62 protein-coding genes (1 of these 62 running past the window's edge) are annotated in these 52,999 nt (G+C 70.1%); 31 read left to right on the top strand and 31 right to left on the bottom strand.

The annotated features are described in order from the left end of the window. Positions 1–160: 160 nt before the first annotated feature. On the top strand, positions 161–1,213 hold the full coding sequence (locus OG984_RS13555; RefSeq protein ID WP_328532076.1) for a WD40/YVTN/BNR-like repeat-containing protein: 1,053 nt from the start codon (positions 161–163) through the stop codon (positions 1,211–1,213). A gap of 3 nt (positions 1,214–1,216) precedes the next feature. Here OG984_RS13555 and OG984_RS13550 read toward each other — a convergent pair whose 3' ends face one another. The 4 genes from OG984_RS13550 to OG984_RS13535 are packed head-to-tail and all read right to left on the bottom strand — an operon-like array spanning position 1,217 to position 5,122. Next, positions 1,217–1,624, bottom strand: coding sequence for a VOC family protein (locus OG984_RS13550; RefSeq protein ID WP_008358957.1), 408 nt, complete (start codon positions 1,622–1,624; stop codon positions 1,217–1,219). A gap of 39 nt (positions 1,625–1,663) precedes the next feature. Beyond that, the gene (locus OG984_RS13545) at positions 1,664–3,247 is read right to left on the bottom strand and encodes a PH domain-containing protein (protein WP_328532355.1); all 1,584 of its coding nucleotides are present in this window, start codon (positions 3,245–3,247) and stop codon (positions 1,664–1,666) included. Positions 3,248–3,249: 2 nt separating this feature from the next. Continuing rightward, positions 3,250–3,765: a PH domain-containing protein gene (locus tag OG984_RS13540; RefSeq protein WP_328532075.1), complete on the bottom strand. Its 516-nt coding sequence runs from the start codon at positions 3,763–3,765 to the stop codon at positions 3,250–3,252. A gap of 28 nt (positions 3,766–3,793) precedes the next feature. Further along, entirely contained in the window at positions 3,794–5,122 is a 1,329-nt protein-coding gene (locus OG984_RS13535; protein WP_328532074.1) for a GH1 family beta-glucosidase, read from the bottom strand. Between the two features lie 81 nt (positions 5,123–5,203). On the opposite strand from OG984_RS13535, the gene ychF reads away from it, so the two are divergent. Both ychF and OG984_RS13525 read left to right on the top strand, forming a co-directional pair. Then, positions 5,204–6,277, top strand: coding sequence for a redox-regulated ATPase YchF (gene ychF, locus OG984_RS13530; RefSeq protein ID WP_328532073.1), 1,074 nt, complete (start codon positions 5,204–5,206; stop codon positions 6,275–6,277). 51 nt (positions 6,278–6,328) lie between these two features. Beyond that, positions 6,329–6,622 carry a DUF1330 domain-containing protein gene (locus tag OG984_RS13525; protein WP_328532072.1) on the top strand — a complete coding sequence of 98 codons (294 nt, stop codon included), beginning with the start codon at positions 6,329–6,331 and terminating at the stop codon, positions 6,620–6,622. Between the two features lie 154 nt (positions 6,623–6,776). Here the strand turns inward: OG984_RS13525 and OG984_RS13520 are convergent, their stop codons facing one another. The 3 genes from OG984_RS13520 to OG984_RS13510 all read right to left on the bottom strand — a co-directional run bounded on the left by OG984_RS13520 (position 6,777) and on the right by OG984_RS13510 (position 8,894). Beyond that, entirely contained in the window at positions 6,777–7,727 is a 951-nt protein-coding gene (locus OG984_RS13520; RefSeq protein ID WP_328532071.1) for an NADP-dependent oxidoreductase, read from the bottom strand. 80 nt (positions 7,728–7,807) lie between these two features. Further along, a complete protein-coding gene (locus OG984_RS13515) occupies positions 7,808–8,440 on the bottom strand; it encodes a TetR/AcrR family transcriptional regulator (RefSeq protein ID WP_328532070.1) in 633 nt (210 codons plus the stop codon). Continuing rightward, positions 8,433–8,894 carry a nuclear transport factor 2 family protein gene (locus OG984_RS13510; RefSeq protein WP_328532069.1) on the bottom strand — a complete coding sequence of 154 codons (462 nt, stop codon included), beginning with the start codon at positions 8,892–8,894 and terminating at the stop codon, positions 8,433–8,435. The genes OG984_RS13515 and OG984_RS13510 overlap by 8 nt, the downstream gene beginning before the upstream one ends. Positions 8,895–9,165: 271 nt before the next feature. On the opposite strand from OG984_RS13510, the gene OG984_RS13505 reads away from it, so the two are divergent. The 4 genes from OG984_RS13505 to OG984_RS13490 all read left to right on the top strand — a co-directional run bounded on the left by OG984_RS13505 (position 9,166) and on the right by OG984_RS13490 (position 11,697). After that, positions 9,166–9,825: a DsbA family oxidoreductase gene (locus OG984_RS13505; protein WP_328532068.1), complete on the top strand. Its 660-nt coding sequence runs from the start codon at positions 9,166–9,168 to the stop codon at positions 9,823–9,825. Positions 9,826–9,926: 101 nt separating this feature from the next. Further along, positions 9,927–10,385 carry an SRPBCC family protein gene (locus OG984_RS13500; protein ID WP_328532067.1) on the top strand — a complete coding sequence of 153 codons (459 nt, stop codon included), beginning with the start codon at positions 9,927–9,929 and terminating at the stop codon, positions 10,383–10,385. Positions 10,386–10,485: 100 nt separating this feature from the next. Then, positions 10,486–10,992, top strand: a complete 507-nt coding sequence (locus OG984_RS13495) for a hypothetical protein (RefSeq protein WP_328532066.1) — start codon at positions 10,486–10,488, stop codon at positions 10,990–10,992. A gap of 48 nt (positions 10,993–11,040) precedes the next feature. Beyond that, a complete protein-coding gene (locus tag OG984_RS13490; protein WP_328532065.1) occupies positions 11,041–11,697 on the top strand; it encodes a hypothetical protein in 657 nt (218 codons plus the stop codon). 24 nt (positions 11,698–11,721) lie between these two features. Here the strand turns inward: OG984_RS13490 and OG984_RS13485 are convergent, their stop codons facing one another. Further along, positions 11,722–12,627, bottom strand: a complete 906-nt coding sequence (locus OG984_RS13485) for an SDR family NAD(P)-dependent oxidoreductase (protein WP_328532064.1) — start codon at positions 12,625–12,627, stop codon at positions 11,722–11,724. A 100-nt stretch (positions 12,628–12,727) separates the two neighbouring features. On the opposite strand from OG984_RS13485, the gene OG984_RS13480 reads away from it, so the two are divergent. Continuing rightward, positions 12,728–13,393: a TetR/AcrR family transcriptional regulator gene (locus tag OG984_RS13480; RefSeq protein ID WP_328532063.1), complete on the top strand. Its 666-nt coding sequence runs from the start codon at positions 12,728–12,730 to the stop codon at positions 13,391–13,393. Here OG984_RS13480 and OG984_RS13475 read toward each other — a convergent pair whose 3' ends face one another. Next, the gene (locus tag OG984_RS13475; RefSeq protein WP_328532062.1) at positions 13,394–14,062 is read right to left on the bottom strand and encodes an ArsR/SmtB family transcription factor; all 669 of its coding nucleotides are present in this window, start codon (positions 14,060–14,062) and stop codon (positions 13,394–13,396) included. 124 nt (positions 14,063–14,186) lie between these two features. Between OG984_RS13475 and OG984_RS13470 the strand changes: the two genes are divergently transcribed. From OG984_RS13470 to OG984_RS13460, 3 genes are read left to right on the top strand one after another with little or no spacing between them, the layout of a single operon-like run. After that, a complete protein-coding gene (locus tag OG984_RS13470; protein WP_328532061.1) occupies positions 14,187–14,714 on the top strand; it encodes an SRPBCC family protein in 528 nt (175 codons plus the stop codon). Continuing rightward, positions 14,714–16,057 carry an MBL fold metallo-hydrolase gene (locus OG984_RS13465; RefSeq protein ID WP_328532060.1) on the top strand — a complete coding sequence of 448 codons (1,344 nt, stop codon included), beginning with the start codon at positions 14,714–14,716 and terminating at the stop codon, positions 16,055–16,057. Before OG984_RS13470 ends, OG984_RS13465 begins: the two co-directional genes overlap by 1 nt. Continuing rightward, positions 16,054–17,304 carry an MFS transporter gene (locus OG984_RS13460; RefSeq protein WP_328532059.1) on the top strand — a complete coding sequence of 417 codons (1,251 nt, stop codon included), beginning with the start codon at positions 16,054–16,056 and terminating at the stop codon, positions 17,302–17,304. The genes OG984_RS13465 and OG984_RS13460 overlap by 4 nt, the downstream gene beginning before the upstream one ends. Positions 17,305–17,314: 10 nt before the next feature. Here OG984_RS13460 and OG984_RS13455 read toward each other — a convergent pair whose 3' ends face one another. Then, a complete protein-coding gene (locus tag OG984_RS13455) occupies positions 17,315–18,259 on the bottom strand; it encodes an SMP-30/gluconolactonase/LRE family protein (protein WP_328532058.1) in 945 nt (314 codons plus the stop codon). Positions 18,260–18,362: 103 nt separating this feature from the next. Here OG984_RS13455 and OG984_RS13450 point away from each other — a divergent pair, with 103 nt between their 5' ends. Further along, positions 18,363–18,815, top strand: coding sequence for an Lrp/AsnC family transcriptional regulator (locus tag OG984_RS13450; RefSeq protein WP_328532057.1), 453 nt, complete (start codon positions 18,363–18,365; stop codon positions 18,813–18,815). Between the two features lie 2 nt (positions 18,816–18,817). Here OG984_RS13450 and OG984_RS13445 read toward each other — a convergent pair whose 3' ends face one another. After that, a complete protein-coding gene (locus tag OG984_RS13445; RefSeq protein ID WP_328532056.1) occupies positions 18,818–19,168 on the bottom strand; it encodes a nuclear transport factor 2 family protein in 351 nt (116 codons plus the stop codon). 118 nt (positions 19,169–19,286) lie between these two features. On the opposite strand from OG984_RS13445, the gene OG984_RS13440 reads away from it, so the two are divergent. Next, positions 19,287–20,075 (top strand): helix-turn-helix domain-containing protein, encoded by a 789-nt coding sequence (locus OG984_RS13440; protein WP_328532055.1) that lies wholly within the window; start codon positions 19,287–19,289, stop codon positions 20,073–20,075. Here the strand turns inward: OG984_RS13440 and OG984_RS13435 are convergent. Continuing rightward, a complete protein-coding gene (locus tag OG984_RS13435) occupies positions 20,065–20,517 on the bottom strand; it encodes an Lrp/AsnC family transcriptional regulator (RefSeq protein ID WP_328532054.1) in 453 nt (150 codons plus the stop codon). The genes OG984_RS13440 and OG984_RS13435 overlap by 11 nt on opposite strands. Before the next feature lie 63 nt (positions 20,518–20,580). Here OG984_RS13435 and OG984_RS13430 point away from each other — a divergent pair, with 63 nt between their 5' ends. Genes OG984_RS13430 through OG984_RS13420 form a run of 3 tightly spaced genes read left to right on the top strand, consistent with a single transcriptional unit; the run spans position 20,581 to position 22,081 of the window. Continuing rightward, the gene (locus tag OG984_RS13430; protein ID WP_328532053.1) at positions 20,581–21,309 is read left to right on the top strand and encodes an AzlC family ABC transporter permease; all 729 of its coding nucleotides are present in this window, start codon (positions 20,581–20,583) and stop codon (positions 21,307–21,309) included. After that, a complete protein-coding gene (locus OG984_RS13425; protein ID WP_328532052.1) occupies positions 21,302–21,631 on the top strand; it encodes a branched-chain amino acid transporter permease in 330 nt (109 codons plus the stop codon). Before OG984_RS13430 ends, OG984_RS13425 begins: the two co-directional genes overlap by 8 nt. A gap of 51 nt (positions 21,632–21,682) precedes the next feature. Next, positions 21,683–22,081, top strand: a complete 399-nt coding sequence (locus tag OG984_RS13420; protein WP_328532051.1) for a low affinity iron permease family protein — start codon at positions 21,683–21,685, stop codon at positions 22,079–22,081. Between the two features lie 3 nt (positions 22,082–22,084). Here OG984_RS13420 and arr read toward each other — a convergent pair whose 3' ends face one another. Together arr and OG984_RS13410 are read right to left on the bottom strand one after the other, a co-directional pair. After that, positions 22,085–22,489, bottom strand: a complete 405-nt coding sequence (arr, locus tag OG984_RS13415) for an NAD(+)--rifampin ADP-ribosyltransferase (protein ID WP_328532050.1) — start codon at positions 22,487–22,489, stop codon at positions 22,085–22,087. 44 nt (positions 22,490–22,533) lie between these two features. Next, on the bottom strand, positions 22,534–23,292 hold the full coding sequence (locus tag OG984_RS13410) for a DeoR/GlpR family DNA-binding transcription regulator (protein WP_328532049.1): 759 nt from the start codon (positions 23,290–23,292) through the stop codon (positions 22,534–22,536). Positions 23,293–23,339: 47 nt separating this feature from the next. Here OG984_RS13410 and OG984_RS13405 point away from each other — a divergent pair, with 47 nt between their 5' ends. Further along, positions 23,340–24,044 (top strand): NUDIX domain-containing protein, encoded by a 705-nt coding sequence (locus OG984_RS13405; RefSeq protein WP_328532048.1) that lies wholly within the window; start codon positions 23,340–23,342, stop codon positions 24,042–24,044. 57 nt (positions 24,045–24,101) lie between these two features. Then, the gene (locus OG984_RS13400) at positions 24,102–24,542 is read left to right on the top strand and encodes a YkvA family protein (RefSeq protein WP_328532047.1); all 441 of its coding nucleotides are present in this window, start codon (positions 24,102–24,104) and stop codon (positions 24,540–24,542) included. Here OG984_RS13400 and OG984_RS13395 read toward each other — a convergent pair. Further along, positions 24,517–24,969 carry a DUF2000 domain-containing protein gene (locus tag OG984_RS13395; protein ID WP_328532046.1) on the bottom strand — a complete coding sequence of 151 codons (453 nt, stop codon included), beginning with the start codon at positions 24,967–24,969 and terminating at the stop codon, positions 24,517–24,519. The genes OG984_RS13400 and OG984_RS13395 overlap by 26 nt on opposite strands. 49 nt (positions 24,970–25,018) lie before the next feature. Between OG984_RS13395 and OG984_RS13390 the strand changes: the two genes are divergently transcribed. Genes OG984_RS13390 through OG984_RS13380 form a run of 3 tightly spaced genes read left to right on the top strand, consistent with a single transcriptional unit; the run spans position 25,019 to position 27,888 of the window. After that, complete coding sequence (locus OG984_RS13390; protein ID WP_328532045.1) at positions 25,019–25,792, top strand: helix-turn-helix transcriptional regulator; 774 nt, start codon at positions 25,019–25,021, stop codon at positions 25,790–25,792. Between the two features lie 22 nt (positions 25,793–25,814). Further along, complete coding sequence (locus OG984_RS13385) at positions 25,815–27,002, top strand: winged helix DNA-binding domain-containing protein (RefSeq protein ID WP_328532044.1); 1,188 nt, start codon at positions 25,815–25,817, stop codon at positions 27,000–27,002. A 37-nt stretch (positions 27,003–27,039) separates the two neighbouring features. Then, positions 27,040–27,888 (top strand): carbohydrate kinase family protein, encoded by an 849-nt coding sequence (locus OG984_RS13380; RefSeq protein ID WP_328532043.1) that lies wholly within the window; start codon positions 27,040–27,042, stop codon positions 27,886–27,888. A gap of 43 nt (positions 27,889–27,931) precedes the next feature. On the opposite strand, the gene OG984_RS13375 is transcribed toward OG984_RS13380, so the two are convergent. From OG984_RS13375 to OG984_RS13335, 9 genes are all read right to left on the bottom strand, one after another. Beyond that, positions 27,932–29,395: a benzaldehyde dehydrogenase gene (locus OG984_RS13375; protein WP_328532042.1), complete on the bottom strand. Its 1,464-nt coding sequence runs from the start codon at positions 29,393–29,395 to the stop codon at positions 27,932–27,934. Positions 29,396–29,419: 24 nt separating this feature from the next. Next, the gene (locus OG984_RS13370) at positions 29,420–30,637 is read right to left on the bottom strand and encodes an MFS transporter (protein WP_328532041.1); all 1,218 of its coding nucleotides are present in this window, start codon (positions 30,635–30,637) and stop codon (positions 29,420–29,422) included. 77 nt (positions 30,638–30,714) lie between these two features. Then, positions 30,715–31,458, bottom strand: coding sequence for an IclR family transcriptional regulator (locus OG984_RS13365; protein WP_328532040.1), 744 nt, complete (start codon positions 31,456–31,458; stop codon positions 30,715–30,717). Between the two features lie 95 nt (positions 31,459–31,553). Beyond that, positions 31,554–32,537, bottom strand: a complete 984-nt coding sequence (locus tag OG984_RS13360) for a DUF5829 family protein (protein WP_328532039.1) — start codon at positions 32,535–32,537, stop codon at positions 31,554–31,556. A 65-nt stretch (positions 32,538–32,602) separates the two neighbouring features. Then, positions 32,603–33,250, bottom strand: coding sequence for a LysE family translocator (locus tag OG984_RS13355; RefSeq protein WP_328532038.1), 648 nt, complete (start codon positions 33,248–33,250; stop codon positions 32,603–32,605). A gap of 63 nt (positions 33,251–33,313) precedes the next feature. Then, positions 33,314–33,790 (bottom strand): DinB family protein, encoded by a 477-nt coding sequence (locus OG984_RS13350; RefSeq protein ID WP_328532037.1) that lies wholly within the window; start codon positions 33,788–33,790, stop codon positions 33,314–33,316. A 9-nt stretch (positions 33,791–33,799) separates the two neighbouring features. Beyond that, positions 33,800–34,399 carry a histone deacetylase gene (locus OG984_RS13345; protein WP_328532036.1) on the bottom strand — a complete coding sequence of 200 codons (600 nt, stop codon included), beginning with the start codon at positions 34,397–34,399 and terminating at the stop codon, positions 33,800–33,802. 74 nt (positions 34,400–34,473) lie between these two features. Beyond that, positions 34,474–36,288: a DNA helicase RecQ gene (recQ, locus tag OG984_RS13340; RefSeq protein ID WP_328532354.1), complete on the bottom strand. Its 1,815-nt coding sequence runs from the start codon at positions 36,286–36,288 to the stop codon at positions 34,474–34,476. Positions 36,289–36,327: 39 nt separating this feature from the next. Continuing rightward, positions 36,328–38,808: an MMPL family transporter gene (locus OG984_RS13335; protein WP_328532035.1), complete on the bottom strand. Its 2,481-nt coding sequence runs from the start codon at positions 38,806–38,808 to the stop codon at positions 36,328–36,330. Between the two features lie 137 nt (positions 38,809–38,945). Here OG984_RS13335 and OG984_RS13330 point away from each other — a divergent pair, with 137 nt between their 5' ends. The 3 genes from OG984_RS13330 to OG984_RS13320 all read left to right on the top strand — a co-directional run bounded on the left by OG984_RS13330 (position 38,946) and on the right by OG984_RS13320 (position 40,379). Further along, positions 38,946–39,524, top strand: a complete 579-nt coding sequence (locus OG984_RS13330; protein WP_328532034.1) for a TetR/AcrR family transcriptional regulator — start codon at positions 38,946–38,948, stop codon at positions 39,522–39,524. 62 nt (positions 39,525–39,586) lie between these two features. Further along, positions 39,587–40,036 (top strand): methyltransferase family protein, encoded by a 450-nt coding sequence (locus OG984_RS13325; RefSeq protein WP_328532033.1) that lies wholly within the window; start codon positions 39,587–39,589, stop codon positions 40,034–40,036. A gap of 46 nt (positions 40,037–40,082) precedes the next feature. Beyond that, positions 40,083–40,379, top strand: a complete 297-nt coding sequence (locus OG984_RS13320) for a GNAT family N-acetyltransferase (protein ID WP_328532032.1) — start codon at positions 40,083–40,085, stop codon at positions 40,377–40,379. Here the strand turns inward: OG984_RS13320 and OG984_RS13315 are convergent, their stop codons facing one another. Continuing rightward, on the bottom strand, positions 40,380–41,291 hold the full coding sequence (locus tag OG984_RS13315; RefSeq protein WP_328532031.1) for a hypothetical protein: 912 nt from the start codon (positions 41,289–41,291) through the stop codon (positions 40,380–40,382). Between the two features lie 137 nt (positions 41,292–41,428). Here OG984_RS13315 and OG984_RS13310 point away from each other — a divergent pair, with 137 nt between their 5' ends. Continuing rightward, the gene (locus tag OG984_RS13310; RefSeq protein WP_328532030.1) at positions 41,429–43,102 is read left to right on the top strand and encodes an FAD-binding dehydrogenase; all 1,674 of its coding nucleotides are present in this window, start codon (positions 41,429–41,431) and stop codon (positions 43,100–43,102) included. A gap of 46 nt (positions 43,103–43,148) precedes the next feature. On the opposite strand, the gene OG984_RS13305 is transcribed toward OG984_RS13310, so the two are convergent. After that, positions 43,149–43,472 (bottom strand): DMT family transporter, encoded by a 324-nt coding sequence (locus OG984_RS13305; protein WP_328532029.1) that lies wholly within the window; start codon positions 43,470–43,472, stop codon positions 43,149–43,151. An 84-nt stretch (positions 43,473–43,556) separates the two neighbouring features. On the opposite strand from OG984_RS13305, the gene OG984_RS13300 reads away from it, so the two are divergent. Further along, the gene (locus OG984_RS13300) at positions 43,557–44,108 is read left to right on the top strand and encodes a TetR/AcrR family transcriptional regulator (RefSeq protein ID WP_328532028.1); all 552 of its coding nucleotides are present in this window, start codon (positions 43,557–43,559) and stop codon (positions 44,106–44,108) included. On the opposite strand, the gene OG984_RS13295 is transcribed toward OG984_RS13300, so the two are convergent. Together OG984_RS13295 and OG984_RS13290 are read right to left on the bottom strand one after the other, a co-directional pair. Further along, positions 44,100–44,993 (bottom strand): hypothetical protein, encoded by an 894-nt coding sequence (locus OG984_RS13295; RefSeq protein ID WP_328532027.1) that lies wholly within the window; start codon positions 44,991–44,993, stop codon positions 44,100–44,102. The genes OG984_RS13300 and OG984_RS13295 overlap by 9 nt on opposite strands. Next, positions 44,990–46,000 (bottom strand): SPFH domain-containing protein, encoded by a 1,011-nt coding sequence (locus tag OG984_RS13290; RefSeq protein ID WP_328532026.1) that lies wholly within the window; start codon positions 45,998–46,000, stop codon positions 44,990–44,992. The genes OG984_RS13295 and OG984_RS13290 overlap by 4 nt, the downstream gene beginning before the upstream one ends. Before the next feature lie 101 nt (positions 46,001–46,101). Between OG984_RS13290 and OG984_RS13285 the strand changes: the two genes are divergently transcribed. The 5 genes from OG984_RS13285 (at position 46,102) to OG984_RS13265 (ending at position 50,633) form a co-directional block, all read left to right on the top strand. Then, positions 46,102–46,803, top strand: a complete 702-nt coding sequence (locus tag OG984_RS13285; protein WP_328532025.1) for an NUDIX hydrolase — start codon at positions 46,102–46,104, stop codon at positions 46,801–46,803. A 356-nt stretch (positions 46,804–47,159) separates the two neighbouring features. After that, positions 47,160–48,200 carry an ABC transporter substrate-binding protein gene (locus OG984_RS13280; protein ID WP_328532024.1) on the top strand — a complete coding sequence of 347 codons (1,041 nt, stop codon included), beginning with the start codon at positions 47,160–47,162 and terminating at the stop codon, positions 48,198–48,200. Positions 48,201–48,202: 2 nt separating this feature from the next. Next, entirely contained in the window at positions 48,203–49,036 is an 834-nt protein-coding gene (locus OG984_RS13275) for an ABC transporter ATP-binding protein (RefSeq protein WP_328532023.1), read from the top strand. Beyond that, entirely contained in the window at positions 49,036–49,833 is a 798-nt protein-coding gene (locus tag OG984_RS13270) for an ABC transporter permease (protein ID WP_328532022.1), read from the top strand. The genes OG984_RS13275 and OG984_RS13270 overlap by 1 nt, the downstream gene beginning before the upstream one ends. After that, a complete protein-coding gene (locus OG984_RS13265; protein WP_328532021.1) occupies positions 49,830–50,633 on the top strand; it encodes an ABC transporter permease in 804 nt (267 codons plus the stop codon). The genes OG984_RS13270 and OG984_RS13265 overlap by 4 nt, the downstream gene beginning before the upstream one ends. 111 nt (positions 50,634–50,744) lie before the next feature. Here the strand turns inward: OG984_RS13265 and OG984_RS13260 are convergent, their stop codons facing one another. The 3 genes from OG984_RS13260 to pucL all read right to left on the bottom strand — a co-directional run. After that, positions 50,745–51,224, bottom strand: coding sequence for a nucleoside deaminase (locus tag OG984_RS13260; protein WP_045551128.1), 480 nt, complete (start codon positions 51,222–51,224; stop codon positions 50,745–50,747). Positions 51,225–51,285: 61 nt separating this feature from the next. Continuing rightward, positions 51,286–52,113, bottom strand: a complete 828-nt coding sequence (locus OG984_RS13255; RefSeq protein ID WP_328532020.1) for a MurR/RpiR family transcriptional regulator — start codon at positions 52,111–52,113, stop codon at positions 51,286–51,288. 13 nt (positions 52,114–52,126) lie between these two features. After that, positions 52,127–52,999, bottom strand: partial view of a factor-independent urate hydroxylase gene (gene pucL, locus OG984_RS13250; RefSeq protein WP_328532019.1) — the 3' portion only. Its footprint extends 3 nt past the window's final position; only the last 873 of its 876 coding nucleotides appear in the window; its start codon lies off the right edge, out of view — the gene reads right to left on this strand; it ends in the stop codon at positions 52,127–52,129.

Raw genomic sequence — 52,999 nt, 5'->3', positions numbered from 1 at the left:
CGAATCGGTCGTTGTGGCGACCGAAACTGTCGCAATGGCGGACGAAACTCGACTTTCGTCGCCCACATCTACAGATTCGCCTGCCACAACCACCGATTCGGCGGACGAATTTTGCTGGATCGGTGGACAGGACGGCCCGGCAGGGCCAGGGTGAACCTTCGTGCGCATCGTTGTCGGAGCCGCAGCGGCGGCCACTCTCGCCCTCACCACCCTCACCCTGGCGCCGGTGGCGCAGGCGGCGCAGTCAGGGGGTGCGTACGAATGGACGGCTGTGAACGTCGATACGACGCAGGGCTTCCGGGCGCTCGACGCCGTCGACGCGGACACCGCGTGGGTCGGCGGGGACCGCGGGGGAGTGTTCCGTACGACGGACGGCGGTGACACCTGGGACGAGGTCTCGCCGCCGGGATCCGACGGGCTGCTCTTCCGTGACGTCGAGGCGCGCTCGGCGAGCGAGGCTGTGGTGCTCTCGATCGGCGAGGGCGAGGCGAGCCGGATCTACAAGACCGTCGACGGCGGTGCGACCTGGACCGAGACGTTCCGCTCCGCGGAGCCGACGGCGTTCTACAACTGCGTCGACTTCTGGCCCGGCGGCGAGCGCGGGATCGCGATGAGCGACCCGGTCGGCGGCGAGTGGCGGATCATCACCACCTCCGACGGCGGCGACACCTGGGAGATCGCGGACACCGACGGCCTCGAGGCGCCGGGCGAGTTCGGCTACTCGGCCAGCGGGACCTGCCTGGTCACCGCGGGCGCGCACGACGCCTGGATCGGCGGTGGCGGTGCCGCAGCGAAGATCTACGCCACCCACGACGGCGGCCGCTCCTGGTCGGCGGCCGACTCCACGATCGCGACCGGCGAGGCCGCCGGCGTCTTCGGTCTCGGCTTCCGCAACCCTCGTCAGGGGATCGCGGTCGGTGGCGACTTCGGCCTCGAGGACGACGGCGTCGACCGCGCCGCCTACTCCACCGACGGCGGCCGCACCTGGAAGAACTCCTCCTCCGACCTGGGCGGCTACCGCGAGGCGGTGGACTGGATCGGCGGTCGCACCGCGATCGCGGTCGGCCCCAACGGCAGCGACGTCAGCCACGACAACGGCCGCTCGTGGAAGCCGTTCGGCGCGACCCAGACCCGCTTCCACACCGTCGACTGCGTCGGCGACACCTGCTGGGCCGCCGGCGCGGGTGGACGGGTCGGGGTGCTCAGCCGCTGACGGTCAGATCGTGAGCCCGATCGTCATCGGGCCGCTCGGAGCCATCTCGTGCTCGCCGCGCTCGATGCAGAACTCGTTGCCCTCGGGGTCCCGGAGCGCGACGAAGCCGGACCCGTCCTCCTTGCGGTGGTCGCCGAAGACGGTGGCGCCGAGCGAGAGCGCCCGCTCGACCAGCTCGTCGCGGGTGGTGTCCTCCGGCTTGATGTCGATGTGGACCCGGTTCTTCGCCGTCTTCGCCTCGGGGACGGGGACGAAGAGGAACATCAGCTCCTTCGACGGGAAGCTCCTGGCGACGATCACCTCGGGGTCCTCGTCGTAGAAGAGGTGCCAACCGGCGACCGCCGACCAGAACTCGGCGAGCTTGCGAGGGTCGGCACAGTCGAAGGTGAGGTGGCGGATCTGGATCGTCATGGCCGGATCATCCTCCGAAGCCAGCCCGAGGGAAACGGGTTATTCGACGAACCCCGAGACCGTACGCGGCGTGGCCGCCGCCGCGAGGGCGACGGCCGTCTCGAGCGGCACGTCCGGGACCGAGACGTGCTCCTGGCCGGCCGCGGTCATCGCGGTGACCTGGGCGAGACCGATGCGGCGGTCGAAGAAGGTCTGCCTGACCCGCCAGCCGATGATGCCGTCGGTCTGCAGGGCGGTGCGTACGGCGGTGTAGGAGCCGGAGCGGACTACCAGGTAGCGGTCGGTGAGGGCGTGGCCGAGGTGGCGGTGACGCAGTTCGGCGCCGAACACGCAGAGGACGAGGGCGATCACCATGACGACGACCGGGATCCACCAGATCCAGGTGTCCCCGAAGACGCCGATCAGCACGGTCGGGACGAGGGCGACCAGCGTCCAGATCACGGTGGCGACGGCCGCCCGGAACCAGTAGCGGCGGCGCGGCCTGGGACCGTGACCGGTGAGCTCCGCCGAGAACGCGTCCTCGCCGAGGATGTCCGTGCCGACGGTCGACACGACCGCTTCCGGGGCCGTCGGCAGGACCGCGGGGGAGTTGTCGTCGAGCCCGGTCGTCAGCAGGTTGAGGTCGGCGCCCCCCGCCAGGCCGATCAGCGGGCCGACGGTGGAGGTGGCGCCGCGCACCTTCGCCTCCTCCACCGTCGTCGCTCGGGTGCTGGTCAGGCCGAAGCTGCGCCGCAGCGTGGTGCCCTCGCGACCCTGCTCACGCACGACCTGGAGGTCCCACCAGCGCACCGCGTAGCCCACGCACGAGCCGACCGCCCACACCACGACCGCGGCGACCAGGGCGATCGGGATGGCGATGATCAGCATCTGCAGGAAGGAGTCGATCGGCCGGCCGTTGATCTGGCCGTCGTCGACCCGGATCCCGATCGTCCGCTCCCACGGGATGACGTCGGAGAACGCGCCGAAGAACGCGGCCAGACCACCGAGCGCGATCGCGAGGTTCTTGAGGTTGAGCGGGGCGTACTTGATCCAGGACCAGTCGAGCTTGGCGATGACCTCACCGCCGGGGTCTGGACGAAGTGGCCCCGGGCTGGTCGCGACCTCCCTCGAGGCGTCGCTGCCGGAAGCATCCGCGGGTGCGGCGTCCGTCGGTGACGAGGGCGCCGCGTGGAGCAGCTCACGCCGGAGGCGGGCCGCCGCGTCCTTGGTCAGCGAGTCGAGCGTGATCTGGCCCTCGTCGACCCCGGTGCCGACGTTGACCTTGGTGACCCCGAGGGCCCGGTGGATGAGGGTCGAGCTGAGGTCGACGCTGCGCACCCGGTCGAGCCGGGCGGTCAGGGTGGTGCGGTTGAGCAGCCCCTTGCGTACCTCCAGATGGGTCGGCGTCACCCGGTAGGTCGTGGTCAGCCACGGGACCAGGCCCGCCAGCGCCGCGACGACTGCGATGCCGACCGCGACGAGGAGACCGATGAAGACGTTCGCCTGACCGGCGCCGAAGGCACCGACCGCGGCCGGGATGATCGCCTGGCGCAGCGTCGAGAGCGGGCTGACGATCGCGGTCCAGCCGGCCAGTCGCTGCCACTCCGCGTCCGGGACGGTAGGCGGGTCCGGGACCTCGGGCATGCTCACGTCGCGTCCTCGGGGGTCGCGGCGGTGATCGCCACCAGCTTCGCGACCACCTCGAGCGCGAGCGCGTCGTCGAGGCAGGCGATCGAGACGTTGCCGGCCGAGGAGGCGGTGGAGACCTTGACCGTACGCAGCCCGAACTGCCGCATCAGCGGCCCCTGGGTCGAGTCGACCGTCTGCACCCGGGAGAGCGGCACGATCTCGTCGACGACGGTGAGCCACCCGTGGCGTACGTGGACGGCGATGTCGGTCACCTCCCACCGGTGGATCCGGAACCGGATCGACGGCACGAAGGTCAGCCCCGGCACGGGTGCGAGCACGAAGACCACCGCGGCGAGCCAGAGGATCCAGGTCCAGAAGCCGTCCGGCACCAGGACCGCCGCCACCACCGCACCGACGGCGAGGGCCAGCCAGATCACGGCACCGATCGCCTCTGCCGTACGCCAGTAGGCCGGTGCTCGCTCGGAGACCTGATGGGCGGGTTCGCGCAGTCGCTGTGGTGCGTCGGCATTCACGGGCGCGAGCCTATTGCGTCGTGTCGCTTCACCGTCTGGATTTGTGGTCGGCGATTACGGACGCGTACCACTCGAACGAGTCCCGCGGTGTGCGCACCAGGGTGTCGTAGTCGATATGCACCAGCCCGAACCGCTGGGTGTAGCCCTCGGCCCACTCGAAGTTGTCCATCAGCGACCAGCAGTAGTAGCCGGCGACGTCGATGCCGTCGGCGACGGCGCGCTCGACCTGACGCAGGTGGAGGTCGAGGTAGGCGATGCGATCGGCGTCGCCGTCGCCGGGAGCGGTGTTGTAGGACGCCCCGTTCTCGGTGATCACGAACGGCGGGTGCTCCGGATAGCGCTGGTGCAGCGCGCTCAGCAGCTCGTGGAGCCCGTCGGGGATGACCGGCCAGCCGAAGTCGGTGGTCGGGTAGCCGGTGATCGGCGGCTGCTCGATCGGGTTCGCGGCGCCCTCGGGAGCGGCCGCCGCCGCGGTCGGGTTGTAGTAGTTGAGGCCGTAGAAGTCCAGCGGCGTGCTGATCACCTCCAGGTCGCCGTCCTGCACCGGGAACAGCGCGGCGAGATCCTCCGGATAACGACCGAGCAGCACCGGGTCGGCGAAGGAGTGGTTCCACAGCGTGTCCAGCAGCCCGGCGGTGGCCACGTCCGCCTCGGACTCGGTCGCCGGCCACACCGGCATGTGGTTGGTCGCGGTGCCGATGCTGGCCACGCCTGCGGCGCGCAGCGCCTGGACCGCCAGCCCGTGCCCGAGCAGCAGGTGGTGACCGGCCGGCAGCGCGTCGAAGACCAGCGCCTGACCCGGGGCGTGGATGCCGAGGGCGTGACCGAGGACGGTCACCACGTTCGGCTCGTTCACCGGGCACCAGTGGGCGACGCGGTCGGCCAGGCGATCGCCCACCACGGCTGCGTACTCTCCGAACCGCTGCGCCGTCTTCCGGCTCAGCCAGCCCCCGTGGGCGTCCTGCAGCACCTGCGGGGTGTCCCAGTGGAACAGGGTCGCCATCGGCGCGATGCCACGCTCGAGCAGCCCGTCGACGAGGCGGTCGTAGAAGTCGAGGCCCTTCTGGTTGATGTGCCCCGAGCCGGTCGGCAGCACGCGGGACCAGGAGATCGAGAAGCGGTACGCATCCAGCCCGAGCCGCGCCATCAGGTCCAGGTCCTCATCGAGCCGGTGATAGTGGTCGCAGGCCACCTCGCCGCTGCTGTTGTCGAGGATCCGTCCTGGCTCGGCGCAGAAGGTGTCCCATACCGAGGGACCTCGGCCGTCCGCGTCGGCCGCCCCCTCGATCTGGTAGGCGGCGGTGCTGGCGCCGAAGCGGAAGCCGGTCGGGAGGCTGGTGCCGGGAAGCTCGCTCACGCAACCACAGTGTGCCCGCTGTGCCCGGGTGCCGTCCGTGGTTTCGGGGGAAGGCGGCGTACGACTCTAGGATTGTCGATCGTGGCACTCACCATCGGCATCGTGGGACTTCCCAACGCGGGCAAGTCGACCCTCTTCAACGCTCTGACCAAGAACGACGTACTCGCGGCGAACTACCCCTTCGCCACCATCGAGCCCAACGTCGGCGTCGTCGGGGTGCCCGACGAGAGGCTGGCCGAGCTGGCGAAGATCTACGGGTCGCAGAAGCTGCTGCCGGCCACGGTGCAGTTCGTCGACATCGCCGGCATCGTGCGCGGCGCCTCGCAGGGTGAGGGTCTGGGCAACAAGTTCCTCTCCCACATCCGTGAGTCCGACGCGATCTGCCAGGTCACCCGGGTATTCCGCGACGACGACGTCACCCACGTCGACGGCAAGGTCGAGCCCGCCAACGACATCTCCACCATCCAGACCGAGCTGATCCTCGCCGACCTGGAGACGGTCGAGAAGGCGATCCCGCGGCTGGAGAAGGAGTCGCGCAAGCAGCCTGAGCTGAAGGCCAACCTCACCGCCGTGGTCGAGGCCAAGGAGGCCCTCGAGGCCGGCACCCCGATCATCGCCACCAAGATCGACCGCGCCCTGATCCGCGACCTGATGCTGCTCACCGCGAAGCCCTACATCTTCGTCTTCAACTGCGACTCCGACGAGCTTGCCGACGAGGCTCTCAAGGACTCGATGCGCGAGCTGGTCGCCCCCGCCGAGGCGATCTTCCTGGATGCCAAGTTCGAGTCCGAGCTCGTCGAGCTCGACGAGGACGAGGCCCGCGAGTTCCTGGCCGACGCCGGGGTCGAGGAGCCCGGCCTGGACATCCTCGCCCGCGTCGGCTTCGACACCCTCGGCCTGCAGACCTACCTCACCGCCGGGCCCAAGGAGGTCCGCGCGTGGGAGATCCCCAAGGGCGCCACCGCTCCCGAGGCTGCCGGTGTCATCCACACCGACTTCCAGAAGGGCTTCATCAAGGCTGAGATCGTCTCCTACGACGACCTCATCGCCGCCGGCTCCGTCGCCAAGGCCCGCGACCTCGGCAAGGTCCGCATGGAGGGCAAGGACTACGTCATGGCGGACGGCGACGTCGTGGAGTTCCGCTTCAACGTCTGAGCGACCGCCGTGATCGGCCGTCCGAGCACTCACGCCAACACTGGAGGTTCCATGCCCAAGGGCTACTGGGTCAGCGTCTACCGCAACATCTCGGACCCCGAGAAGCTGGCTGCCTACGGCAAGCTCGCCCCGGCGGCCGTCGAGGCCGGCGGCGGCCGGGTCCTCACCCGTGGCAGCCGGGTCGTGGCGCATGAAGCCGGGATCGCCGAGCGCACCGTCCTCATCGAGTTCGACAGCTTCGAGCAGGCCGTCGCTACGCACGAGAGTGCCGCCTACCAGGAGGCCCTGGCCGCCCTCGCCGGCGGCGTCGAGCGCGACTTCCGCATCGTCGAAGGCCTCGACTGACCGAGGTCCAGCCGGATCTTCGTTGGACTACGTCATGATCGACGGAGACGTGGCGGTGTGAGACCACTGTCCGCAAGTCTTGATCGGCTCCACCTCGACGTGCTGCCCGAGCGACTCTGGCGGAGTGCTGACTGTCCTGGATCGCGGCCTCGTCTCAGAACCTGAGGACAATCCTTCCGCGGACACCGCCCGACTCCAGGCGACGGTGAGCCTCCGGCGCATCCTCGGCCGGAAGCTCGTCCGCGACCCGCAGCGTGAGCTCGCCGCGCTCGGCGAGCTCGCCGAGGTGCCGCAGCATCGGTGCGGGCTCGGCAATGGCGTCGACCCACACGGGAGCGAGCCGGACATGGCGGCTGCGCGCAGCCATGACCTGTACCGAGTCGCCGAACCCGAAGACGGACGCCACCGCACCAGCGGGCCGAACGACCTCCGCCGCATCGAGCGTTGGCATAGCCGCCAGGGCGATGGCGTCCACCTCGCCGACCGCTGCACGGATAGCGTCAACCACTCCATGCCCGCGTGGGACAACTACGTGCGCGCCGAGGCTCTCGACCAGTGGGCGGTCAGCCTCCGCGGCATCCGCGACCACTCGGTGTCCGGCGGCGACGGCGAGCTGCACGATGTAGCCGCCTACCGCACCGGCAGCGCCGATCACGGCGACGGTGCCGGGCCGTTCCAATCCCATCGCCTCCAGGGTCTGATAAGCGGTCAGCCCGTTCATCGGCAAGGTCGCCGCCTGAGCGATCGAGGTGCCACGGGGTACATGCACTACGCGGTTCATGTCGGCGACTGTGAGTTCCCCGTAGGCGCCGCCCCGAGGGTCGATGGGCCACACGTGTGCCGTGACGGCCTCGCCGACGCGGAACCGGTCTGCGGCCCGTGCTCCGACGGCATCGACGACCCCGGCGGCCTCCATCCCCGGCACCCACGGGGCGTCGTGGCGCAGCTGGTGCACCTCGCCGCGCCGCATCATGAGGTCCCCGTTGTTGACCGTCGCGGCCGCCACGTGGATCCGTACCTCGTCGTCACCCACGGCGGGCTCAGGGTGGTCGAGCTCGCGCAGGACATCGGGTCCGCCGAACGTTTTCATGCCGATGGCTCTCATGCCAGATCTTCCTCACTCAGTTCTAGGCGCACGGGAACCAGCCACGGTCCCTGCGAGCTCGTGGCGTGGTAGATCCGGTGCTAGGAGTTGTTGTCGTGCAGATGGGGTGATGCGCCGCTCAGCGGCGTGTACCCGGGGGAACGCATCCCGTCGATCAGGAGCGTGATGACGCGGCGCCATCCGTCGGGGCCTGCGTCGACGCCGAGGCAGTGGTCGGTGTCCAGGCCGGCGCGCGAGCCGATCATGACGTCCTGCCAGGTCACGTCCGCGCGCAACGCGCCAGCCGTGTGGGCGCGGTCGGTGAGCTGGATGACGGCGTCTTGCAGGGCCTTGGTCCGCTCCGAGATCTCGGGGATTGGCGGCAGGTCGCACGCCGCGGTCACCTCGGCCACGCCGCGGCTGTCGCGGTGTGCGCCGGCCAGTTCCATGACGAACCGGGTCAGCCCCTCCCATGGATCCTCGATGCGGAGGCACTCCTGGGCGCTGTCGAGCATCTCGTCATAGAGGCCGACGACGACCGCGTCGAGAAGCGAGTCCTTGGTGCCGAAGCGGCGGTAGAGAGTGCCCACCCCAACCCCCGCTGCCGTGGCGATGTCCAGTGCTGAGACGTCGAGGCCGCGGGAGGCGATGGCCTCCCGGGCCGCGACGATCAGCTGGCGTCGGTTACGCCGCGCATCAGCGCGGACATCTGCGGTCGTATCCAGGTCAGGCATCCGGGTCCCAGTTCTCCAAAGCGTCCATCCGAAGCCGCGTCAGCAGCACCGAGTCGATCAGCCACTGCCCATCGATCTTTCGATACGTCTCACGGTACTGGCCGTACCCGTTGTGACCTTCCGGGGCCTCAGGGCCGGCAGGGAAAGTCAGCAGGTCTTCCATCGCCCAGATTCCGGACGCCGAGTCCTCGCCGAGGATCTCGATCTCCGGCATGTGGCCGTGGTGGACCGAGGGTGCAGCACCCGTCAGGTCGCGGATCGTGTCGGCGAACTCGCGGGGGGATCCCCACGTGATCCCGTCCGTCACCAGTGTGGCGTCCGGCGTGAACAGCGCTGCGAGCTCGTCGTGCTTCTTCTCGTCCACGAAGCGGAAGTACCGAGCCTTCAGCTTCTTGATCTCCTCGATCGCCTCCAACGCGTCCAGGCGCCGGGTGAGCTCAGCCAGGTCACTCATGTCTTGTCTCCTAGGTGTGTCTTGGCGCCGCCGATGGGCACCGATCATCCGGACGACTCTCGTCCGCTTGTGCACCTAGACTAACCGGACGGTCATCGTCCGAATTCCTGACCCGGATGTGATCTGGGTAACAGTCCCGACTCTGAGATTAGGCGGACGATGACCGTCCGTTTACTCTTCCGGAGAAGTGGACGATATCCGTCCGCTAGGGCGTGCTCTCGTCTGATTCGACAGAGGTGGGCGTCCCGCGGAAATCCAAGGAGTAAGCGCAATGCGCGTTGAGATCTGGTCCGACGTGTCCTGCCCCTGGTGCTTCATCGGCAAGACACGTTTCAAGAAAGCCCTGGCCACCTTCCCGCACCGCGATGAGGTCGAGGTGGTCCACCGATCCTTCGAGCTCGACCGCCAGCTGGCCGAAACGCGCTCGACGACCGGGCCGGAGCACGCGAAGAAGTACGGCATGACGCCTCGGCAGGCACGCGCCGCCGAAGAGAACCTCGCCAGAATCGCACGAGCCGAGGGGCTCGACTACCTCGTAGACTTCCGTGATCACGGAAACACCTTCAACCTGCACCGGCTCCTACACCTGGCAGCATCACGGGACGCTGGCGACACGCTTCTCGCGCTCTTCTACGAGGGCAACTTTTCCGCTGAACGAAGCATCTACGATCCGGAGCACCAGGTGGAGCTCGCCGTCCGCGCCGGGCTCGACGATGCGGAGGTCCGAGCCGTCTTGGCGGACGCGAACGCCTACGCCGACGACGTCCGCGCGGATGAGGAGGAGGCGACCAGGCTGGGCATCACGGGGGTGCCTTTCTTCGTGATCGACAGGAAGTACGGGCTCTCTGGCGCGCAAGCCACCGCCACGTTCTCCGAAGTTCTCGAACGAGCCTGGGCCGACCAGATCGCCGACCGTCAGCCCCTGTCCTGAGCAGTTGGCGAGGCTCGTTGCGCCGCTGGTCCAGCTTACGCCTGAGTGCGGGGTGTCACTGTCTGTCCTGGATCTCTCTGCGCCGGGCCTAGTCTCTTCGGGTGCCGTGCATCGAGCTCACGACGGAGATCCCGGCGAGGCCGGAACAGTGCTTCGAGCTGAGCCTGTCCGTGGACGCGCGCCGGTCGTCGATGTCCGACTCGGGCGAGCGCGCCGTCGCCGGCGTCACCTCCGGGGTGATGCGTCTGGGAGACACGGTGACCTGGAAGGCCCGCCACTTCGGGCTGCCGATCACGATGACCTCGGTGATCAGCGAGTACGCCGCTCCGCGCCGGTTCGTGGACGATCAGCAGTCCGGCCCGTTCCGGCGGTGGTGGCACGAGCACCGATTCGAGCCGACCGTCGGCGGCACCCTGATGACGGATGTCGTGGAGTTCGAAGCGCCCGCTGGGGTGGTCGGGCGGTTGGCGAATGGTCTCGTGCTCACTCGCTACATGACGAAGCTGTTGGAGCGACGGAACGCGTGGCTGAGGGATGCCCTCTCCAGTCCTGAGGCGTGACGGCTCCGGCGTGCCGCGACGTGTTTCCGCTTTCGACATCGACGGCTGACGAACCGCGGCTACTCTCGGCCGAGGTCTCGGCTGGTGGAGTGGAGCTGTCATGGGTGGTCAGGTTGAGGCGACGTGGACAGTCACGCTGATCGCCTTCGCGGCACTGTGGTGGGTGCCGACGATCGTGGCGCTGGTCCTGATCGGCCGAAGTATCGGTGCCCGGGGACGCATGAGTGGGCTGGACGTCCTCGACATCGTGATGGTGCTGGTCTTCAGCTGGGCCGGTGCCCTGGTCTACTTCCTCATCGCGTTCCTGCGTCATCGCCGGGAGTCTGGACCCGTGGTCGCCGGGTCGCCGGCGATCGTGGAGAGCGAGACGACCTTGCAGCGGGTCGACGAGGCGTACGCGCGGGCCTGGGCCGAAGCGCGTACCGCGGCCGACGATGACCTCATCGACGCGCTCCACCAGGCGAAGCTCGGGCCGAGCTGGACCGAGCCGGGCCGGCCGCGGGCGGACCTGCTGTTCGCCATCTGGCGGGCGGGCGCGACACCGCGGTCCGCCTCGAGGCAGCTTCGCGAAGCGCTCGGCTCTCGGTCCGGGCGTGCCGGCGCGTAGAGCGCTGAGGTGCTTGACCCGGGCGGGAACCAGGAGAACCCTGGAGGGATGACCAGCCGTGCCGTCGATGACTCGCGTTCGCTGCTCACGCTCGGCCGGGTGGACTCGGTGCGGGTCCAGGTCGGTTATCGGGCGAGCCCGGACGATCGGGTGGATCGGCACTACCTGCTCGATCTGTCGGTCCCGGAGCCGGAGGGCGATGAGGTGCTCGAGGAGAGGGCGATCCTCGCCGCACTGGAGCCGGTCCTGTACGCGGGGGCCGACGCACGTCGCCATTACTCCCTGCACCAGCACCGATGGCACACCAGCTGGGGCGCGAGTCCGGGCGCCCTGGAGCTCGGACTGCTGGTGGACACCGGGCCCCGGACCACGGCCCTCTCGGAGGCTTCGTACGACGGTGTTGCCCGCGCCTTCCGTGACGTGATGGAGGTGGTCGGCCAGCCGGAGCGGACGCCGACCTCGCGGGAGTCGGCGGTCCAGCGCTCCCGAAGTGCGGCTGCCACGGCGTACGCCGTGGATGCGGACTCCCTGTCGCTCCGCGCGGAGGAGCACCATCCGGCAGACGACTCCTGGACGATCACTCTGCGCTCCACCGCGGGGGATGAGTACGACGTGGTCGTCGGCTTCGTCGACGGGTACGCCGGCTCGGTGTCGGTGCGGCACGCACACCGGATCGAGGCGGCCGACTCCATCGGCCCCGAGTGACCTGGAGCCATGGGGCCTGCCCACTCAGTCGTCGAGCGGGAAGCGTACGTCAGTGAGCTGCTCGGAAACGGCCCACAGCCGTTGCTGGGTCTGCAGGTCGTAGGAAGCCGGGCTGGAGGTGACCAGCTTCGGGTAGCCGCGGGTCTCGCCGAGGCCGCTGGGTCCGTAGTACTGACCGCCGATGGCAGCGGGGTCGGTGGCGGCGCGCAGCGTGGGCAGGGCGCCCATCGCGGCCGACTGGGCGAGCAGCGGCCCGATGAGGGCGAAGGGCACGCGCAGCGCGGCGGGGGAGTTGCGGGCGAGCTCGGTGTTGGAGCCGCCGGGGTGAGCGGCGAGCGCGACCGTGGTGCCGTGCGAGGCGAGCCGGCGCTGGAGCTCGTAGGTGAACATCAGGTTGGCGAGCTTGGCCTGACCGTACGCGGCGACGCGGCTGTAGGACCGCTCCCACTGCAGGTCGTCGAAATGGATGTCGGCCCGGATGCGGTGGCCGATGCTGCTGACGGTGACGATCCGCGAGCCGGGGACGGGGAGGAGCTGGTCGAGCAGCAGGCCGGTCAGGGCGAAGTGGCCGAGATGATTGGTGCCGAACTGCATCTCGAAGCCATCGGCGGTGGCCTGCTTCGGCGTGTACATCACACCGGCGTTGTTGATCAGCAGGTCGATCCGCGGGTGGCTGGCGCGCAGGTCGGCCGCCGCGGATCGGATCGACTCCAGGGAGGCCAGGTCGAGGACCTGGACGGTGACGTCGCCGCCGATGCGAGCAGCTGCCTGCTTGCCCTTCTCGACGTCGCGTACGGCTATGACCACCTGCGCCCCGCGCTCGGCGAGCATCCGGGCGGTCTCGAAGCCGAGGCCGGTGTTGGCCCCGGTCACGACGGCCACGCGGCCGTGCTGGTCGGGGATGTTCTGCTCGGTCCAGGTCTCGCTCATCGTCCACTCCTAAGGAACCATCGGTCTGTTATACCGACGAACTTAAGAGACCGCCGGTCTAATGTCAAGGGACCGGCGGTCTTTAAGTTAGTCTGGGGCGATGACGTTCCAACGGGCGCGAAGCGATGAGCAGCGGGAGATCCGCCGCCGGGCGATCCTCGACACCGCGGCGGCGATGCTCGACGAGATGCCGGTGGCCGACCTGAGCCTCAACGAGCTCAGCCGCCGGGTCGGGCTGGCCAAGTCGAACGTCCTGCGCTACTTCGAGTCGCGCGAGGCCGTGCTGCTCGAGCTGCTGGACGACTTCCTGGGCACGTGGCTCGACGAGCTGGCGAAGGAGCTGGAGACCGGCGTCGAGGCCGACGCCTCACCGGAGGTACGCGCCGGCCAGCTGGCCGAGGTCCTCAGTGGATCGCTGGCGGAGCGGCCGGTTCTGTGCGACCTCTTCGGTGCCCAGGGTGGGGTGCTCGAGCACAACGTGTCGGTCGAGGTCGTCAAACGCCACAAACGCTCGTCGCATGCAAAGCTCGAGGCCATGGTCGAGCTCGTACGCCGCCACCTGCCCGAGGTGGGCGACGGTGCTCAGGCGTTCTGCATGATGAGCATGATCTCGGCCGGTGCGCTCGCGGCGTACGACCCGCCGCCGCCCAGCCTGCTTGCTGCCTATGCGGACGAGCCCGACCTCGGCGCGCTGAAACTGGACCTACGGGATGCCCTGCGGACCTCCTGCAATGTCGCCCTCGTGGGCGTGCTGCCGCGCTCCTGATCAGTTCCGGAGCGCTGCGACCGGGAGGCGGGCTGCGGCCCACTCGGGATAGCCGTCCTCGAGTCTGACGGCGTCGCGCCCGGCCGCCTGAAGAGTGCGGACGGCGTCGTCGGCATAGACGCAGTAGGGCCCGCGGCAGTAGGCGACGACGGTGGTGCCGTCGGGCAGCTCGGCCAGGCGGCTGCGCAGCTCGGTGTTCGGGATCGAGAGGGCGCCGCGGATGTGGCCGGCGTCGTACTCGGGGCGGGGACGGACGTCGAGGACGACCACGTCGCCAGCGCGAAGGCGCTTGCGCAGCTCGTCCCGGGTGATCGTGCTGAGCTCGTCGCGGTTGCCGAGATAGGCGCCGGCCACGCGGTCGAGCTCGGCGACGTGCTGGGCGGCGGTCTCGCGCAGGGTCTGCCACAGTGCGAGCACGGTGGGGCTGGCGAGGGAGTAGAAGATCCGGTTGCCGTCGCGTCGCGAGCTCACGAGTCCGGCGCGCAACAGTCGCTGCAGGTGCTGGGAGGTGTTGGCGATGGACTGCCCGATCTCGCCGGCCAGGTCCTCGACGGGGCGCTCTCCCTGGGCCAGGACGTCGACGAGCTCGGCGCGGCGCCCGTTGGCGAGGGCTTTGGCCGCCTCGGCGAGCGTGTCGTAGAGCGCGTCCTTGGCCTTGCGGTCACCCATGATCGCCTCCTCGTACGACGTGCGCCGGCGGCGTGCGTATCAAGTATTCAAGATTTTTCTTGACAAGACAAGGGCACAGGCGTTCCATCTATTCAAGAGATAGATTGAATAGGAGGTGGTCGACATGGCCGTCGACACCCAAGAGCTGGGAGCGAAGGTCCAGCACGGCGTATCGCTGACCACGCTGACGAGGCGGATCACGGCCGACCCCGACGCGGTGTTCCGGACCGTGACCGACGTGAGTGGCCTCTCGAACTGGAACCACGCGATCACGCGGGTGCTCGAGGTGTCGGACGAGCTGGCTGCAGGAAGCGAGTGGGTGGTCGAGGTGCGAGCGCTCGGTCAGCGCTGGCCGAGCCGGTCGCGGCTGGAGGAGCTCGATCCGCAGGCGCGACGGTTCGCCTACCGATCGGGAACCGACGACGGCAACCCGTCCTACGCCACGTGGACGTGGACGGTGACCGCCGCGCCTGGCGGCTGCGAGGTCGAGGTGACGTGGAGGGTCAACCCGCGCACGTTCTGGCGACGCGTGCTCTTCGCTCGGGTGAGGGAGATCCAGCTGAGGCGATACGAGGTCCCGGCATCACTCGTGGCGCTCGCAGCGCTGCAGAGGGATGATCGACAGCGAAGCGTCCACCCGGGAGGCCGGTAGTGATCAACGACCTGGTGACCGCCGTTCCCGACTCCGGGCTCGGCAACAACGCCTACCTGGTCGATCTCGGCGACGGTGCGGCGCTCGCCGTCGACGCCTGCCGCGACCTGCGGGCGCTGCGCACGGAGGCCGGCCGCCGCGGCCTGCGGATCACCCACGCCGCCGACACCCATCTGCACGCCGACTTCCTCTCCGGCGCCGTACAGCTCGCCGCCGACGAGGGCGCCCAGGTGCTCGCGTCGAGGAGCGGCGGACGTACGTTCGCGCACACCACGCTCGAGGACGAGCAGGAGATCGCTCTGAACGGCGGGCTGCTCCTCCGGGCGCTGGCCACCCCCGGACACACCGATGAGCACCTGTCCTTCGCCCTGATCGACGGTGACCGGACTCTCGGGGTGTTCACCGGCGGCTCCCTCATCGTGGGGTCGGCCGCCCGCGTCGACCTGGTCGACCCCGCGCGCACCGAGAGTCTGGCGCGGGCGCAGTTCCGCTCCGTACGTCGCGTTGCCGAGCTCGGCGACGACGCGGCGCTGTGGCCCACCCATGGCGGGGGCTCGTTCTGCTCGGCAGTGGCCACCGGCAGCTCGACCAGCACCATCGGTAAGGAGCGGCTCACCAACCCCCTGCTGGCACTCGACGAGGAAGGATTCGTGCAGGCGCTGCTCGACTCGCACGGGACCTACCCGACGTACTTCCAGCGCCTGGGCGAGCGCAACCGTCAGGGGCCGGCCGTCGTCGGTGGGCGGCCCGTGCTCGAGGGGCTTCCTCCGCAGGTCGTGGCGGACGGGCAGCGGGGCGGTGCCGTCGTCGTCGACGTACGCCCGATCGCGGCGTTCGCCGCTGCGCATCCCCAGGATGCGCTGTCGATCCCGCTGCGGAGCGCCTTCGCGAGCTGGCTGGGGTGGCTGGCACCGCACGACCGGCCGATCATCGTCCTGCGGGACGAGCGTCAGGATCCCGAGGAGATCCTCTGGCAGGCGCTGAAGATCGGCTACGAGAACGTCGTCGGCGAGGTCTCCGGCGGACTCGCGGCCTGGGCGGAAGCGGGTCTTCCGATCGCGTCGCTCCCGATGACCGGCGTGGCCACGGCGGACGAGAAGCGCGTGCTCGACGTCCGGCAGAGACGCGAGTACGAGGCCGGCCATGTTCCCGGGGCTCTGCACCTCGAGCTCGGGTCCCTCGAGAGCGCCGTGCCCGGTCTCGCCGACGTGCCCACGCTCGTCATGTGCGGCCACGGTGAGCGTGCGATGAGCGCTGCAAGCATTCTCCAGCGGCACGGGTTCACCCGGCTGACCGTCTTGAACGGCGGCCCCGAGTCGATCGTGCTGGAGGCCGCCGAGTGAGCCACGACCTCGGCACGGCGCCACGGCTCGGGCTGCGCGCCAACATGGCGCAGTTCTCGCTGCTGGTCGTCGTCAACGCGCTTGTCGGCGGGATGCTCGGTCAGGAGCGTACGGTCCTCCCGCTGCTGGCCGAGGACGTGTTCGGGGTCGCGTCCTACACCGCGGCCCTGACCTACATCCTCGCCTTCGGTCTCGCGAAGGCCGCGACCAACTACCTCGCCGGCATCTGGTCCGAGCGCCACGGTCGCAAGCCGGTCCTCGTCGCGGGATGGCTGGTCGCGCTGCCGGTGCCGCTCCTGCTCATCTGGGCGCCGAGCTGGTGGATCGTCGTCGGTGCCAACGTGTTGCTCGGCATCAGCCAGGGCCTCACCTGGTCGACCACCGTCATCATGAAGATCGACCTCGTCGGCCCCCGTCGACGGGGTCTCGCCCTGGGCATCAACGAGTCCGCCGGATATCTCGCCGTCGCCGCCACCGCGCTGCTGACCGGCCGGATCGCCGCCGACGCCGGGCTCAGGCCCGAGCCGTTCCTGGTCGGCGTCGCGTACGCCGCGCTCGGGCTGGGGATCTCGACCTTGGTCGTCCGCGAGACCCGGGGCCACGCCGACCACGAGGCGGGGCGGGCGGAGCAGGCCGACGGTCCGATGAGCGACCGCGAGGTGCTCGTCCGTACGTCGCTGCGTGACCCGGCCCTGTCCTCGGCCAGCCAGGCGGGGCTGGTCAACAACCTCAACGACGGTCTGGCCTGGGGCCTGTTCGCGGTCCTGTTCGCCTCGGCGGGGCTCGGCATCGGTCACGTCGGCCTGCTCGTGGCGGCCTACCCGGCGGTGTGGGGCCTCGGTCAGCTCGCCACCGGTGCGCTCTCGGACCACTGGGGCCGGAAGCCGCTCATCGTCGCGGGCATGCTGCTCCAGGCCGCAGCCCTGGGTCTGGTCGCTGCGGTCGGCTCAGCGGCGTGGTGGCTCGTCGCCGCGGTCCTGCTCGGCTTGGGCACCGCCATGGTCTATCCGACGCTCCTGGCGGTGATCGGCGATGTCGCGCATCCGTCGTGGCGGGCACGGGCCGTCGGGGTCTACCGGCTCTGGCGGGATCTCGGGTTCGCGGTCGGAGCGTTGCTGGCCGGGGTCCTCGCGGACCTATGGGGTGTCCGGGGCGCGGTCTGGGCCGTCGCTGCCATCACGGCCGCGTCCGGTCTCGTGGTCATGCTGCGGATGCCGGAGACGCATCGGTCCGCCCCACCCCGGTAGCGCCCGCCGGCTACAGCCAGGGCCGCCGTCCCGGTCCGGTCGGATGGAGCCCGGTGACGCCCAAGACGACGGAGTACAAGCTCGTCTCCGCGGTGATGAAGAGGCGGTTGCGCTTGGCGCCACCCCAGGAGATGTTGGCAACCGCCTCGGGGACGTTCAGGCGGCCGATGAGGGTGCCGTCGGGGTCGTAGCAGTGCACCCCGTCGTCCATCGCGGCGACCCAGAGGCGGCCGCCGTCGTCGAAGCGGATGTTGTCGAAGCGGGCACCCTCGCGGGCTCCGGCCTCGGCGAAGACCCGCTCCTCGGAGAGGGTGCCGTCCTCGCGTACGTCGAAGACCCAGATCCTGCCGGCACGGGTGTCGGAGACGAAGAGCTGCCGCTCGTCGGGGGAGAACACCAGGCCGTTCGGCGCCCCGAAGCAGTCCGCCGCCAGACTCACCTCGCCGGTGGTCGGGTCGATCCGATAGACGTTGTTGGCGCCGATCTCGCTCTCGGCGCGGTATCCCTCGTAGTCGCTGGTGATGCCGAAGTCGGGGTCGGAGAACCAGATCGAGCCGTCCGACCTGACGGTCGCGTCGTTGGGGCTGTTCAGCCGCTTGCCCTGCCAGCGGTCGGCCAGCACGGTGATCGTGCCGTCGTGCTCGGTCCGGGTCACCCGGCGGTTGCCCTGCTCGCAGGTGATCAGCCGGCCCTCGCGGTCGAGGGTGTTGCCGTTGGTGTGTCCGGCGGCACGACGGAAGACCGCCACGTCGCCGGTCTCCTCGTCCCAGCGCAGCATCCGGTCGTTCGGGATGTCGCTCCAGACGACCTGACGCCAGGCGGGCACGTAGATCGGTCCCTCGGCCCAGCGGCAGCCGGTGAAAAGGACCTCCAGCGCGTCGTCGCCGTTCATGCACCGTCCGGTGCGGAACCGCTCGTCGAGCATCTCGTACAGGCCAGGGCGTTCATCGCTCATGGAATCCACTCCTCATCGTGACGCGGTCGAACCAGAATCGGCGTAAGTGGAACCCTGCAAGATGAGGTACGGTCCTGGCAAGATCTTTCCGAACGGAGATGCTGTGGATCAGATCGATCGCGAGCTGCTGGCCGAGCTCCAGCGCGACGCCACCCAGTCCTACGCCGCGCTCGGCCGGGCCGTCGGCCTCTCCGCCGGCGCCGCCCACGAGCGTGTGCGCAAGCTGCGTGAGGCGGGCGTCATCCGGCGCACGAGCGCCGAGGTGGACCCGGCCGCGGTGGGCAGCGGAGTCCTGGCGTACGTCATGGTCGACTCGACCTCCTGGATGGGCGACTCCGCGGAGGCGTTCGCCGCGCTCCCGGAGATCGTGGAGGCTCATGTCATCGCGGGCAGCGCGTCGGTGCTGGTGAAGGTCAGGACTGCGACCACCGAGCAGCTGCAGGACGTGCTGCGCCGGATCTACGCCATCGACGGGGTCAGCGGGACCCAGGCGACCGTGGTCCTGGAGACCTTCTTCGAGCGCCCGCTCTCGCCGCTGACCCCGGGCCCGGCCTGAGGTCAGGCGGGCATCTTGTCCAGGAAGCCGCGTACGTCCCGGATCCGCTGGTCGGCGTCGATGACGACCACGTCGAAGCCGATGATGACCGGCTCCTCACCGGCCGGACCGAGCCCCCACTGGAAACGGGCCTGCTGGTGGTGGGTGTCGGCGGTCCCCACGGGGGTGAACACGAAGCCGGGGAACTGTGCGCGTACGGCCTGGATGGTCGCTCCGACGGCGTCGCGGCCCTGGACCTCGGCGAGCGGGTCGACGTAGACGCAGTCGTCGGACCAGTGCTTGGCCAGCAGCTCGGTGAGCTCCTCGCCGGTGGCGTTCCAGGTGTCGAGGTAGCGCGTCACGATGTCGTTCATGGTGTCTTCCTTCTCTCGGATCGGGTTGCCAGGAGAAGGTTCGCCGCCACCCGGTGCGCCGGTCGATAACCTCTGAGGTCATGGCCGTCCCGGCGTCGGCTTGGCTAGCCTCGTGGCCGTGATCTCAACCGTGACCTCACCGTCTTCGTCGGTCGGCAGCGAGCTTCGCCGCTGGCGCGAGCTGCGGTCGCTGAGCCAGCTCGCGCTCGCCACCCAGGCCGAGGTGAGCACCCGGCACGTGAGCTACGTCGAGAACGGCCGCTCCCGGCCGACGCCGGAGATGATCGTGCGGCTGGCCGAGGTGCTGCGGGTGCCGATGGCCGAGCAGAACCGCCTGCTGCTCGCCGGTGGGTTCGCTCCTCGCTACCCGCACCGTGCGACCGACGACGACGCGCTCGCTCCGGTGATGGCCGGACTTCGTGGCCTGCTGGACGCCCACGCGCCGTACCCGGCTCTGCTCCTCGACGACCGCTGGGACGTAGTCGACGCGAACCGGTCCGTCGACGCGCTGCTCGTCGGCTGCGATCCCTGCCTGCTCGAGCCTCCGCTGAACGTGATCCGGCTCTGCCTGCATCCGCGGGGGATCGCGCCGCGCATCCGCAACCTCCTCGTCTGGCGTGCGCACCTGCTCCATCAGCTCGGCCGGCGCATCACGCACACCGGTGGCGATCCGGCGCTGGTCGCGCTCCGGGACGAGGTCACCGCCTATCCCTCCGACGGCGAGCCGCCCGCCCGGCCCTTGGCCGATCCCGTCGTACCGCTGGAGATCGAGATGGGCGGCGACATCCTCCGCTTCTTCAGCGTCGCCAGCCAGATCGAGAGCGCCTCCGACGTGACGCTCCACGGTCTCCACCTGGAGACCTTCGTCCCCGCCGACGCCCGCACGCGGCAGGCGCTCAGCCCTTGACCAGTCGCATCGTCTGGTGCGACAGCACCCGGCTCACCGCGGGCAGCCGGGAGATGGTCCCGAGGATGAGCGCTTCGTACGCCTCGGGGTCGGCGACCTGCACGCGCAGGTAGTAGTCGGGCTGGCCGAGCATGCGGCGCATCTCGGTGACCTCGGGGATGGCGACGGCGGCCGTCTCGAAGTCCTCGATGGTCTTGCCGTCGTTGACCGCGATGTCGATCGCCACGATGACCTCGAACCCGCGTCCGCCGCTCTTCGGGTCGATGCGGGCGTGGTAGCCCTTGATCACCCCTTCGCTCTCCAGGCGCTGCACTCGTCGCAGGCACGGAGCCGGGGTGAGGCCGACCCGTCGCGCCAGCTCGGCGTTGCTGAGTCGGGCGTCATCCTGGAGTTCGGCAATGATTGCTCGATCCAGGTCGTCGATCGCATGATCATTGCGCATGCCGGCACTTTAGCATCGTGAATGGGCAACCCATGAACGTCCGAACTTTCCTACGCTTGCGGCATGCAGGTCATGGAGATGGAGACAGCGTTCCGGGAGCCCGCGAGCACCCGTGAGGAGCTCGCTGCCGGCTGGCGGAGCGTGCTGCCCGCCTGTGTTGCCGTGGTGCCGCTGGGGCTCGCGCTCGGCGTCCTCGTGGTTCACTCCGGCCTCGCCTGGTGGTGGGCGCCGGTCCTCGGGGCGATCGTGTTCGCGGGCACCATGGAGTTCCTGCTGGTCGGCCTGCTGGCCGCCACGGCGCCCCTGGCGCAGATCGCCGTGAGCACCCTGCTGGTGAACTTCCGCCATGTCTTCTACGCGATCTCGTTCCCGCTGCACCGGGTGCACGGCGCGGGATGGAAGGCCTACAGCACCTTCGCGCTCACCGACGAGGCCTACGCGCTCACCGTCACGCCGGAGTCCGCCGGGTGGTCGCGGCCGCGGATCATCGGCATCCAGGCGTTCTTCCACGTCGCCTGGGTGATCTGCGTGGCCGTCGGCGCCGGGCTCGGCTCGTTGATCCCACCTCAGGTCGTCGGGCTCGAGTTCGCCGTCACCGCGCTGTTCGTGGTGCTCGGGCTCGAGGCGTACAAGGTCCGTCGGTCGCTGCCGGTCCCGGCGCTCGCGCTCGGCTGCGCGCTCGTCGCTGCCCTGATCTCGAGGGAGAACATGCTGCTGATCGCGATGGGCATGTTCGTCGCGGCGCTCGTCGGGTCGTACGCCCTCGCGGCGCGGAGGAGTCGTCGTGCCTGATCCTTGGTACGTCCTGTCCGGCATCGCCGTCTCCGCGGCCGTCACCTGGGCGCTTCGTGCGGTCCCGTTCGCCATGCTGGCGCCGCTGCGGCACAGCGCGCTGATGGCCCACATCGGTGAACGGATGCCCGTCGGGATGATGGTCATCCTCGCCGTCTACACCGTTCGCGACACCGACCCGGTCGTCCTCGCATCGGCCGGCCCCGCCGCCCTGGCCCTGGCGCTCACCATCGGCCTGCACCTGTGGCGCGGCAGCATGACGCTGAGCATCTTCGCCGGGACCGCTGCGTACGTCCTGGTCACCTCGGTCATCGCGGCCTGAGTCCGGCCGTTTCCAGTCATCCATGCGGCGGATCGGGGCTACGGTGACCGCATGACCGTAGAGAACGAGGCCAGGAAATCGCGCCAGCGAGGCGACGGGCGCAACGGGTTCGAGCGCTTCGTGGAGGTGGTGACCTCCGTGGTCAGCCATGCGCCGTTCTTCTACGTGATCGTGGTCGTCCTGCTGGTGTGGGCGGTGAGCTTCCCCTTCTGGTCCTCGAGCACCAAGTGGGAGCTCGCCGTGCACACGGGCTCATCGGTCCTCTCGCTGCTGTTGCTGGTGCTGCTCCAGAACGCCGGGCGACGCTCGGAAGAGGCGTCACACGAGAAGCTGAACGTCATCGCCTCGGCCCTCTCCGACCTCATGGAGTCGCGGGCTCGTGACGACGAGGACCTCACCGAGTCGGTACGCATCCTGCGCGAGGCCGTGGGCCTCGAGGAGCGGCACTGACCGCTAGTTGATGATCTCCGCGTCGTCGCCCATGGCGGCGAGGCGGTCGCGCCACAGCTGGAGGGCCTCGGGCGTCTGTCGCGTCCAGTCGGCGACCTCGGCGACGATCCGGACCGGCTCGCGGCTGCGGTAGGAGCGGGTCGGGTTGCCCGGGAACTTCTTGTCGGTGACGTTGGGATCGTTCTCGAACTCCCCGGTCGGCTCGACGAGATACACCCGCGGTGCCCCGTCGCCCGCGGCGAGCTCCGCGGCGAGGCCCGCACCGTCGGGCAGTGCGGTGAAGTAGATGTGGTTCATCACGATCTCGGGCCGGTAGTTCGACCGGAACCCGGCGGTGAGGTGGTCTCCGACCCGCAGGTCGGCCCTCGTGCCGTGGTAGAACGGCCCCTCGTCCAGCGGCTCAGTCATGTCCGCAGGCTACCGACTCCGGTGGGTTGTGCGTCGATGTTCGATCAGGTGGCGTGCAGGATCTCGACGCCGAGTGCCGAGATCTGCTCGACGACCTCGTCGGTCGGGTCGGCGTCGGTGACGACGCCCGCGACCTGGCCCCAGGGGAGCACGCGGTAGGGGGAGGCGGTGCCGATCTTCTCGGAGGAGGCGAGGACGTACGTCTCGGCAGCACGCCCGGCCAGGGCGCGCTTCATGGCGGCGTCCTCGGCGTCGCCGGTGGTGAGGCCGGCGTCGGGGTGGACGCCGGTGACGCCGATGAGACAGAGGTCGGCGGAGACGTTCTGGGCGGCCTCGACGGCCGCGGCGCCGCAGGCGACGGCGGAGTGCTTGAAGACCCGGCCGCCGAGGAGGAAGAGGTCGGCGCTCGGGTGCTGGAGGAGGGCGGAGGCGACCGTGGGGCTGTTGGTGATGACGGTGCACTCCAGATCCGCGGGGAGCGCCTGGGCGACGGCGAGCGCGGTGGTGCCACCGTCGAGGATGAGCGTGCTGCCGGGGCGTACGAGGCCGGCGGCCGTGGCGGCGACCGTCCGTTTGGCGTCGGGCTCGACGGTGTGGCGCGCGGTGTAGTCGACGACCGCCGGGGAGACGGGCAGCGCGCCACCGTAGACGCGCTGGCACAACCCTTCGGCGGCCAGGTCGCGCAGGTCACGGCGGATGCTGTCCTCCGAGATGCCCAGCTCGGTTGCCGCGTCCTTGGCCACGATCTTGCCTGTTTCTTCCAGAAGACGCAGGAGATGAGCGCGGCGTTGCCCAACCAGCATGCACGTTCCTTTCTGTTCTTGCACAGTATTGCATGTACGCTGCCGCCGTGACGACAACGAAAGCCGACCCGCGACCTGGTGTCGATGTCCCGGACCATCGCGGCCGCACCGGCCTCGACCGCGCCGGACGGGACCTGACCCGCAACCCCGGCGTCGTGGTTCGAGACGTCGAGCTGACCTCGCAGGGGTGGCACGTGCTCAGGCGCACCACCTTCGACTACCGCCGGCGGGACGGGCGCTGGGAGACGCAGCAGCGCGAGACGTACGACCGTGGGAACGGCGCTGTGCTCCTTCCCTACGACCTCGAGCGCGGAACGGTCCTGCTGACGCGGCAGTTCAGGTATCCGGTCTACGTCAACGACCATCCGGACGGGCTCCTCGTCGAGGCGGCGGCGGGACTTCTGGACGCCGATGACCCGGTCACCGCCATCCGGCGGGAGAGCGCCGAGGAGCTCGGCATCAGCCTCGCCGTGGTCGACCATGTCTTCGATGCGTACATGAGCCCGGGGTCGGTGACCGAGCGGCTCCACTTCTTCGCGGCTTCCTACTCGCCACAGAGTCGCACCGGTGACGGAGGCGGGGTTGCCGAGGAGGGCGAGGACATCGAGGTGCTCGAGCTCGACTTCGCCGATGCGCTCGCGATGACCCGCGACGGCCGGATCACGGACGGCAAGACCATCATGCTGCTGCAGTGGGCCGCTCTCGACGGCCCGTTTCGCCCAGCGGCCGGGGCGTCCGCTCCTCAGCCGTGAAATGGTGGAATCAGGGGATCGGCGCCACAGCGGACGCCTGATGCGGGAAGGGTGAGGATGACCGGTTCGTTCTGGTGGGACCTGGCGATCGGCATCGTCGCGGCCCTGCTGCTCACGTGGTTGTGCCTCGTGGTGGCGTTGCTCGTCGTCCGCCCACGCGGCGACCTGCTGCGCGAGGCGTTGCGGATCCTGCCCGACGTCGTGCGGCTGCTCCGGCGGCTCGCGGCGGACAAGACGATGCCCCGTGGCGTACGGATCCGGCTCGGGCTGCTGATGGTCTATCTGGCCCTGCCGATCGATCTGGTGCCCGACTTCATCCCGGTGCTGGGCTACGCCGACGACGCGATCATCGTCGCCGCCGTGCTGCGCAGCGTCGTCCGCCGGGCCGGGATCGACGCCGTCCGGGCGCAGTGGCCGGGCACCGAGGACGGCTTCGCGGCGCTGGCGCTGATCGCCGGGCTGGACCGCTCGGTCAGTCGTGGAACCGGGCGCCCTTGACGATGCGGTCGACGGCGTTGCGGGGACCACGGAGGGCGATGCCGACGAGGTCGAGGTCGTCCGCGCGGACCGCGGCCACGGCCGCTCGGTTGGCCTCGTCGTTCCCGGTGCCGAACAGCTCCCGGGTGTAGACGGCGAGGGAGACGTCGTCCCGGGCGGCGGCCTTCCCACGGGCCTTGGCCAGCAGGCCCGAGTCGGCGCTCATCACCATCACCGGCTGGCGGAGCATGGGCAGGTACTCGGTGTCGTCGCCGTCGCGGTAGGCCTCGCCCACGAGGCCGGGGGAGCTGGTCGCGATCCCCGACATCAGGAACGCGGTCACGTTGAGCTCCTGCCAGGGCTCCAGATCCTGGTTGAGCACGACCACGACCTTCGTGTCGAAACGTGGTGAGGTCGCCGGGTCGTCGGAAGTCAGCTGTGCCGTCATGCTCGAAGTCTCCGTCGTCGCCCGCAGCAAGGTCTTGTACGTTTCTTGCATGGTCGATCACGTGCGCGCCTGGCATCCCGAGGTGCCGTCGCTACGCGAGGTCTACCACGCGAAGTTCGACCACTCCTACCCGATGCACACCCACGACGACTGGGCGGTGATGCTGGTCGACGACGGTGCGGTGGCCTACGGTCTCGATCGCGACGACCACCATGCGGTTCCCGGAGCGCTGACCTTGTTGCCGCCCGGGGTGCCGCACGACGGTCACTCGGCGATCGAGGGGAAGGGCTATCGCAAACGGGTGCTCTATCTCGATCCGGACTGGCTGCCGGTGACCGCACAGGGCCTTGCCGTGCGTCGACCGACACTTGCCGCCGCGACCCCGATCGCTGCTGCCCGGCACGTGCACGCGGCGCTGCAGGACCCCGGTGACCTGATGGCGGCCGAACACTGGCTGCTGACCGTCCGCGACGAGGTGCTCACGCATCTCGGAAGTCCCGCGCCGACGCTTCGCGACGCACCGCTGGCCCGTCGTCTGCGGGCGCTCCTCGACGACCGACTGACGGAGTCGTTCACGATCGCCGCGGCCGCCGCCGAGCTCGGCACCCATCCCAGCCATCTGGTCCGGGTGTTCTCGCAGACCTACGGCATCGCTCCGCACAAGTACCTCGTCGGCCGCCGTGTCGATCTCGCCCGCCGTCTGCTCGTGGACGGCCATCGTCCTGCCGAGGCGGCGGCGCTGGCCGGGTTCCATGACCAGGCCCATCTCACCCGTCATTTCCGCCGCATCCTCGGCGTGACGCCGGCGATCTTCGCGGCGTGAGCCTTGGCCGTACGCTGGGCTGATGGCCGAGCGGTTCGAGCGGGAGAGCGTGGTCGCGTTCCGGCTGGCGTCGCACCATCTCGACGTCCGGCTGGGTGAGAACGACCTCCTCTCGGCTGCGGGGCGGTGCGGCATCCAGGACTCGCCACCTGGATCGGCGTTGCTGGCCCTGCATGCGCGCGTGGATGGAGTCGTCGCCGGGACGGTCCCCCGAGCGATCGAGGACAGGAGCATGCTGCTGACCTGGAGCATGCGCGGTGCTCCGTACCTCTTCCCGACCTCCGAGGCCGGTGTCTTCACGACCGGGGTCCTTCCTCCGGCGGAGACGGCGTTACGGCACTTCGTGCGAGGTGTCGAGCAAGCCGTCGACCGACTCGGGCTGAGCCTCACCGAGGCGGCCGACATCGTCGCCGCGGCGACACGTGAGGTCCTGCCGGGGCGACAGCTGGCGATCAACGAGCTCGGCGCCGAGGTGGCCGAGCTGATCACGCCCCGACTGACGGCAGCGCAGCGAGAGGTCTGGGTCGAGGAGGGCCCCTACGCCGAGGGCCAGCCCATCGGGGAGGCGGTCGTGCACTTCTGTGTCCGTGTGCTCGCGCTGCGACGGATCGTCTGTCTCGCACCGCGGGCAGGGGACAAGGCGCCGTTCGTCCTGACCGAGGAGTGGCTCGGCCACCCGGTCGCGGAGACGGACCCCGCGGTGTCGCGCGCCGAGCTGCTCCGGCGCTACCTGCGCTGCTACGGGCCGTCCACCCGGGGCGACTTCGCGGCCTGGCTCGGCGTGCAGGCGGGTGACGTCGATCCCTGGTGGGGTTGCCTCGAGGACGAGCTGGTGGAGGTCGACATCGGCCGGTCGGCATGGGTCCTGGCCACCGACCTCGACACCCTCCGATCCTCGACCATGCCCTTCGGGGTGCGGCTGCTCCCGCCGCGAGATCCCTACACGCAGCTGCGTGACCGGCAGACCATCGTCGACAGGGCGCATCACCGGGACATCTGGAGGACGGCAGGAGATCCCGGAACCGTCCTCGTCGACGGCGAGATCCTCGGAACCTGGCGCCCACGCAAGCGCGGGCGTGAGCTGCGTATCGACCTGACGACCTTCGAGGCGTTGAGCCGAGACCGGAAGGAAGCACTCGAGGCAGAGGCGGAGCGTATCGCCCCGCTCCGGGAGGCATCCTCCGTCGCGGTGGACTTCGCCACCTATTAGCCGTGCGCGCGGGGAGCTGATGGTGCTGAATAGGCGCATGCTCTCCTCGCCCCGCGTCGTCGTCTGCGGCCCTGCTTCCTGGAACCACCTGATCGACCTCGACCATCTGCCCGAACCGGTGCCCCACATGCAGTTCGCGCGGCGGTCGTGGCACACGATCGGCGGCACCTCGGCGGGCAAGGCGCTGCACCTGGCCGGGCTCGGCATCGACGTACGTCTGTGGGCTCCTGTCGGCGCCGACGAGGACGGTGAGCGGCTGCGGGAGCGGCTCGAGAAGGCGGGGGTCGTCGTGGAGGCGATCGCCAGCGACGCGACCGAGCGGCACGTCAACCTGATGGCCGACGGCGGCCGGGTCTCCTTGTACGTCACGACCCCCTCGACCCCGTCCGCGGCGGCGGTCGAGGCCGCCGTGCGTGCGGTCGAGGCGGCGGATCTCGCGGTGATCGACCTGAGCGAGCTGGGCCGGCTGGTGCTCGAGGCCATGCCCTCGCCGCGCACCCCGCTCTGGATGGATCTGCACGACTACGACGGCGCCACCGCCTTCCACGAGCCCTTCCTGCGCGCGGCGGCGGGAGTGTTCATGAACGACGACGGCACCGAGGACCCGTGGGGACTGATGGCCTCGTGCCTCGACCGCGGCCCCGGCCTCGCCGTCTGCACCCTCGGCGCGAAGGGAGCGATCGCGCTCGAGGCCGACGGGACCCGGCACGAGGTCGCCGCGACACCGGCCACCGTCGTCGACACCAACGGGGCCGGCGACGCCTTCATGGCCGGCTTCCTGGCCGCGCGGCTGCGTACGGAGCCGGTGGACGTCGCGCTTCGTGCCGCCGCCGACCAGGCCCGGGTCGCGATCGAGACCGAGCACCTCCACCCGGCCCTCGGCTGATCGCGCCGGACGGGCCGGCACCCTGGGTGAGAAGCAGCCTGGCTCAGAACGGGTAGCGCGCCGGCTCACCTCGCATGGTGATCCACCGGGTCTCGGTGAACGCCTCGATGTTGGCCTCGGCGCCGCCGAACCGGGACCCGGTGCCGGACGCGCGTACACCACCGAACGGTGCGTTGGCCTCGTCGTTGACGGTCTGGTCGTTGATGTGGACGATGCCGGTCGGGATCTGCTCCGCGACCGCGAGGCCGTGCATGACGTCCTTGGTGACGATGCCCAGGGACAGGCCGTACTCGCTGGCCCCCGCGAGCTTGATCGCGTCCTCGACGGACTCGACCTTGGTCACCGGTGCGACGGGGCCGAAGACCTCCTCCGCGAACGCCGGCGCGGTGATCGGGACGTTCGCCAGGACGGTGGGCCGGTAGAAGAGGTCCTCGTAGGTGCCGCCGGCCGCGATCTTGGCGCCGGCATCCGCCGACGCCGTGACCAGGCCGTGGATCTTGTCACGCTGGCCGGCGTCGATGACGGGGCCGAGGGCGACCTGGTCGGTGGCCGGATTGCCGACCGGCAGGTGGCCTGCCTTCTCGGCGAGGGCCTCGACGAAGTCGTCGTAGATGCCGGCAGCGACCAGGTGCCGGCCGGTCGTCATGCAGATCTGGCCCTGGTGGAAGAACGACCCCCACGCTGCCAGGTTGACGGCGGCCTCGACGTCGGCGTCATCGAGGACCAGCAGCGCGGAGTTGCCGCCGAGCTCGAGGTGGGCCCGCTTGAGGTGCCTGCCGGCCAGCTCACCGATGCGGCGGCCGACCCCGGTGGATCCGGTGAACGAGATGACCCGGATGTGGGGATCCGTGACCAGCGCTTCGCCCACGTCGGCGCCACCGGGCAGCATCTGGAGCACTCCCGGGGGCAGGCCCGCCTCTTCGAAGATGCGGGCCATCAAGGTGCCACCGGTCACGGCGGTGCGCGGGTCCGGCTTGAGGATCACGGCGTTGCCGAGGGCGAGGGCCGGGGCGACCGAGCGGATGCCGAGGATGATCGGCACGTTGAACGGGGCGATGACCGTGACCACACCGGCGGGCATGCGGCGGGCCATCGACAGGCGGGGCTGTTCGGACGGGATGACCTCGCCGATCGGACGGCTCGGGAGGCTGGCAGCCTCGTAGCACTCCTCGGCCGCGACGTGGAGTGCGAACCCGGCCATGCCGGGCACGGCGCCGACCTCACGGACGTTCCACCCGGTGATCTCCTCGGCATGCTGCTGCCACAGGTCGCCGGCGCGACGCAGGACGGCGGCGCGCTCCGGGTGCGGAAGTGCGGCCCACGCGAGCTGGGCCTCGGCGGCCGCTGCGGCGGCATCCGCCACGTCGGCCGCGGTGGCCAGACCCATCCTGCCCAGCTCGGCGCCGGTGGCCGGTTCGACGACTGCGTAGTCGCCTCCTTGCCCGGGTTGCCAGGCGCCGGCCTTGAGGATGTTTCCGGACCAGTCGACGGAGTCGAGAACGGACATGGTGTGCTCCTGGAAGTCGGGTGGCTAGTTGTCGGGATGCGCCGGCACGGTCAGCAGGGCCAGCAGAGCGATGACGGCTGCGCCTGCGAAGGCGTAGAAGCCCCACGGGTAGGCGATGCCGGCGGTGAGGAGGGCGCCGCCGAGGAAGGGTCCGACGATGGCGCCGACCCGGCCGACGCCGGCGGACATGCCGAGCGCCGTGCCGCGGATCCGGGCGGGATAGAGGTGGCTGACGAACGCGTAGACCAGCACCTGCGCGCTGAACACGAAGACTCCGGCGGCCAGGACCGCCCCGTACACCAGGAGGCTGTTCTCCATCTTGATCGACAGCAGCGCCAGCATCACCGCGGCCACGCCGAACCAGGTCACGACCGTCGGCTTGTTGCCTCTCGCGTCGGAGATCAGGCCTGCCAGCACGAGTCCGATCACCGCACCGACGTTGAGAGTGAGGAGCAGGCCGAGGCCGGCGTCGAGGGAGTAGCCGGCCTCGCCCATGATCGTCGGCAACCAGGTGTTCAGGCCGTAGACCAGCAGCAGACCGCAGAACGACGCCGCCCACAGACCCAGGCTCACCCACAGCAGGCGGCCGCGTACGACCTCTGAGGGGCGGACCTTCTCGGCCTCGACGGTCTCCAGGTAGGCCTGCGACTCCGGGAGCTTCACCCACATCACCGGGACCGTCAGCAGCCCGGCGACGCCGCCGATCACGAACATCGCCTCCCAGCCCAGGTTCGGGATCACCCACAGGGCCAGCAGAGCGGTGAGCACGGCGCCCACGTGGTAGCCGGTCATCATCCGTGTCATGGCGGTGCCGGAGCGGCCTTCGCGGGCGTGCTCGCTCATGAACGCCAGCGCCGTCGGCAGGCAGGCGCCCAGACCCAGACCCGCCAGGAAACGCAGCGCGATGAACACGGTCGCGTTCGGCGCGAACGCGACCGCCAGGGTCAGCAGCGAGAACAGGGCGATGCTGCTGATCAGGGTCGTACGCCGGCCGAACCGGTCGGCAAGAGGACCGATGGCCACGGCGCCGATGCCGACCCCGACCAGCCCGACGGTGGCCGCCGTGGTCAACGACGCCTTGGTGAACCCGAGGTCGCCGGTCCCTGCCAGCGTGGGGATCACCGCGCCGAGCACGACGAGGTCGTAGCCGTCGAGGGCGACAGCGAGCCAGCAGAGCACGACCGGCCACAGGCTTCGGTTGCCGTTGGCGATGGTGCTCGATGTGGTTGCGGACACATTCATGGGGACGAACCTAAGAGCGGTCACCCCTGTGAGCATCGACACAGCTTCCGTTCAGTGGAAACTCCGCCGAAATAGTTTCAGAGCCGGCGACCGATCGACTGCGCGGCGACACGGAGCGCGCCGTACAACCGCTGCTCGCTGCCCTTGAGCGTTGGGACGACCAGGCCCAGGGAGGCGACCACCTCGTCGTGTCGGTGGATCGGGACGGCGATCGAGCAGGCGCCGAGGCTCATCTCCTCATGGGTGGTGGCGTAGCCCTTCTCGAGCACCTGTCGCAGCTGCCTGCGGAGGGCGCCGGGCTGGGTGATCGTGTAGGGCGTGATCCGGGTGAGGGTGGCCAGCACGGTGTCCCGGACCTCGTCCGGAGCGTGAGCGAGGAGGACCTTGCCGACGCCGGTGGCGTGCATCGGCAGGCGGCCGCCGACCTTGCTCACGACCGGGACCGACTGGTTGCCGCGCAGCCGGTCCAGGTAGACCACCTCGGTCCCTTCGCGCACGGCGAGATGCACCGTGGCCAGCGTCGCGCCGTAGAGGTCGTGGAGGAACGGCTCGGCGACCTGGCGCAGTCCGGTCTCGGTCGGCGCGAGGTGGCCGATGTCCCAGATCTTGCGACCGATGACGTAGTCACCGGACGGCAGCCGCTCGAGCGCTCCCCAGCGGAAGAGCTCGCCCAGGAGCCGATGGGTCGTCGCGAGCGGAAGGTCCGCGCGGCTCGCGATGTCGCTGAGCGACATCGCCCGGTGCTGCTCGTCGAACGCGCTCAGGATCGCCAGCGCTCGGCTGGTCACGCTCGTACCGGCCTGTCGGCTGTTGCCCGCCATCGTCCTCTGCCTTCGCCACGTGGGAGTCGACGCCTCCCACATCATCCCCCTCACCCGATGGGCAGGGCACGCCGCCCCGGCAGGAGCGGCGCGACTCAGCCCCCGAAGGCGGGGTGGAGCGGCTTGCCGGACCCGCCGGACCGGGTGGCCGGCGAGGCCTCGATCGGGTCGAAGGTCCACAGCGCGTACGCCCCCGGCCCGACGTGCAGCGTCGAGTTGCCGATCGTCTCGGTGTGGGGCTCCTCGGCCGGCTCGTTGAGGGCGAGGATGATGTGGCGTACGCCTGCCTCCTCGGCCGGCACCGGCTGCAGGCGGATCGTGGTCATGCCGTCGAAGGCGAGGACGCCACCGTCCTTCAGGACGCGGATCGTGATCCCGGCGGCGCGCCACAGCGGCACCATCTTCTCGATGTCGGCCTCGGTCGTGGCGATCTGGATGCCGATGACGTCCCGCATCTGGCGGTCGAGGTAGCGGTCGCGGTTGTAGCGGTCACGGCTGACGTCGCCCTCGTAGGCGGCGGGCGGGAAGGAGAGCCGCGGGTCGCTGAGGAACTCGTCGCGATACTCCATCGCCCAGGAGAAGAAGGTGTCGTAGGTCGCGGTCGTGTAGGTGACGTCGAACCACGGGATCAGCTCGCCGTCGCCGAGGTCGGTCACCTGGGTGAACTCGACCGGATCGGCGACGAGGTCGCGCAGGTTGTCCGTGGCGATGGCCAGGTCGCCGTCGTCGTCGGCCGAGACGGCGAGCCCGGTGTCGCCGGCGACCGCGTCGGGGGCGTCGCCCGGCCCGAAGAACTCCAGGTAGGTCTCCTTGCCGAGCAGATAGCGACCGGTCCAGGTCGAGGTGCCGTCGTTGCCGGTGCTGATCCGGCGGTCGGCGAACTGCCCCAGATACTCGGAGTGCTCGATCGCGTCAGCCGTCTCCTGGTCGACCATCGCCCACGCGTGGTTGAAGGCCAGGAGCGGATCCGGACGCTTCTCGTCCGCGGCGTGGGCGGGGGCGACCGAGGTCCCCGAGGTGATGACGAGTGAGGCGATCGCAGCCGCGATGAAGCCCGAGATTCTCCATGGAGTCCGCATGGGACCCAGTCTCTGCGACCGGCGCGCTCCTGTCCCGGAAATTCCGCGGTCGGTCGACGTGTCGGTCAGGCGCCGTGGGAGGCGGTGGCCATGGTGGCCCCGAGGCCGATCATCATGACGCCGCCGCCGGCGCCGAGCGTGTCGAGGCGCTTGGGCTTGCGGGCGAACCAGGCCTTGGCCCGGCTGGCGGCGAGGACCCAGCCCGAGTCGCAGGCGAAGGCCATCGCCGAGAAGATCGCGCCGAGCAGGAGGATCTGGGGCACCGCGGGCGCGGAGGTGTCGATGAACTGGGGCAGGAAGGCCAGGTGGAAGACGATCGTCTTCGGGTTGGTCGCCCCGACGACCATCCCGGTGCGGATCGCGCCCCACGCGGTCGTCCGTGCGACGTCCTCGCCGTGGAGGGCGGCCCGGGCGTCGGCGCGGTGACGGATCGCCTGGATGCCGAGATAGACGACGTACGCAGCGCCGATCAGCTTCACGACCGTGAACGCGGTCGCGGACGCTGCCACGAGCGCACCCAGGCCGACGGCCACCGCCAGGACCTGGCCGAACTGGCCGAGCGCGTTGCCGCCGACGGCGAGCACCGCCTCGCGGCGGCCCGCGGTCAGGGCGCGGCCGAGCGCGAAGAGCACGCTCGGTCCCGGGATCAGGATGAAGATGACGGAGGCGAGCGCGAAGGCGGCGAACTGGCTCAGGGTCGGCACGCTCACCATTGTCCGCCATCAGCGGGCCGCAGCGCCAAGGGTTTCAGTCGGCGTACCCCGGGTCGTCCTCGGCTATCCCGCGCGGACGGCCTGGAGCTGCTCGACGAGGATGTCGCCGTGCCCGGCGTGACGGGCCAGCTCCTGGATCATGTGCACGTAGACGAACCGCAGCGTCACCCGGTTGCCGTGCCAGTCGAACTCCTCGTCGAGCTCGTGGGCGGCGGCGATCTCGCGGGAGTGCTCGCAGGCCGCTTCGTAGCCGGCCCGGATCGAGGCGACCGTGTCCTCGGCCTCGAGCACGAAGCTCTCGTCGACGGTGTCGGGCAGCCCGATCTCCTTGCGTGAGACTCCGGCGACCCGCGCGTGGAACCACACCTTCTCCACGAAGGTCGCATGCTTGACCAGCCCCAGCGGGGTGGTCAGCGACGGGACCAGCTTCCGGCGCGCCTCCTCGTCGTCGAGATCCTCGAGGATGCCGCGGATCTGCTCGCGCTGGATGTCGACCATGCCCTCGAGAAGCGCCCGCTCGTCCGCCTGTCCGATCTTCATGTCGGCAGGCTAGCGGGCGATGGTCGAACCGCAGCGCTCCAGGAGGTACGCCTCGGCTCGGTGCCGGTCCCAGCCGCGTGCCTCATACAGCCCGCGGGTCAGCATCGAGGCGTACGCGTCCGAGGGCCGGGTGTGCTCCACGGCGTCGAACCCGTGCGGCGCGGTGAAGGTGAGCATCGGGAGGCCGTCGCGGCGGCCGACCTCGATCAGGGTCTCGTAGTGTCCCGGGCCGGCCTCGTGGCGGCCGTTCTCGAGACCGTCGATGACGACCTTCTCGATCGGGTCTCCGGGCGCGGGCAGCCGGTCCATCTCCTGGGCGGCGATGTCCGCGAACTGCTCGACGCTCATCCGGTAGGCGCGGGCCGCGGTCCAGGAACCGGGAGCATCGTGGTCGTAGAACGCCACCCCGCCCGTCCAGGTGCGGGACTCACCCGCGAAGTAGAGCCGTCCGGGGAGGTCGACCGCGACATCGGCGAGCGGCATCGACGGCGTACGTGCCCCGACGTAGGACTGGCGGGCACCCACCGGCCGGCCACCCAGGAGGTAGGCGCTGAGGCGGTCACGGCACATGTTCGACCCGTAGCTGACGTACCAGACCTCTGCACTCATCGCGGGGCAGCCTACCGACGTGACGCAGGCCACCCGGGGGGTGCCCTGCTCGGGATCCGGCCGCGACGAGGCGGTCAGAGGACGGCGAGCACCCCGTCGGCGTACTTCTCCAGCTTCGCCTCGCCGATCCCGCTGATCGTGCCGAGCTCGTCCCGGCTGGCCGGCAGCCGGGTGGCGATCTCGCGCAGGGTCGCGTCGTGGAAGACGACGTAGGCCGGCACGCCCTGCTCCTTGGCGACCTCGCCGCGCCAGGCGCGCAGCCGCTCGAAGACCTCGGCCGCTTCCGGCGACAGGTCGGCGGCGGCCACCTTCGGCTTGCGGTCCCCGGAGCCGCTGCGACGAGCCTGCCGGGGCGGTTCCTTGCGGAGCATCAGCTGCTGCTCGCCGCGCAGCACGGGGCCGGCCGGCTCGGCGACCGAGAAGACTCCGTAGCGGTTGTCGACCGCGAGCATCTCGCGGGCCAGGAGCTGGCGGATGACCGAGTGCCAGTCGCTCTCGGCGAGGTCGGTGCCGATCCCGAAGACCGAGAGCTCGTCGTGGCGGAACTGGCGGACCTTCTCGGTCTCCTTGCCCCGCAGGATGTCGACGATCTGGCCGGCGCCGAAGCGCTGCCCGTTGCGCTCGCGGTCGAGCCGGATGACGGTGGAGAGGACCTTCTGCGCCGGGACGGTGCCGTCCCAGGACTCCGGCGCCGTCAGACAGGTGTCGCAGTTGCCGCACGGCTCCGCGGCCTGCCCGAAGTAGCGCAACAGCTGCACCCGGCGGCAGTCGACGGTCTCGCACAGCGCCAGCATCGCGTTGAGATGCTGACCGAGCCGGTGCTTGTGGGCCCGGTCGCCCTCGGAGGTCTCGATCATCTGCCGCTGCTGGACGACGTCGGCCAGCCCGTAGGCCAGCCAGGCGGTCGACGGCTGCCCGTCACGCCCGGCCCGGCCGGTCTCCTGGTAGTAGCCCTCGACCGACTTGGGCAGGTCGAGATGGGCCACGAAGCGTACGTCCGGCTTGTCGATCCCCATCCCGAAGGCGATGGTGGCGACCATGACGATGCCGTCCTCGCGCAGGAAGCGGGACTGGTTCTCCGCGCGGGTGCGGGAGTCGAGTCCGGCGTGGTAGGGCAGCGCCGGGATGCCCTGACCGACCAGGGAGGCGGCGGTGCGTTCGACGGAGGCGCGGGAGAGGCAGTAGACGATGCCGGCCTCGCCGGGGTGCTCGGCGCGGATCAGGTCGACGAGCTGCTTGGCCGGCTTGTCCTTGGGGGCGATCCGGTACTGGATGTTGGGCCGGTCGAAGGAGGCCACGAAGTGGCGGGCGTCCTCGAGCTTGAGGCGAGAGGCGATCTCGCGGCGGGTCTCCGCGGTGGCGGTCGCGGTCAGCGCGATCCGCGGCACCTCCGGCCAGCGCTCGTGCAGGTGGGAGAGCTGCAGGTAGTCGGGCCGGAAGTCGTGACCCCACTGCGAGACGCAGTGGGCCTCGTCGATCGCGAACAGCGAGATCTTGGCCTGGTCGAGCAGCCGGCCGGTCTCCGGCACCCGCAGCCGCTCGGGTGCGAGGTAGAGCAGGTCGAGCTCGCCGGCCAGCAGTGCCTGCTCCACCTGCTGCCGCTCGTGCGGCATCTGGGTGGAGTTGAGGAACCCGGCGCGCACACCGAGCGCGGAGAGCGCGTCGACCTGGTCCTGCATCAGCGCGATCAGCGGCGAGATGACCACCCCGGTCCCGGGTCGCACCAGCGACGGGATCTGGTAGCACAGCGACTTCCCGCCGCCGGTCGGCATCAGGACGAGGGCATCACCGCCCGTGGCCACGTGCGCGACGATCTCGGCCTGGTCGCCGCGGAACTCGTCGTAGCCGAAGACGCGGCGCAGGACTTCCAGCTCCGGGGTCAACTCCATCACGCGAGCGACCCTACCGGCGACCACCGACGGTCCTCCTCAGACCGAGACCTTCTCCCGCTCGACCGGGGTGTCGTCGGGGGCGGTGCCGCCGTGGGCGCGCTCGAGCGCGGCACCCTCGACGTCCACGTTCGGGAGGATGCGGTCGAGCCACTTCGGCAGCCACCACGCCGAGCGTCCGAGCAGGTGCATCAGCGCCGGCATCAGCAGCATCCGGACGATGAAGGCGTCCAGAAGCACGCCGAGCGCGAGCCCGAAGCCCATCGAGCGGATCATCACCGACTCGGCGAAGATGAACCCGCCGAAGACGGAGACCATGATCAGGCCGGCCGCGATGACGACCGAACGCCCGGCCCGGAAGCCCTGGGCGACGGCGACGCGAGCCGGGGCACCGTGGACGTACGCCTCCCGCATGCCGGAGGCGAGGAACAGCTGGTAGTCCATCGCCAGGCCGAAGAGGATCCCGACGAGCAGGATCGGGAGGAAGCTCAGGATGGGGCCGGTGCTGTCGATGCCGATCCACTCCGCACCGATGCCCTTCTGGAAGACCGCGACCACGACGCCGTACGTCGCCAGCAGCGAGAGCACGAAGCCACCGGTCGCGATGAGCGGGACCAGGATGGAGCGGAAGACCAGGATCAGGATCAGCAGGGAGAGACCGACGACGACGGCGAGGTAGGGGAGGAGTACGTCGTTGAGCCCCTGCGACACGTCGATCGCGACCGCGGTGGCGCCGGCGACGCCGAGCGTGATGTCGCCGTTGACGGCCGGCATGTCCCGGATCGCGTTGACCAGCTCGTTGGTGGAGACGCTGTTGGGCCCCTCCTCGGGGACGACCTGGAACGCGGCGGTGCGACCGTCCTCGGAGACCGCGACAGGCGCCACCGCGCGTACGTCGTCGAGGTCCGCCAGCGCCTTGGCGACCGTCAGCTGGGCGTGCTGGACGCCGGACTCGTCGAGCCCCTCGGGCAGGTCGGCGGCGACCAGCAGCGGGCCGTTGGCGCCGGGGCCGAAGCTGTCCTCGGTGATCGTGTAGGCGGTCTTGGCCAGTGAGCCCTCCGGCTCCGAGCCGCCGTCGGGGAGGCCCAGGCGCATGTCGAGTGCGGGGATCGCGAGGGCGAGCAGCGCCACCACGGAGGCGACGACCGTGACCACGGCGCGCCAGGTGGGCATCGGCCGGGCGTGGGCCTCGGCGGCGTCCTGCTCCGTGACCTTCTTGCGGGCGCGCTTGGAGACGATGCGGCCGCCGACCAGGCCCAGGATGGCCGGAGTCAGGGTGATCGCGACCAGCACGGCGATCGCGACGCAGGCGGCGCCGACCGAGCCCATCAGGCCGAGGAACGGGATGCCGGTCATGTTGAGCGCGACCAGGGCAACGATCACGGTGGAGCCGGCGAAGACGACGGCGGTGCCGGCGGTGCCGTTGGCGAGCGCGATCGACTCGGTGATGTCGGAGCCGTGCAGCAGCTGCTTGCGGTGCCGGTTGAGGATGAAGAGCGAGTAGTCGATGCCGACGGCCAGGCCGAGCATCAGCCCCAGGATCGGGGTCATCGAGGCCATCTGTACCACCCCGGAGAGGGAGAGCGCGCCGAGCGCGCCGATGCCGACGCCGGTCAGCGCCGTGACCAGCGGGACGCCGGCGCCGATGATGGTGCCGAGCATTACCAGGAGGACGACCGCGGCGACGCCGACGCCGACGATCTCACCCGGTCCCATCGGGTTGGGTGCCTCCTGGGAGATGTCGGAGGAGACGCCGATCTCGACCCCGTCGATGGGGTGGTCGGTGAAGTGGTCGACCGTGGCCTTCTTGGTCTCCTCGGACATCTCCAGACGGCCGACGGAGTAGGCGACGTTGACCAGGGCGGCCGAACCGTCGGCGGAAACCATCCGGATCCCGTCTGCGAGCTCGAGCAGCTCGGCGCCGTTCTCGGCCTTCGCGGTGTTGGCCTCGAGGTCGGCCGAGCTGTCGTCGATCTTCGCCTGCTGCTTGTCGAGGGCGGCCTGCTGGGCGTCGAGCTCGGTGGTCGGCAGGCCGGCGGCCTGCAGCTGGGTACGGGCCGCGTCGATGTCGGCCTGGGCCTTGTCGAGCTTGGCCTGGGCGCTGTCGAGCCGGGTCCGGCCGGCCTCGAGCTGGGCCTGGCCCTCGGCCACCTTCTCGGCCTGCGCCTCACGCTGGGCCTCGGTCTGGAACGGGTCGGTCACCGCGGCGACGTCGGGAAGGTCCTCGGCGCTGGTGATCAGTGCCTGGATCTCCTTCTTCTGCGTCGCGCTGAGCGGGGTGCCGTCCTCGGTCTGGAAGGCGATCGTGCCGGAGCCGCCGGCGAGATCGGGCAGCCCCTTCTGGAGGTCGTCGACCACCTCGGACGAGGGCAGCCCCGGGATGTCGAAGCTCGTGGTGAGCTCACCGGACCAGGCGACGTACGCCCCGACAGCGCCGGACAGCGCCAGCACCCAGGCAAGGATCACAAGCCAGGCGCGGCGCGCGGCCGTCTTGCCCAATCGATACAACAGCTCCGCCATGGCGGCATCCCTCCGGTAATTCGCAACGGTGCGTCCAGTTAATCACCTGTACGCCGCGGGACAAGGGCCGCTGTGCGAGTGATGGGTCACACCTGTGCCTTGGCCATGAGATGCCACGGGCTCTTAGGATGCCGTTCATGCCAGCGTCAGCAGGAGTGCGCCGTCGAGGTGCCGTACGCAGCGAACAGGCTCGCATCGCGGTCCTCGGCGCGACCGGCCGGCTCTTCGCGACCCAGGGCTACGACCACCTCACCATCGAGGGCATCGCGGCCGAGGCCGGGGTCTCCAAGCAGACGATCTACCGCTGGTGGTCCTCGAAGAGCGCGGTCGTGGCCGACGCGCTGATCGAGGACAAGCTGCTGCCGGACCACCCGGTGGTTCCCGACACCGGTGACATCCGTGCCGACCTGATCGCGTGGATGCAGAGCCTCGTCGACCTGGTCGCCCAGCCCGGCAACGACGGCCTCGTCCGCTCGCTCGTCGCGGCCGCCTGCGAGAACCCCGACATCGGCAACCGCCTCAACGACGCGCTCGGCATCACGGCGACCGTCTCCACCCGGATCGAGGCCGCCGTCGCGGCCGGCCAGCTGCCCGCCGACCTGCCGGTCATGGAGTTCGTACGCGCCCTGGTCGGTGGGTTCGTCCTTCACTCCCTCGAGCGCGCCGAGCCCGCTCCGGACATCGCCGAGCGGCTGGTGCGCGCGCTGCTGCACTGACGGTTCTCTTCACCCAAGAAAGAGGGGGTGTGGACCCTCGGGGCAGGGCTACGGTGGAGGACATGCCGAAGGTGCCGCCGCCCGTCTATGTCGTCGTCGGCCTGGCCGCCCAGCATCTGCTCTCTCGCGGGCGCCGACCGACGCTGGTCCGGTCCGTCGCGGCCGGGCTCGTGGCTGCCGGTTCGGTCTGTCTCGCCGGCGGCGCGGCTCGCGCGTTCAAGCACAAGGACACCACCTTCAACCCGCTCGAGCCCGAGCGGGCCACCGCGGTCGTCACCGACGGGCCCTACCGCTTCACCCGCAACCCGATGTACGTCGGCATGGCCGGCCTCCTCGCCGCCCACGCCATCTTCCGGGGTGGTCTGCTGTCGTTCGTCCCGGTCGCCGCCTTCGTCGCCGTCGTCGATCGCACCCAGATCCCTGCGGAGGAGCAGGCTTTGTCGTGGAGCTTCGGGGAGGCGTACGACTCCTACCGGGCGGCCACACCCCGCTGGCTCGGCACGCGGCGCTGAGACGACCACCGTGGCGAGCGTTGGGGTGAGCAGTGAGAATGTCTGCGTGAGCGACATCGAGTACGTAGAGAACCCGGCCAGGCACCGCTACGAGATCCGCGACGGCGAGACGGTCGCCGGATTCGCGGTCTACCGGCTGCCCGACGACGAGCACATGGACTTCCTGCACACCGAGGTCGCGGAGGCCTACAACGGGCAGGGGCTCGCCTCGAAGCTGGTGGCGTTCGCGCTGGCCGACGTGAAGGCGAAGGGGAAGCGGATCATTCCGCACTGCCCCTACGTCGCGGGGTGGCTGAAGCGGCACGGCGAGGAGTACGCCGACATCACCGACTGGCCGGCCTGATCAGACCTCCGACGGCTTCCGCGGCTCCAGGCCGAGCTTGGCCAGCGGAGTGCGGGTCATGTGGGCCGAGGGCCAGGCCTGGCCTCGGGTCGAGGAGCCGCGGGAGTAGGGCCGCGCGCCCGACTGGTACGTCACGAAGAACTCGTCCCCGACCTCGGCGATGCCCTCGGCCAGGTTGGGGAGCCACTGCATGGCGCGGGGCCGGATCGTGACCCGGTCCTGCACGATCAGCTGGCTGCGCCGGCCCGGGCCACGGGAGACGCTGAAGACGTACTCCTCCTCGCGGACCACGACACCCTGGGTGCCGACCGGGGTGCGTACGCCGATCGGGGTCTTGATCTGCCAGGAGTCGTCCTTGCGGATGTACTTGTAGAGGCGGTTGTTCGCGTGCGACCCGACGAAGAGCAGGTCCTTCGTCGCCGCCAGATAGGAGCCCGCGGCGACCGCGACCAGCGGAGCCACCGTGGAGACGGTCGAGAGTGGTTCGGCGTGGACGATCTGGGTGAGCGAGTAGCGGTAGAGACGGGGCGGGTTCCCCTCGCGGCACACGTAGACCTCGTCGCCGATCACCGCGACACCGCCCGCGTTGACCGGGCCGCTCACGCTGCCCTTCGGGCCGCCCAGGTAGACCGCGTTGATGAGCTCGCCCGACGGCTTGTCGACCAGGGCCAGCGCGGAGCCGAGCTTGTCGCCGTAGTAGCCCTGCAGGAGCAGCTCGGTCTCGGGTGAGTAGGCCAGTCCCTGAGGGATCCAGCCGTGGTCCTCGTCCCCGATGAGCACCATCGAGGTGGCGATGTGCGGGATCAGCGGGCCCAGACTGCTGCCGCTGCGGCCCAGCCAGCTCTCGGTGCGGGCGATGCCGCGTTGGACCCACTTCTGCTGCCTGCGCGCCATCACCTCGGGGTCGATCACGAGCAAAAAATCTATCCGCTCCGACCCCCGTCGGCGGCCGCTTCGGGGTGCGAGTCCGACAACTGTCCACCAGACGGAACGGTCAAGCGACAGGTTCCATGTACCCGCCGGTATCCGAGGTGGCAGGATCTGCGGACATGACTGCGGACATTCAACGGCACGCCGACGTGATCGTGGTGGGAGCCGGCCTCGCCGGCCTGGCGGCAGCGGCTGAGGCCGCCGACGCGGGAAAGAGTGTTCTGCTCGTCGACCAGGAGCCCGAGCAGTCCCTGGGCGGCCAGGCCTTCTGGAGCCTCGGCGGACTCTTTCTCGTCGACAGCCCCGAGCAGCGCCGGATGGGGATCAAGGACTCACCCGAGCTGGCGCTCCAGGACTGGATGGGATCGGCTCAGTTCGACCGTGACGAGGACCTGTGGCCGCGGCGCTGGGCGGAGGCGTACCTCGACTTCGCCGCCGGTGAGAAGCGGTCCTGGCTGCACCAGATGGGCCACCGGATCTTCCCGGTCGTGGGCTGGGCCGAGCGGGGTGACGGTCGCGCCGACGGGCACGGCAACTCGGTGCCGCGCTTCCACATCACCTGGGGGACCGGGCCAGGTGTGGTCGAGCCGTTCGAGCGCCGGGTGCGCGCCCACGCCGACACCGGCCGGATCACCTTCGCCTTCCGGCACCGCGTGGATCATCTCGTGGTCGAGGACGGGGCGGTCGTCGGCGTACGCGGCAAGGTGCTCGAGCCCAGCGACATCGAGCGCGGGCAGGCGTCCTCCCGGACGGAGGTCGAGGACTTCGAGCTCGGCGGTCAGGCCGTGATCGTCACCTCCGGTGGCATCGGCGGAGACCATGACCTGGTCCGCAAGCACTGGCCGGCCCGCCTCGGCACCCCGCCCACGTCGATGGTCTCCGGCGTGCCCGCGCACGTCGACGGCCGGATGCTCGCCATCACGGGAGCGACCGGTGCCCGGATCATCAACGACGACCGGATGTGGCACTACGTCGAGGGCATCCGCAACTGGGACTCGATCTGGGCCAACCACGGCATCCGGATCCTCCCCGGTCCCTCGTCGCTGTGGCTGGACGCCACCGGCAAGCGGCTGCCGGCGCCGTTCTTCCCCGGCTTCGACACCCTCGGCACGCTCAAGCACCTGCGCCAGACCGGCTACGACTACTCCTGGTTCGTGCTGACCGAGAAGATCATCAAGAAGGAGTTCGCGCTCTCCGGCTCCGAACAGAACCCCGACCTCACCGCCAAGGACCTCAAGCTGCTCGCCGAGCGGGCCCGCAAGGGCCCCGGCCCGGTGAAGAAGTTCATGGAGCACGGCGAGGACTTCGTGGTCGCCGAGAACCTCACCGCCCTGGTCCACGGCATGAACGGCCTCGCCGAGAAGGACCCGACCGGCCCGCAGATCAACGAGAGCGAGCTGCGCCGGATCATCGAGGCCCGCGACCGTGAGATCGCCAACAACTTCACCAAGGACGCTCAGATCACGGCGCTGTACGCCGCCCGCCACTACCGCGGCGACAAGCTGCAGCGCACCGCCAGACCCCACCGGATCCTCGACCCCGAGGCCGGCCCGCTGATCGCGGTCAAGCTGCACATCCTCTCCCGCAAGACCCTCGGCGGGCTGGAGACCGACCTGTCGGGCCGCTGCCTGACCTCGGCCGGCACCCCGCTGCCCGGGCTCTACGCGGCCGGCGAGGTCTCCGGCTTCGGCGGCGGCGGGATGATGGGCTACAACGCGCTCGAGGGCACCTTCCTCGGCGGTTGCCTGTTCTCGGGACGTACGGCGGGCCGGGCCGCGGCGGCGGCGATCTGACTCATCCGGGGTCTGAGCGGAGCGGCCCCGAGCTCGTCGAGACCGCTCAGTGGGCGCCGGACAGGTTCAGGCCGACCACGCCCACGACGATCATCGCCAGGAAGCCGGCCTTGGCGGCGGTGAGGTGCTCGCCGAGGAACATCACGCCGATGCCCGCGACCAGGGCGGTGCCGAGGCCTGACCAGATGGCGTACGCCACCGAGACCGGCATCCACTCGACGACCACCGACAGCAGCCAGATCGACGCGCCGTAGCCCGCGAGGACGGCGATCGACCACGGCAGGTTGCGGAACCCCTCGGTGCGAGGGAGCAGCGCGGTGCTGGCGACCTCGATCGCGATCGCGACGACGAGCAGGGTGGCGGCGTACATGGGGGGTCCTCCTGAGGCGTGTGTAGCGACTGCTACATCAGACAGAAATGTAGCAGTCGCTACATGTTCGGCATAATGCTTTCCATGGACCGCAAGGAGGAGCTCCTCGAGCAGGTGGTCGAGCACGTGCACAAGCACGGGCTGATCGGCCTGACCCTGCGTCCGCTGGCGGCCGCGATCGGCACCAGCGACCGGATGCTGATCTACCATTTCGGCGGCCGCGACGAGCTCGTCGCCGCCGTGGTGGCGCGCACCAACGAGCTCTCCGTCGCGGCGGTCGCGGCGCTGGAGCCGGCTGAGGACGTACGCGCCGGGGTGGAGGCGCTGTGGCGGGCCTACCGCACCGACCCGCTGCACAGCTGCCTGCAGATCTACCTGCAGGCGGCCGCGACCGGACTGATCGGGATGGAGCCCTACCGCTCGGTCGTCCGGGAGACCAACGAGCTCTGGTACGCCGCGCTGCGCGACTACATCACCGCCTGTGGCGCCCCGCCCGACCGTGCCGGCCGGATCGTCACGCTCGTGGACTCCTCGCTGTTCGGGTTCCATCTCGATCTGGCCACCGACCGGCCCGACGAGCTCGCCGCGGGCGTGGCCGACCTCGCCGCGGCCGCCGGAGCGATCGCCTCAGCCTGAGACCAGTCGCAGCCTCCGCTCCGCGCGGCGCACGACGACCTGCTGGCCCCACGACAGTGCGAGCGTGTCGGTCTCGATGCCGTCGCCGAAGGCGACCAGGCGGTCGGACTCCACCTCGATCGTGAGGCAGTCACCTGTCTGCCCGGCATCCGCCAGCGTGCCCTCGGTCTGGGTCGTCCCGGTCGCCGGCGAAGGCCAGGCCTCCCGTACGAACCAGGCCAGCTCCGGGGCGGAAGGCGTGGGAAGCGTGAGCGTGCTGTGCCGCTCGACCCACGCCGACCGCGCCCAGCCGGTGGCGCCCGTCCCGGTCGCGACGATCAGACCGGAGGAGGCCTGCGACTCCGTCCGGCCGGCCACGGTGAGCCGGTAGCGGGCGGTCTGGTGGGTGGCCTGGCCGACGTACACCTCGTTCAGCGCGACCAGCGACTGGCCGTCGTCGGCGACCGCCTCGACCATGGTCCGCTCCTCGCACGTGCCGGTCGAGCGGATCAGGTCGGCGGCGGCGCGTGGCGTGTAGCGGACGAGCACGCCCGCGTTGCGGCCGGGCTCGGGGTCGATGCCGACCACCGGCTGCCCGTCGAGGTACTTCGCCACGTTGGCGACCAGGCCGTCCTGGCCGACCACGACCACGATGTCCTCGGGGCCGAACAGGAACCGGTCGAGGTCGCCCCGCTCGACCGACCCCTGCCGCCAGTCGAGCGGGATCGCGGCGCCGACCTGCGAGATCGCCGCCTTCAGTGCCTCGTGACGGCCCTGCACCTCGGCCAGGTCACGCCCTCGGGTGGAGAGGAAGAAGCCGACCTGGCCGAGGGTGCCGTGGCGGGCGACGAGCTCCTCCAGCTCGGTGGCCCGATGGACCAGCACCACGCGCGGGGCGACGCTCATGCCGCCTCCGCGCTCCGGGCGCCGAGCTTGGCGAGGACCGGCGCGAGCAGGTCCGGGGTGAGTGCCAGGTGCTCGATCTGGGGCAGGTTGGCGGCCAGCTCCTTGAGCGCGAGCCCGAGCAGGACCGCCTCCGGCAGGTCGCGGTAGGCGGCCAGGGCGGCGGCCTCGGCATCGGCCTTCGCCAGCCCGGTGGCCCGGGTGGCCTGGGCGTTCGCCTCGGCCAGCACCTGGGTGCGCTCGGCCTCGGCGGCGGTCGCGATCCGGGCGGCGGCGGCCTTCTCCTCGGCGCTGCGCCGGGCGTTGGCGCCCTGCTGGCCGACCAGCTGCTCCTCGCGGCGGGCGAGCTCGATCTTGTTCTGCAGCTCGTTCTCGGAGATGGCCCGTTCGCGCTCGACCGCCGTCGCGCGCCGTTCGTACGTCGCCTTGTCGGCGTCCGCCTGGACCCGCTCACGGGTCGGGGTGAGGAGCGCCTTCTCCACCTCGGGCTCGGGTCGCAGCGCGACGACCCGCACTCCCAGGATCGCGAGCCCGGTGGCGGTCAGCCGCTCGTCGCCACCCAGTCCGGCGGCGATCGCGTCGCGCACCGGTCCGACGCCGCCGGCGAGCACGTCCGCCAGGCTGCGCGCGGCGATCAGGTCCAGGGCGTACTGCTGCGCGGTCTCGGTCAGCAGGCCGGCGACCTGGTCGAGCGGGCTGCCGCGCCAGCGGCCGTTCTCGGGGTCGATGGAGAAGTCGATGCGGCCGGCGACCGCGGCCGGGTCGACGATCCGGAAGCTCACCGTGGCCTGCGTGGTCAGGTCCTGGAAGTCCGCGGTGCGCGCGTGGAAGAGCAGCGGCAGCTCGCGGTCGTCGACGGGCACCTCCGAGAGGACCGCGGAGAGCGGGCGGTACCAGAACGAGGCGCCGACGCCGCTGTGGCGGACGGTGCCGTTGTGCAGGTGCTGGACGTGGGTGGTGGTGCTCCCGCGCAGGTGGCGGAGGAAGGGGTAGCGGGCGATGTCGGCCATCTCGGACTCCGTGTCTGTTTCATCGGATTTATTAGCGTCACAATGACGATAAGGCGTGGCGCGCTTGTCGTCAAGATGACGATTGGTGCAAGGTTGGCCCCATGGAGCACCCCCCAGGCCAAGCGAGCACGTTCGCCGTCACCGTCGACCTCGTCGTGCTCACCGTCCGTGACGATGCGCTCTGCGCCCTGGTTGTACGCCGCGGCATCGAGCCCTTCGCCGGCGCCTGGGCACTTCCGGGCGGATTCGTCCTCGACGACGAGGGCCTGGAGGAGGCGGCGGCGCGCGAGCTCGCCGAGGAGACCGGCCTGCGGCCGGGGAGCGTGCACGTCGAGCAGCTCGCGACGTACGGCTCGCCCGGGCGGGACCCGCGGGCGCGGGTGGTGACGGTCGCCTATCTCGCGCTGGCACCCGACCTCCCGGTGCCCGCGGCGGGCTCGGACGCGGCCGACGCGCAGTGGTGCCGGGTCGACGCCCTGCTGGCCGGCGACGGCCTCGCTTTCGACCACGCGGAGATCCTCCGCGACGGCGTCGAGCGGGCCCGCTCCAAGCTGGAGTACTCGCCGCTGGGTGCGGCGTTCTGTGCCGAGGAGTTCACTGTCGCCGAGCTGCGCCGGGTCTACGAGATCGTCTGGGGCGAGCGGCTCGATCCCCGCAACTTCCACCGCAAGGTCACCAAGACCGAGGCGTTCCTCGAGCCCACCGGTGCGACGACGACCAGGGACGGCGGCCGCCCGGCGCAGCTCTTCCGCCGTGGCTCTGCCGAGCACCTGCACCCGCCGCTGCTGCGGCGTACGACCTGATGGTTGGTCACCGAAAGATCTCGGCCTGATCACGAACCGATAACGGCGGATCCGGTGTGTCGGACGGCACATCCGATGCGGCTTACGCGCGTTGGGTAACTAGACAACAACCACGGCATTGTTGTCCAGCGGACGCCGTGGCTCGGGACCGACCCCTGCATCGAACGCAACGTTTGAAAAGGTCGTTACAACGCCGAAACGCTGGTGCCAGCACCTGAAACCTCCGCTCGCTACGGTCCCCGGGACCTGTGCGTGAAACTCCTCGAAGGGAACTCGTTTCGATGTCTACCCCCGCCTCTCGGACCTCGCGACGTAAGTCAGTACAACTCCGGGCCGCCGCGGCCCTCCTGTCCGTCGTGGCCGCCACGACGCTGGCCGCCTGCGGCTCCGACTCCGAAGGCAGCAGCACCGAGGAGGGCTTCGGCACCATCTCGATGCAGTACTCGTGGATCAAGAACGAGGAGTTCGCCGGCGAGTTCTACGCCGAGGACAAGGGCTACTACAAGGAAGCCGGCTTCGACGCGGTCAACGGCATCTCGGGCCCCGACACCGGTGTCGCCAAGCTGCTCTCCGGGAAGGTCCAGGTCGCCATCAACGACGCCGCCTCCGTCGGCTCCGCGATCGCCGAGCAGGAGGCGCCGCTGAAGATCATCGGCGCGACCTTCCAGAAGAACCCGTTCACGATCCTGTCGCTGAAGGACGGCGGCAACATCGCGACGCCGGCTGACCTGGCGGGCAAGAAGATCGGTGTCCAGGACTCCAACGTCAACGTCTTCAAGGCGATCCTCGCGGCCAACGGCCTGGAGGAGAAGAAGGACGACATCACCGTCGTTCCGGTCGATTTCGACCCGACGCCGCTGATGGAGGGCCAGGTCGACGGCTTCATGGCCTACCTGACCAACGAGTCGATCACCGTCGAGCTCGCCGGCCACGAGGTCACCAACCTGCCCTACGCCGAGAACGGCGTGCCGTACGTCGCCGAGACCTACACCGTCACCGACCAGTACCTCGCCGAGAACCGCGACCTCCTCAAGGCGCTCCTGACCGCCGAGATCAAGGGCTGGACCGAGACCTTCAAGAACCCGTCCGACGACGTGGTCGAGGTCATCACGACCCACTACAACGAGGCGGCCAGCGACTCCGACGGCCTCGAGGCCAGCTTCGGCGAGCTCGACCCGGTCAAGACCAAGCGCGGTCTCGAGGAGTCGCAGAAGCTGATCTCGACCCCGGAGACCGAGAAGAACGGCCTGTTCACCATCTCCGAAGAGCTTCAGCAGCAGACCGTCGACTCGCTCGCCGCCGCCGGCTGGGAGGTCTCGGCCGAGGACCTGTTCGACACCTCGATCATCGACGAGATCTACGAGGAGAACCCCGAGCTGAAGGACTACCAGAAGTAGTCATGACCGACGACAAGCTCATGGATGCCGGGGCCGCCGAGGCGGAGACCACCGGTGGCACCGGCATCCTCATCTCAGGAATCAGCAAGGTCTTCGGCTCGGGGAACAAGGCCGTCACCGCGCTGAAGGACACCGAGCTCCACACCGACCAGGGCTCGTTCCTGGCGTTGCTGGGCCCCTCCGGCTGCGGCAAGTCGACGATCCTGCGGATCCTCGCCGGCCTGGAGACCCCGACGAGCGGGGAGGCGTACGTCGACGGGAAGGCGCCCGCCGACCTGAGGCGTGACTCCGAGCTGGGGATCGCGTTCCAGGACCACGCGCTGCTCCCGTGGCGCTCGGTGGTCGGCAACATCAAGCTCGTCTTCGAGGTCGCCGGGCGGCGCCCGGACATGGCCTACATCCACGAGCTGATCAAGCTCGTCGGGCTGGAGGGCTTCGAGAAGGCCCGTCCGGCGCAGCTCTCCGGCGGGATGCGGCAGCGCGTCTCGATCGCCCGGGCGCTCGCGCTCAAGCCGTCGGTCCTCCTGCTCGACGAGCCGTTCGGCGCTCTCGACGACATGACCCGGCAGAACCTCAACCTGGAGCTGCTCCGGATCTGGACCGAGAAGCCGGCGACCACCCTGCTGGTCACCCACGGCGTGAACGAGGCGATCTTCCTCTCCGACCGGGTCGCGGTGATGTCGCCGCGACCGGGGCGGATCAAGGAGATCATCGAGGTCGACCTGCCCCGGCCGCGTACGCCGGACATGATGCGTACGCCGGAGTTCCACGCGCTCGCCGACCGGGCCTCCGAGCTGCTCTTCGGTGACGACGGGCGCGCCGAGGCGGAGTCCTGATGCGGGTACCTGGCTGGCTCGCCGGGATCATCGGCGTGGTCACCCTGTTCGTGCTGTGGGCGGTCGTGGCCGTGGTCGGGTTCCCGCCCGATGCCGAAACCGGGTTCACACCGGTGCCGGCGCCGTGGACGGTCCTCTCCGAGATGGCGGCGGCCGGGCCGTCGGCGTTCTGGGACGGCGTACTCCGCGAGACGCTGATGGAGGCGTCGATCGGCTTCCTGTGGGGCAACCTGATCGCCCTGCTGCTGGCCTCGCTGGTGCTGCTGGTGCCGTGGCTGGAGCCGGTGATCATGCAGATCGCGGTGACGACGTACTGCCTGCCCGTGGTCGCCGTCGGCGGCATCTCGATCGTCGTCCTCGGCGGCGCCGAGCAGCCCGGTGACCCCTCGAAGACCTCCGTCTTCCTGGCCGCGCTGATGGTCTTCTTCACGACCGTCGTCGGGGCCGTGCTCGGGTTCAAGTCGGCCGACCGCGCCTCGCTCGACGTCGTCCGGGTCTACGGCGGCTCGGTGTGGACGCAGTTGGTGAAGGTACGCCTCGTCGCGGCCGTCCCGGCGATCCTCAACGCGCTGCAGATCGCGGTGCCGACCGCGATCCTGGGTGCCGTGCTCGGGGAGTATCTCGGCTCCACCGACCGTGGCGTCGGGCGCACGCTGATCGTGCTGCAGGGCAAGCCCGACCCGGAGCGGCTCTGGGCCGTCTTCCTGGTCTGCGCCCTGGTCGCCCTGGCCGGCTATCTGCTGCTGGGGCTGGTCTCGCGTCTGGTGACGCCGTGGGTCGCTGGGAGGTCCGGATGAGGTCGGGTGCCAAAGGTCTGTCGCGGGCGGTCCTGGGGCCGGTGCTGCACACCGTCGCCGCACTGGCGATCGTGGCCGTGCTCTGGCAGGCGTTCGTATCGTTCTCCAGCGTCTCCGAGTTCGTCGCGAAGGGACCGCTCGACGTCGTCGACCACCTCTTCACGGGCCCGGACGCGGCCGCCCACCGAGCGGAGCTGTTCCCGCTGACCTGGGTGACCTTGAAGGATGCCGGGCTCGGCTTCCTCGCCGGGATGGCCATCGCGATCGTGGCGGCGGTGCTGTTCAACCTGTCGCGTACGGTCGAGGCCGGCGTGATGCCGCTGGCCCTGCTGCTGCGCTCGATCCCGCTGGTCGCGATCGCCCCGGTGGTCATGCTGATCACCGGCCGCGCCTCGACCGCCTCGGTCGTGGTGCTCGGGATCATCGTGGTGCTGTTCCCGGCGCTGGCCGCCGTCCTGTTCGGGCTCTCCCAGGCCTCGCCCCAGTCGCTGGACCTGGTCGCCGTCTACGGCGGCTCGCGGCTCACCGCGATCCGGAAGGTCTCGTTGCCCGGCGCGCTCCCGTCGATCTTCGCCGCCGCCCGGGTCTCGGTGCCCGGCGCGGTGACCGGTGCGCTGCTCGCCGAGTGGCTCTCGACCGGCAACGGCATCGGCGGCAACATCCAGAAGTTCCCCGCCGCCGCCCGCTTCGACGACCTGTGGGCTGCCGTCGCGATCATCACCGTGGTCACGCTGGTGCTCTACAACCTCGTCCAGCTCCTCGAGTCGATCGCGCTCGAGCGGATGGGGATGACCCGCTAGCGCCGAATCTGTAGTTGTGGCGGCCGAATCTGTAGTTGTGGGCGACGAAACTCCACTTTCGTCGCCCACAACTCACTTCTCGGCTCGCCAGAAGTGCAGTTTCGGCCGGGGTCAGTAGTCGGTGCGGTCCTGCTTGGCCAGCCAGGCGTCGAAGGGGTCGTACGCCTGCGGGATCCGCAGCTCGTCGACCTTGGTCGGCCAGTCGTGGTGCTCGTTGGCGCGGCCGGTGCCGAACAGGTCGTAGAAGGCCCGGTCGTCGAACCCGCCCTTGGCCGCGTCGTCGCGGTCGGCCGCGTAGACGACGCGGTCCAGGCGCGCCCACAGGGCGGTCGCCAGACACATCGGGCAGGGCTCGCACGAGGTGTAGAGGGTGCAGCCGGCCAGCGAGAAGCTGTCGGCCTCCTTGCATGCGGAGCGGATCGCGACGATCTCGGCATGGGCACTGGGATCCAGGTCGCGCGTGACCCGGTTCTGGCCGGTGCCGAGCAGGATGCCGTCGCGCAGGATGATGGCGCCGAACGGGCCGCCGCCGTTGTTGACGTTGCGGACCGCCAGCGCGACCGCCTGCTCCAACCACATGGTGTCGGTCATGCCGATTCCCCCTCGCACAGGCCCGAGAATCGATGTCTCTACTGTCATTGTGCTCCCGTTGTCACTCGACCTCGTGGAGCCGATCGTAGGTGGCGCTGATCGCGGAAACGCGGTCGCGGCCGGCCCGTCCACGCTCATGGAGCACGCCGTCGGCGAGCACGCTCGCCAGCGACATCGGCGCCGCCAGGGAGTCGAAGGCCAGGTCACCTTGGACCGGGCACTCCAGCGCGATGTCGGCGCGGCCGAGATGGACCGTCCCGGTCGGGTCGGCGATCACGATGACCGTGCTCCCGGACGCCGCGGCGGCGTCGACGAACTCGCCGAAACCCGGCGGCCGGCGCCGGAGCCCGACCGCGACGACCGCCGATCCCTCACCGAGCTCGGCGAGCTCCTCGCCGATGACCTGGCCGGGGGCGGGCGCGAGGGTGACCCGCTCGCGCGTCTGGGTCAGCTGCTGGCGCAGGTGGAGCGCGACCGGGTAGGAGTTGCGCCAGCCCGCGACCATCACGGTGGTCGCTCCGGCGATGGCCTCGATGGCCTCGGTGATGCCGGGCTGCGTGACGGCCCGCGTGATCGCGGTCGCCTCGCCCTCGGCGTGCGCGCTCAGGTCGGGTGTGCCCTCGACCCGTCGCGGCTCACCAGCCGTACGCAGCCCGCGCAGGTGGTCGCGTACCTCGTCGAACCCGTCGAATCCCAGCGATCGGAAGAGCCGGCTCATCGTCGCCTTGGAGACCTCCGCGAGCGAGGCGAGCTCGGCCGCGCGGTAGGTCGCCAGGTCGTCGAGGTGCTCCAGGAGCGTGTCGGCGGCCTTGCGCTCCTGGGGTGAGAGCGTCTGATAGCTCGCGGCGATCCGCCGGTCGATCCGCTGGTCCGCCCGAGTCGTGCTCATGCTCATGACCAGCTCACGCGAAGCCGGGGACGGAGGCCCAGGCGTCCGGCTCGGTCGACCCGTCGCGCTGCAGCGTCGCCTCGATGAGCCCGTAGGGACGGTCGGCGGCGAAGAACACCTCGTTCGGGTTCTCCAGGTCGAAGGGGGAGAGGTCGACGAGGAAGTGGTGCTTGTTGGGGCAGGAGATCTTGAACTCCGCGATCCCCTCGAAGGCCTCCATCACCGCCCTGCCCATCTCGTAGATGGTCTGCTGCAGCGCGAGGGAGTGCACCTCGGCGAAGGTGTCGAGCATGATCGTGCGGATCCGCTCGTAGGCAGCGTTCCAGTCCTCCGGGTGGGTCTCCCAGCGCCACCACGCGGTGACCTCGGTCGCCAGGATGCGGTCGGTGGTCTCGGCCAGGGTGGTGTAGCGGTCGCGCGGGAAGCCGTGGAACTCCGACCCGGTCGACTTGAGCACCACCAGGTCGCTCAGGCCGGACAGGACGAACGTCCGTCCCTCGAAGCGGTTGACCACCGCCGTACGGGTCTCCTGCCCGCGCCGGGCGAACGAGAAATCGTTCGCCGGGATGCGGTCCCAGGCATAGGACTCCGCCTTCATCACCGACCCGGTGACCCACGGCTGCGCGGCCCAGTGGGCGGTGAGGTCGAGCAGGAACGCCTCGGGCGAGGTGATGCCGACCTCCTTGGCCTTCGCGTAGACCACGTTCTTCTGGGTGTCGGTGGCGTGCACGTGCACGTTGTCGCCCTCGGTGAAGGCGGTCGCGAAGTCGCCCCGGAGCTGGGTGGACACGTTCAGGTCGTGGATGGTGTGCCGCGGGCCCTCCCGGTCGACCTTGACCAGACGTACCTCCGCCTTGCCGTGCTGGTTGGGGCCAAGAGTGATCGA

The organism is Nocardioides sp. NBC_00368 (assembly GCF_036090055.1).
GTDB lineage: Bacteria > Actinomycetota > Actinomycetes > Propionibacteriales > Nocardioidaceae > Nocardioides.
This window is presented reverse-complemented; position numbering and strand designations above follow the sequence as displayed.

Excerpts from the sequence above, each read along its gene's own strand:
- OG984_RS13330 (WP_328532034.1), top strand. The coding sequence starts at position 38,946 with ATGCCAGCGTCAGCAGGAGTGCGCCGTCGAGGTGCCGTACGCAGCGAA.
- OG984_RS13475 (WP_328532062.1), bottom strand. The coding sequence starts at position 14,062 with ATGGGTGACCGCAAGGCCAAGGACGCGCTCTACGACACGCTCGCCGAG.
- OG984_RS13335 (WP_328532035.1), bottom strand. The coding sequence starts at position 38,808 with ATGGCGGAGCTGTTGTATCGATTGGGCAAGACGGCCGCGCGCCGCGCC.
- OG984_RS13275 (WP_328532023.1), top strand. The coding sequence starts at position 48,203 with ATGACCGACGACAAGCTCATGGATGCCGGGGCCGCCGAGGCGGAGACC.
- OG984_RS13270 (WP_328532022.1), top strand. The coding sequence starts at position 49,036 with ATGCGGGTACCTGGCTGGCTCGCCGGGATCATCGGCGTGGTCACCCTG.
- OG984_RS13355 (WP_328532038.1), bottom strand. The coding sequence starts at position 33,250 with ATGGTGAGCGTGCCGACCCTGAGCCAGTTCGCCGCCTTCGCGCTCGCC.
- OG984_RS13510 (WP_328532069.1), bottom strand. The coding sequence starts at position 8,894 with ATGAGTGACCTGGCTGAGCTCACCCGGCGCCTGGACGCGTTGGAGGCG.
- OG984_RS13285 (WP_328532025.1), top strand. The coding sequence starts at position 46,102 with ATGGAGCACCCCCCAGGCCAAGCGAGCACGTTCGCCGTCACCGTCGAC.
- OG984_RS13350 (WP_328532037.1), bottom strand. The coding sequence starts at position 33,790 with ATGAAGATCGGACAGGCGGACGAGCGGGCGCTTCTCGAGGGCATGGTC.
- OG984_RS13485 (WP_328532064.1), bottom strand. The coding sequence starts at position 12,627 with ATGAGCGAGACCTGGACCGAGCAGAACATCCCCGACCAGCACGGCCGC.
- OG984_RS13550 (WP_008358957.1), bottom strand. The coding sequence starts at position 1,624 with ATGACGATCCAGATCCGCCACCTCACCTTCGACTGTGCCGACCCTCGC.
- OG984_RS13260 (WP_045551128.1), bottom strand. The coding sequence starts at position 51,224 with ATGACCGACACCATGTGGTTGGAGCAGGCGGTCGCGCTGGCGGTCCGC.
- OG984_RS13505 (WP_328532068.1), top strand. The coding sequence starts at position 9,166 with ATGCGCGTTGAGATCTGGTCCGACGTGTCCTGCCCCTGGTGCTTCATC.
- OG984_RS13310 (WP_328532030.1), top strand. The coding sequence starts at position 41,429 with ATGACTGCGGACATTCAACGGCACGCCGACGTGATCGTGGTGGGAGCC.
- OG984_RS13305 (WP_328532029.1), bottom strand. The coding sequence starts at position 43,472 with ATGTACGCCGCCACCCTGCTCGTCGTCGCGATCGCGATCGAGGTCGCC.
- OG984_RS13385 (WP_328532044.1), top strand. The coding sequence starts at position 25,815 with ATGGCCGAGCGGTTCGAGCGGGAGAGCGTGGTCGCGTTCCGGCTGGCG.
- OG984_RS13255 (WP_328532020.1), bottom strand. The coding sequence starts at position 52,113 with ATGAGCACGACTCGGGCGGACCAGCGGATCGACCGGCGGATCGCCGCG.
- OG984_RS13515 (WP_328532070.1), bottom strand. The coding sequence starts at position 8,440 with ATGCCTGACCTGGATACGACCGCAGATGTCCGCGCTGATGCGCGGCGT.
- OG984_RS13545 (WP_328532355.1), bottom strand. The coding sequence starts at position 3,247 with ATGCCCGAGGTCCCGGACCCGCCTACCGTCCCGGACGCGGAGTGGCAG.
- recQ (WP_328532354.1), bottom strand. The coding sequence starts at position 36,288 with ATGGAGTTGACCCCGGAGCTGGAAGTCCTGCGCCGCGTCTTCGGCTAC.
- OG984_RS13345 (WP_328532036.1), bottom strand. The coding sequence starts at position 34,399 with ATGAGTGCAGAGGTCTGGTACGTCAGCTACGGGTCGAACATGTGCCGT.
- OG984_RS13265 (WP_328532021.1), top strand. The coding sequence starts at position 49,830 with ATGAGGTCGGGTGCCAAAGGTCTGTCGCGGGCGGTCCTGGGGCCGGTG.
- OG984_RS13480 (WP_328532063.1), top strand. The coding sequence starts at position 12,728 with ATGACGTTCCAACGGGCGCGAAGCGATGAGCAGCGGGAGATCCGCCGC.
- OG984_RS13495 (WP_328532066.1), top strand. The coding sequence starts at position 10,486 with ATGGGTGGTCAGGTTGAGGCGACGTGGACAGTCACGCTGATCGCCTTC.
- OG984_RS13395 (WP_328532046.1), bottom strand. The coding sequence starts at position 24,969 with ATGACGGCACAGCTGACTTCCGACGACCCGGCGACCTCACCACGTTTC.
- OG984_RS13520 (WP_328532071.1), bottom strand. The coding sequence starts at position 7,727 with ATGAGAGCCATCGGCATGAAAACGTTCGGCGGACCCGATGTCCTGCGC.
- OG984_RS13490 (WP_328532065.1), top strand. The coding sequence starts at position 11,041 with ATGACCAGCCGTGCCGTCGATGACTCGCGTTCGCTGCTCACGCTCGGC.
- OG984_RS13300 (WP_328532028.1), top strand. The coding sequence starts at position 43,557 with ATGGACCGCAAGGAGGAGCTCCTCGAGCAGGTGGTCGAGCACGTGCAC.
- OG984_RS13375 (WP_328532042.1), bottom strand. The coding sequence starts at position 29,395 with ATGTCCGTTCTCGACTCCGTCGACTGGTCCGGAAACATCCTCAAGGCC.
- OG984_RS13430 (WP_328532053.1), top strand. The coding sequence starts at position 20,581 with ATGCAGGTCATGGAGATGGAGACAGCGTTCCGGGAGCCCGCGAGCACC.
- OG984_RS13435 (WP_328532054.1), bottom strand. The coding sequence starts at position 20,517 with ATGCGCAATGATCATGCGATCGACGACCTGGATCGAGCAATCATTGCC.
- OG984_RS13525 (WP_328532072.1), top strand. The coding sequence starts at position 6,329 with ATGCCCAAGGGCTACTGGGTCAGCGTCTACCGCAACATCTCGGACCCC.
- OG984_RS13380 (WP_328532043.1), top strand. The coding sequence starts at position 27,040 with ATGCTCTCCTCGCCCCGCGTCGTCGTCTGCGGCCCTGCTTCCTGGAAC.
- OG984_RS13410 (WP_328532049.1), bottom strand. The coding sequence starts at position 23,292 with ATGCTGGTTGGGCAACGCCGCGCTCATCTCCTGCGTCTTCTGGAAGAA.
- OG984_RS13445 (WP_328532056.1), bottom strand. The coding sequence starts at position 19,168 with ATGAACGACATCGTGACGCGCTACCTCGACACCTGGAACGCCACCGGC.
- OG984_RS13420 (WP_328532051.1), top strand. The coding sequence starts at position 21,683 with ATGACCGTAGAGAACGAGGCCAGGAAATCGCGCCAGCGAGGCGACGGG.
- arr (WP_328532050.1), bottom strand. The coding sequence starts at position 22,489 with ATGACTGAGCCGCTGGACGAGGGGCCGTTCTACCACGGCACGAGGGCC.
- OG984_RS13370 (WP_328532041.1), bottom strand. The coding sequence starts at position 30,637 with ATGAATGTGTCCGCAACCACATCGAGCACCATCGCCAACGGCAACCGA.
- OG984_RS13365 (WP_328532040.1), bottom strand. The coding sequence starts at position 31,458 with ATGGCGGGCAACAGCCGACAGGCCGGTACGAGCGTGACCAGCCGAGCG.
- OG984_RS13325 (WP_328532033.1), top strand. The coding sequence starts at position 39,587 with ATGCCGAAGGTGCCGCCGCCCGTCTATGTCGTCGTCGGCCTGGCCGCC.
- OG984_RS13470 (WP_328532061.1), top strand. The coding sequence starts at position 14,187 with ATGGCCGTCGACACCCAAGAGCTGGGAGCGAAGGTCCAGCACGGCGTA.
- OG984_RS13290 (WP_328532026.1), bottom strand. The coding sequence starts at position 46,000 with ATGGCCGACATCGCCCGCTACCCCTTCCTCCGCCACCTGCGCGGGAGC.
- OG984_RS13390 (WP_328532045.1), top strand. The coding sequence starts at position 25,019 with ATGGTCGATCACGTGCGCGCCTGGCATCCCGAGGTGCCGTCGCTACGC.
- OG984_RS13295 (WP_328532027.1), bottom strand. The coding sequence starts at position 44,993 with ATGAGCGTCGCCCCGCGCGTGGTGCTGGTCCATCGGGCCACCGAGCTG.
- OG984_RS13360 (WP_328532039.1), bottom strand. The coding sequence starts at position 32,537 with ATGCGGACTCCATGGAGAATCTCGGGCTTCATCGCGGCTGCGATCGCC.
- OG984_RS13455 (WP_328532058.1), bottom strand. The coding sequence starts at position 18,259 with ATGAGCGATGAACGCCCTGGCCTGTACGAGATGCTCGACGAGCGGTTC.
- OG984_RS13400 (WP_328532047.1), top strand. The coding sequence starts at position 24,102 with ATGACCGGTTCGTTCTGGTGGGACCTGGCGATCGGCATCGTCGCGGCC.